Source organism: Streptomyces lunalinharesii (assembly GCF_039532155.1).
Taxonomy (GTDB): domain Bacteria; phylum Actinomycetota; class Actinomycetes; order Streptomycetales; family Streptomycetaceae; genus Streptomyces; species Streptomyces lunalinharesii.
The window spans coordinates 56,904-113,877 of record NZ_BAAARK010000017.1; the positions used below are offsets into that span (position 1 = coordinate 56,904).

The 56,974-nt window shown below is 74.1% G+C and carries 47 protein-coding genes (2 of these 47 only partly in view); 18 read left to right on the forward strand and 29 right to left on the reverse strand.

Translation table 11 applies throughout. From position 1 onward, the window contains the following. The 3 genes in view from ABD385_RS24115 to ABD385_RS24125 are tightly spaced (at most 24 nt apart) and all read right to left on the reverse strand, a layout consistent with a single transcriptional unit that may run on beyond the window. Window positions 1-726, reverse strand: partial view of a lipid-transfer protein gene (locus ABD385_RS24115; protein ID WP_344579628.1) — the 5' portion only. The gene continues 321 nt to the left of window position 1, outside the view; 726 of the gene's 1,047 nt are visible here — the first part of the coding sequence; the start codon lies at window positions 724-726; its stop codon lies beyond the left edge, outside the window. After that, window positions 726-1,673, reverse strand: coding sequence for a Zn-ribbon domain-containing OB-fold protein (locus ABD385_RS24120; RefSeq protein WP_344579631.1), 948 nt, complete (start codon window positions 1,671-1,673; stop codon window positions 726-728). The genes ABD385_RS24115 and ABD385_RS24120 overlap by 1 nt, the downstream gene beginning before the upstream one ends. Window positions 1,674-1,697: 24 nt before the next feature. Continuing rightward, window positions 1,698-2,543 (reverse strand): crotonase/enoyl-CoA hydratase family protein, encoded by an 846-nt coding sequence (locus tag ABD385_RS24125; protein WP_344579634.1) that lies wholly within the window; start codon window positions 2,541-2,543, stop codon window positions 1,698-1,700. Window positions 2,544-2,706: 163 nt separating this feature from the next. Here ABD385_RS24125 and ABD385_RS24130 point away from each other — a divergent pair, with 163 nt between their 5' ends. Continuing rightward, window positions 2,707-4,335, forward strand: coding sequence for an acyl-CoA synthetase (locus ABD385_RS24130; protein ID WP_344579636.1), 1,629 nt, complete (start codon window positions 2,707-2,709; stop codon window positions 4,333-4,335). A gap of 33 nt (window positions 4,336-4,368) precedes the next feature. Here the strand turns inward: ABD385_RS24130 and ABD385_RS24135 are convergent, their stop codons facing one another. Together ABD385_RS24135 and ABD385_RS24140 are read right to left on the reverse strand one after the other, a co-directional pair. Continuing rightward, the gene (locus tag ABD385_RS24135) at window positions 4,369-4,998 is read right to left on the reverse strand and encodes a chorismate mutase (RefSeq protein WP_344579637.1); all 630 of its coding nucleotides are present in this window, start codon (window positions 4,996-4,998) and stop codon (window positions 4,369-4,371) included. A 163-nt stretch (window positions 4,999-5,161) separates the two neighbouring features. Next, window positions 5,162-5,860, reverse strand: coding sequence for an alpha/beta fold hydrolase (locus ABD385_RS24140; protein ID WP_344579640.1), 699 nt, complete (start codon window positions 5,858-5,860; stop codon window positions 5,162-5,164). Window positions 5,861-5,980: 120 nt separating this feature from the next. Between ABD385_RS24140 and paaK the strand changes: the two genes are divergently transcribed. Further along, window positions 5,981-7,318 carry a phenylacetate--CoA ligase PaaK gene (gene paaK, locus ABD385_RS24145; RefSeq protein WP_344579643.1) on the forward strand — a complete coding sequence of 446 codons (1,338 nt, stop codon included), beginning with the start codon at window positions 5,981-5,983 and terminating at the stop codon, window positions 7,316-7,318. Window positions 7,319-7,332: 14 nt separating this feature from the next. Here paaK and ABD385_RS24150 read toward each other — a convergent pair whose 3' ends face one another. The 7 genes from ABD385_RS24150 to ABD385_RS24180 form a co-directional block, all read right to left on the reverse strand. After that, on the reverse strand, window positions 7,333-8,133 hold the full coding sequence (locus ABD385_RS24150) for a VOC family protein (RefSeq protein WP_344579646.1): 801 nt from the start codon (window positions 8,131-8,133) through the stop codon (window positions 7,333-7,335). An 80-nt stretch (window positions 8,134-8,213) separates the two neighbouring features. After that, entirely contained in the window at window positions 8,214-9,785 is a 1,572-nt protein-coding gene (locus ABD385_RS24155) for a fatty acyl-CoA synthetase (RefSeq protein ID WP_344579648.1), read from the reverse strand. A 59-nt stretch (window positions 9,786-9,844) separates the two neighbouring features. Further along, window positions 9,845-10,870: a tetratricopeptide repeat protein gene (locus ABD385_RS24160; RefSeq protein ID WP_344579651.1), complete on the reverse strand. Its 1,026-nt coding sequence runs from the start codon at window positions 10,868-10,870 to the stop codon at window positions 9,845-9,847. After that, window positions 10,860-11,489, reverse strand: a complete 630-nt coding sequence (locus ABD385_RS24165) for a hypothetical protein (RefSeq protein WP_344579654.1) — start codon at window positions 11,487-11,489, stop codon at window positions 10,860-10,862. The genes ABD385_RS24160 and ABD385_RS24165 overlap by 11 nt, the downstream gene beginning before the upstream one ends. A gap of 138 nt (window positions 11,490-11,627) precedes the next feature. After that, on the reverse strand, window positions 11,628-13,178 hold the full coding sequence (locus tag ABD385_RS24170) for an acyl-CoA synthetase (RefSeq protein WP_344579657.1): 1,551 nt from the start codon (window positions 13,176-13,178) through the stop codon (window positions 11,628-11,630). 44 nt (window positions 13,179-13,222) lie between these two features. Continuing rightward, entirely contained in the window at window positions 13,223-14,326 is a 1,104-nt protein-coding gene (locus tag ABD385_RS24175) for an NAD(P)H-dependent flavin oxidoreductase (protein ID WP_344579660.1), read from the reverse strand. A gap of 107 nt (window positions 14,327-14,433) precedes the next feature. After that, window positions 14,434-16,005, reverse strand: coding sequence for a phytoene desaturase family protein (locus ABD385_RS24180; protein ID WP_344579662.1), 1,572 nt, complete (start codon window positions 16,003-16,005; stop codon window positions 14,434-14,436). A gap of 195 nt (window positions 16,006-16,200) precedes the next feature. Between ABD385_RS24180 and ABD385_RS24185 the strand changes: the two genes are divergently transcribed. After that, the gene (locus ABD385_RS24185; protein ID WP_344579664.1) at window positions 16,201-17,505 is read left to right on the forward strand and encodes a glycoside hydrolase family 27 protein; all 1,305 of its coding nucleotides are present in this window, start codon (window positions 16,201-16,203) and stop codon (window positions 17,503-17,505) included. A gap of 33 nt (window positions 17,506-17,538) precedes the next feature. On the opposite strand, the gene ABD385_RS24190 is transcribed toward ABD385_RS24185, so the two are convergent. The 7 genes from ABD385_RS24190 to ABD385_RS24220 form a co-directional block, all read right to left on the reverse strand. Further along, the gene (locus ABD385_RS24190; protein ID WP_344579666.1) at window positions 17,539-19,527 is read right to left on the reverse strand and encodes a serine/threonine-protein kinase; all 1,989 of its coding nucleotides are present in this window, start codon (window positions 19,525-19,527) and stop codon (window positions 17,539-17,541) included. A 26-nt stretch (window positions 19,528-19,553) separates the two neighbouring features. Beyond that, window positions 19,554-20,468: an oxygenase MpaB family protein gene (locus ABD385_RS24195; protein ID WP_344579667.1), complete on the reverse strand. Its 915-nt coding sequence runs from the start codon at window positions 20,466-20,468 to the stop codon at window positions 19,554-19,556. A 24-nt stretch (window positions 20,469-20,492) separates the two neighbouring features. Beyond that, entirely contained in the window at window positions 20,493-21,692 is a 1,200-nt protein-coding gene (locus ABD385_RS24200; RefSeq protein ID WP_344579669.1) for an acyl-CoA dehydrogenase family protein, read from the reverse strand. A 221-nt stretch (window positions 21,693-21,913) separates the two neighbouring features. Next, window positions 21,914-22,366: an SH3 domain-containing protein gene (locus ABD385_RS24205; RefSeq protein WP_344579672.1), complete on the reverse strand. Its 453-nt coding sequence runs from the start codon at window positions 22,364-22,366 to the stop codon at window positions 21,914-21,916. A gap of 186 nt (window positions 22,367-22,552) precedes the next feature. Next, window positions 22,553-23,317: a VOC family protein gene (locus ABD385_RS24210; protein ID WP_344579675.1), complete on the reverse strand. Its 765-nt coding sequence runs from the start codon at window positions 23,315-23,317 to the stop codon at window positions 22,553-22,555. Window positions 23,318-23,442: 125 nt separating this feature from the next. Then, entirely contained in the window at window positions 23,443-24,618 is a 1,176-nt protein-coding gene (locus ABD385_RS24215) for an FAD-dependent oxidoreductase (RefSeq protein WP_344579677.1), read from the reverse strand. 125 nt (window positions 24,619-24,743) lie between these two features. Then, entirely contained in the window at window positions 24,744-25,523 is a 780-nt protein-coding gene (locus ABD385_RS24220) for a class I SAM-dependent methyltransferase (RefSeq protein ID WP_344579680.1), read from the reverse strand. A gap of 149 nt (window positions 25,524-25,672) precedes the next feature. Between ABD385_RS24220 and ABD385_RS24225 the strand changes: the two genes are divergently transcribed. The 4 genes from ABD385_RS24225 to ku all read left to right on the forward strand — a co-directional run bounded on the left by ABD385_RS24225 (window position 25,673) and on the right by ku (window position 30,004). Continuing rightward, window positions 25,673-25,819 (forward strand): hypothetical protein, encoded by a 147-nt coding sequence (locus ABD385_RS24225; RefSeq protein ID WP_344579683.1) that lies wholly within the window; start codon window positions 25,673-25,675, stop codon window positions 25,817-25,819. Window positions 25,820-25,952: 133 nt separating this feature from the next. Beyond that, window positions 25,953-26,189 (forward strand): DUF5133 domain-containing protein, encoded by a 237-nt coding sequence (locus ABD385_RS24230; RefSeq protein WP_344579686.1) that lies wholly within the window; start codon window positions 25,953-25,955, stop codon window positions 26,187-26,189. Window positions 26,190-26,229: 40 nt separating this feature from the next. Beyond that, window positions 26,230-28,653 (forward strand): phosphoketolase family protein, encoded by a 2,424-nt coding sequence (locus ABD385_RS24235; RefSeq protein ID WP_344579688.1) that lies wholly within the window; start codon window positions 26,230-26,232, stop codon window positions 28,651-28,653. Between the two features lie 184 nt (window positions 28,654-28,837). Further along, entirely contained in the window at window positions 28,838-30,004 is a 1,167-nt protein-coding gene (gene ku / locus ABD385_RS24240) for a non-homologous end joining protein Ku (protein WP_344579689.1), read from the forward strand. Between the two features lie 39 nt (window positions 30,005-30,043). On the opposite strand, the gene ABD385_RS24245 is transcribed toward ku, so the two are convergent. Next, complete coding sequence (locus tag ABD385_RS24245) at window positions 30,044-31,636, reverse strand: alpha/beta hydrolase (protein WP_344579692.1); 1,593 nt, start codon at window positions 31,634-31,636, stop codon at window positions 30,044-30,046. Window positions 31,637-31,928: 292 nt separating this feature from the next. On the opposite strand from ABD385_RS24245, the gene ABD385_RS24250 reads away from it, so the two are divergent. Further along, on the forward strand, window positions 31,929-32,429 hold the full coding sequence (locus tag ABD385_RS24250) for a DNA-binding protein (protein WP_344579695.1): 501 nt from the start codon (window positions 31,929-31,931) through the stop codon (window positions 32,427-32,429). A 41-nt stretch (window positions 32,430-32,470) separates the two neighbouring features. Continuing rightward, window positions 32,471-33,388: a GNAT family N-acetyltransferase gene (locus ABD385_RS24255; RefSeq protein ID WP_344579697.1), complete on the forward strand. Its 918-nt coding sequence runs from the start codon at window positions 32,471-32,473 to the stop codon at window positions 33,386-33,388. 21 nt (window positions 33,389-33,409) lie between these two features. On the opposite strand, the gene ABD385_RS24260 is transcribed toward ABD385_RS24255, so the two are convergent. Beyond that, window positions 33,410-34,357 (reverse strand): LysR family transcriptional regulator, encoded by a 948-nt coding sequence (locus tag ABD385_RS24260; RefSeq protein WP_344579699.1) that lies wholly within the window; start codon window positions 34,355-34,357, stop codon window positions 33,410-33,412. A gap of 375 nt (window positions 34,358-34,732) precedes the next feature. Here ABD385_RS24260 and dnaE point away from each other — a divergent pair, with 375 nt between their 5' ends. Both dnaE and ABD385_RS24270 read left to right on the forward strand, forming a co-directional pair. Beyond that, window positions 34,733-38,329: a DNA polymerase III subunit alpha gene (dnaE, locus tag ABD385_RS24265; protein WP_344579701.1), complete on the forward strand. Its 3,597-nt coding sequence runs from the start codon at window positions 34,733-34,735 to the stop codon at window positions 38,327-38,329. Continuing rightward, the gene (locus tag ABD385_RS24270; RefSeq protein ID WP_344579703.1) at window positions 38,326-38,664 is read left to right on the forward strand and encodes a DUF6300 family protein; all 339 of its coding nucleotides are present in this window, start codon (window positions 38,326-38,328) and stop codon (window positions 38,662-38,664) included. Before dnaE ends, ABD385_RS24270 begins: the two co-directional genes overlap by 4 nt. 21 nt (window positions 38,665-38,685) lie before the next feature. Here the strand turns inward: ABD385_RS24270 and ABD385_RS24275 are convergent, their stop codons facing one another. The 6 genes from ABD385_RS24275 to ABD385_RS24300 form a co-directional block, all read right to left on the reverse strand. Further along, a complete protein-coding gene (locus ABD385_RS24275) occupies window positions 38,686-40,479 on the reverse strand; it encodes a serine/threonine-protein kinase (RefSeq protein WP_344579706.1) in 1,794 nt (597 codons plus the stop codon). A gap of 154 nt (window positions 40,480-40,633) precedes the next feature. Continuing rightward, window positions 40,634-41,617, reverse strand: a complete 984-nt coding sequence (locus ABD385_RS24280; RefSeq protein WP_344579708.1) for an alpha/beta fold hydrolase — start codon at window positions 41,615-41,617, stop codon at window positions 40,634-40,636. An 88-nt stretch (window positions 41,618-41,705) separates the two neighbouring features. Continuing rightward, window positions 41,706-42,113, reverse strand: a complete 408-nt coding sequence (locus ABD385_RS24285; RefSeq protein ID WP_344579711.1) for a hypothetical protein — start codon at window positions 42,111-42,113, stop codon at window positions 41,706-41,708. Continuing rightward, window positions 42,110-43,816 carry a right-handed parallel beta-helix repeat-containing protein gene (locus tag ABD385_RS24290; protein ID WP_344579714.1) on the reverse strand — a complete coding sequence of 569 codons (1,707 nt, stop codon included), beginning with the start codon at window positions 43,814-43,816 and terminating at the stop codon, window positions 42,110-42,112. The genes ABD385_RS24285 and ABD385_RS24290 overlap by 4 nt, the downstream gene beginning before the upstream one ends. Before the next feature lie 146 nt (window positions 43,817-43,962). Next, window positions 43,963-45,141 (reverse strand): adenosine deaminase, encoded by a 1,179-nt coding sequence (locus tag ABD385_RS24295; RefSeq protein ID WP_344579717.1) that lies wholly within the window; start codon window positions 45,139-45,141, stop codon window positions 43,963-43,965. Window positions 45,142-45,244: 103 nt separating this feature from the next. After that, the gene (locus ABD385_RS24300; RefSeq protein ID WP_344579718.1) at window positions 45,245-45,991 is read right to left on the reverse strand and encodes a GntR family transcriptional regulator; all 747 of its coding nucleotides are present in this window, start codon (window positions 45,989-45,991) and stop codon (window positions 45,245-45,247) included. Window positions 45,992-46,330: 339 nt separating this feature from the next. On the opposite strand from ABD385_RS24300, the gene ABD385_RS24305 reads away from it, so the two are divergent. After that, window positions 46,331-47,830 (forward strand): MFS transporter, encoded by a 1,500-nt coding sequence (locus ABD385_RS24305; protein ID WP_344579719.1) that lies wholly within the window; start codon window positions 46,331-46,333, stop codon window positions 47,828-47,830. A 213-nt stretch (window positions 47,831-48,043) separates the two neighbouring features. Here the strand turns inward: ABD385_RS24305 and ABD385_RS24310 are convergent, their stop codons facing one another. After that, window positions 48,044-48,754, reverse strand: coding sequence for a TetR/AcrR family transcriptional regulator (locus ABD385_RS24310; RefSeq protein WP_344579722.1), 711 nt, complete (start codon window positions 48,752-48,754; stop codon window positions 48,044-48,046). A gap of 96 nt (window positions 48,755-48,850) precedes the next feature. On the opposite strand from ABD385_RS24310, the gene ABD385_RS24315 reads away from it, so the two are divergent. The 5 genes from ABD385_RS24315 to ABD385_RS24335 all read left to right on the forward strand — a co-directional run bounded on the left by ABD385_RS24315 (window position 48,851) and on the right by ABD385_RS24335 (window position 55,656). Further along, entirely contained in the window at window positions 48,851-50,521 is a 1,671-nt protein-coding gene (locus ABD385_RS24315) for a hypothetical protein (RefSeq protein WP_344579725.1), read from the forward strand. Between the two features lie 294 nt (window positions 50,522-50,815). Further along, window positions 50,816-53,110 (forward strand): protein kinase domain-containing protein, encoded by a 2,295-nt coding sequence (locus ABD385_RS24320; protein ID WP_344579727.1) that lies wholly within the window; start codon window positions 50,816-50,818, stop codon window positions 53,108-53,110. A 466-nt stretch (window positions 53,111-53,576) separates the two neighbouring features. Then, window positions 53,577-54,569 (forward strand): dihydroxyacetone kinase subunit DhaK, encoded by a 993-nt coding sequence (gene dhaK / locus ABD385_RS24325; RefSeq protein WP_344579730.1) that lies wholly within the window; start codon window positions 53,577-53,579, stop codon window positions 54,567-54,569. A gap of 68 nt (window positions 54,570-54,637) precedes the next feature. Beyond that, a complete protein-coding gene (dhaL, locus tag ABD385_RS24330; protein WP_344579732.1) occupies window positions 54,638-55,246 on the forward strand; it encodes a dihydroxyacetone kinase subunit DhaL in 609 nt (202 codons plus the stop codon). Continuing rightward, window positions 55,243-55,656 carry a PTS-dependent dihydroxyacetone kinase phosphotransferase subunit DhaM gene (locus tag ABD385_RS24335; RefSeq protein WP_344579735.1) on the forward strand — a complete coding sequence of 138 codons (414 nt, stop codon included), beginning with the start codon at window positions 55,243-55,245 and terminating at the stop codon, window positions 55,654-55,656. The genes dhaL and ABD385_RS24335 overlap by 4 nt, the downstream gene beginning before the upstream one ends. 24 nt (window positions 55,657-55,680) lie before the next feature. On the opposite strand, the gene ABD385_RS24340 is transcribed toward ABD385_RS24335, so the two are convergent. Further along, window positions 55,681-56,499, reverse strand: coding sequence for an SAM-dependent methyltransferase (locus ABD385_RS24340; protein WP_344579736.1), 819 nt, complete (start codon window positions 56,497-56,499; stop codon window positions 55,681-55,683). Window positions 56,500-56,855: 356 nt separating this feature from the next. Between ABD385_RS24340 and ABD385_RS24345 the strand changes: the two genes are divergently transcribed. Then, window positions 56,856-56,974 carry the 5' portion of an RNA polymerase sigma factor gene (locus tag ABD385_RS24345; RefSeq protein ID WP_344579738.1) on the forward strand. It continues 481 nt past the right edge of the window, so only the first 119 of its 600 coding nucleotides appear in the window; it begins with the start codon at window positions 56,856-56,858; its stop codon lies off the right edge, out of view.

The window sequence follows — 56,974 nt, forward strand, 5'->3', positions numbered from 1 at the left end:
GTCCGTCAGGTCGCGGACGCCCAGGGCGTGCGCCTCGATGCGGTGGTCCAGGCCGCGGATCCAGGCGGGGCGGTCGGCCAGTCGGCGGGCGGTGTCGCCGGCGGCGAGGACCACCGCGGCGGCCCCGTCCACCACCGGCGGGCAGTCACCGGTGCGCAACGGGCCGACGACTTGGCGCCCGGGGGCGGCGTCCGGCCGGCCGCGGCGGTGCGCCCCGATCGCGGCCAGTTCCCGCGCGTCGGTGTGGCCGGCGTCGATCAGGGCCTGGGCCTGGAGAGCGGCGAGCGCCACGGAGTCGGGCCAGAGCGGGGCGACGTAGTACGGGTCGAGCTGGCGGGTGAGGACCTCGCGGAGGTCGCCGGGCGAGGACTTGCCGTACGCGTAGACCAGCGCGGTGTCGGCCTCGCCGGTGAGGATCTTGACCCAGGCTTCGTACAGCGCCCAGGCGCCGTCCATCTCCACGTGCGATTCGGAGATCGGCGGCCAGGCGCCGACGCCGTCCAGGGCCATGGTGAAGGAGAAGGCGCGGCCGGCGAGGTAGTCGGAGGAGCCGGAGCAGGTGAAGTCGATGTCGCGGGCCTTCAGGCCGGTGCGTGCGAGCACGTCGTGCAGGACCGGCATCAGCATCTCGACCTCGGAGGTCTCCGCGCTGTCCGGGAGGTGCTCGCTCTGCCCGAAGGCGACGACGGCGACGTCGCGCACCGGGCCGCGCGCTGGCTCGGACATCAGATCAGCTCCTTGTAGCTGTCGTAGTCGGCGTCGGGCTCGCCGGTGGGGCGGTAGTGGTCGGGGTAGTGGGCGCCCTCGGTCCAGACGGGTTCGACGCGCAGGCCCATCCGCACCTGGTCGTAGGGGATGCCGCCGATCCGGGCGTGCAGGGCGAGGTCGGCGCCGTCCAGGGCGATGTGGGCGTAGACGTAGGGCACGTCGATGTCGAGGTTGCGGGCCTTGATGTTGACGATGCAGAAGGTGGTGACGGTGCCGCGGGGGCCGACCTCGACCTGTTCGCCGGTCGCCACGCCGCAGGTGGGGCAGGCGCCGCGGGGCGGGACGTACACCTTGCGGCAGGCCGGGCAGCGCTCGCCGACGGTCTTGTGTGCGGCGAGTCCCTGGAGGTAGCGGGCCTGGGTGCGGCCGGGCGCGTAGGTGTAGTCGAGCCGGGCCGGGGCGGTGATGCCGGTGACCGGGTCGGCGAACTCCCCGTCGTGCGGCCGGGCGTGCGGCTGCCCCGGCGCGTCGTCGGCGGGTTCGAAGCAGGCGAGGTCGGTGATCGCGCCGGTGCGCTCGGCGGCCCAGCGGATCCGCACCCGCATGCCGGTGTGCACGGCCTCGGGGCCGGGTGCGTCGAGGGCGTGCAGCAGGGCGGTGTCGGCGCCGTCGAGCCGGACCAGGACCCAGGCGAAGGGGGTGTCCAGCGGCTGGCCGCGGCGCGCGGACGGGTTCCAGGCCCAGGTGGTGACGGTGCCGGTCGGGGCGACCTCGACCAGTTCGCGCAGTTCGTCGGCGGTGACCGGGTCGTATTCGACGGGCGGCACGACCACGCGCCCGTCGCGGGCCCGGACCCCCAGGACGGTGCGTTCGCGCAGCCCGGTGAGGAAGGCGCTCTGCACCGGTCCGAGCGAGCGGGTGAAGGGGAATTCGACGACGAGCGGCGCGGTGAGGGCCTCTGGCATGGCGGTCTCCTCGATGGGGTGGGGTCAGGCGCGCCGGAAGACCGGTGGGCGCTTCTCGGCGAAGGCGCGGGAGCCCTCCTTGGCGTCGGCGGTGTCGAAGACCGGCCAGCCGCGGGCGAGTTCGGCGGCGAGCCCGTCGGCCTCGGTCAGCTCGGCGGCCTCGTAGACGGACGCCTTGACCGCCTCGACGGCGAGCGGTCCGCAGGCGTTGATCCGTTCGGCGATCTCCAGGGCCTTGTCCAGGGCGGTGCCGTCGGGGACGACGTGCCCGATCAGGCCGATCCGGGCGGCCTCGGGGGCCGGGTAGGGGCGGCCGGTGAGCAGCATCTCCAGGGCGTGGGTGCGGGGGATCTGCCGGGGCAGGCGCACGGTGGAGCCGCCGATGGGGAACAGGCCGCGCCGGACCTCGTAGAGCCCGAAGGTGGCGCCCTCGCCGGCGACCCGGATGTCGGTGCCCTGGAGGATCTCGGTGCCGCCGGCGACGCAGTGGCCCTCGACGGCGGCGATCACCGGTTTGCGCGGGCGGTGGTGGCGCAGCATCGCCTTCCAGTGCAGGTCGGGGTCGGCGCGCAGCCGTTCCCGGTGTTCCTCGCCGGCCATCCCGCCGCCGGCCAGCGCCTTGAGGTCCATGCCGGCGCAGAAGGAGCCGCCGGCGCCGGTCAGCACGATCGACCGGATGCCGTCGTCGGCGTCGGCGGCCAACCAGCCGTCGTACAGGCCGACCAGCATCGGCAGGGACAGCGCGTTCTTGGCCTCCGGCCGGTTGAGGGTGAGCACCAGTGTCGCGCCGGTGCGCGTCACGGTGAGGTGTTCGGTGCCCGCGTCCTCCGGCCGTGCCGGTGCGGTCGCGGCGTGTTCGGTCCCGCCCATTCCGTCCTCCCGTCTCACGACGTAGAACAGGTTGCAGTAGCCGCACGGCGAGTTCAAGGCTTTTCTGACGACCAGTCAGTTTTCTTGGTCGGGGCCCTTCCCTGCGCTCGGCCACGGCGCTCTAATGACGCCCGAGCCGACGTCCGCCCGGTCTGGAGGAGCCATGGAGTACAACCTCGCCGACCTCTTCGAGTCGATCGTCGACACCATCCCCGACCGTGAGGCGCTGGTGCACCTGGACCACCCGGGCAGCGGCGCCGAAACCCGGCTCAGCTACGCGGAGTTGGACCGCGCGGCCAACCGGCTCGCCCACCACCTCACCGACCACGGCGTCGGCCCCGGTGACCACGTCGGACTGCACCTCTACAACGGGGTCGAGTACCTCCAGGGCGTCTACGCCTGCCTGAAGGTCCGCGCCGTGCCGGTGAACGTCAACTACCGTTACGTCGAAGAGGAGTTGGCGTACCTCTACCGGGACGCCGACCTGGTGGCGCTGGTCTTCGACGCGGAGTTCACCGAGCGGGTGGCCGGCGCGCTGCCGCAGGCCCCGAAGCTGCGCCACCTGGTGCGGGTCGGCACCCCGCCCGCCGGCGCCACCGAGCCGCGGATCGCACCGGTGCCGCTGGCCCAGGCGGTGGCGGCCGGCTCGCCCGACCGCGGCTTCGGCCCGCGCTCCGCCGACGACCGGATCGTCATCTACACCGGCGGGACCACCGGCATGCCCAAGGGTGTGGTCTGGCGCCACGAGGACATCTTCTTCTCGGGGATGGGCGGCGGCGCACCGACCGGGGAGCCGGTCGGCCGCCCGCAGGAGCTGGCCGAACGGGTGGCGGCCGGCGGCGAGGGCCTGGTCTTCTTCCCGACGCCCCCGCTGATGCACGGCACCTCGACGCTCACCGCGTTCATCGCCTTCCACTTCGGCCAGAAGGTCGTCATCCACCGCAAGTTCGCGCCGGAGGAAGTGCTGCGCACCATCGAACGGGAGCGGGTCACCAGTGTCTCCCTGGTGGGTGACGCGATGCTGCGGCCGCTGGTGGACGCGCTCGCCGGACCACTCAAGGGCACCGACTGCTCGTCCCTGTTCAGCGTCAGCAGCTCCGGGGCAATCCTCTCCGACACGGTCCGCGCCCAGTTCAGCGCGCTGGTCCCGAACGCGCTGCTGCTGAACAACTTCGGCTCCTCGGAGTCGGGCTTCAACGGCACCGCCACCGACGACTCCGGCCCCGCCAAGGGCTTCCGACTGAACGTCAACTCCCGGATGGCGGTGGTGGATCCGGCCACCCACCGGCCGGCCGAGGTCGGCGCGGCGGGCCGCCTCGCACTGCGCGGCCACGTCCCGCTCGGCTACTACAACGACCCCGCGAAGACCGCCGAGACGTTCTTCGAGGCGAACGGCGACCGGTGGGTGCTGCTCGGCGACATGGCCACCGTCGGCACCGACGGGGTGGTCACCGTCCTCGGGCGGGGCTCGCAGTGCATCAACTCCGGCGGGGAGAAGATCTACCCCGAGGAGGTCGAGCAGGCGCTCAAGGCGCATCCGGACGTCTACGACGCGCTGGTGGCCGGCGTGCCGGACGACCGCTGGGGCAACCGGGTGGCCGCAGTCGTCCAACTCCGCACGGCCGCAGCCCCGTTGGACCTCGATGCCCTCCAGGCGCACTGTCGGACCCGCCTGGCCGGCTACAAGGTCCCGCGCCAGGTCGTCTTCACCGACCGCATCCAGCGCTCGCCCAGCGGCAAGGCGGACTACCGCTGGGCGAAGGCCGTGGCGGCGGGCGAACGGGAGGCGTGAGCGGGGACGGCGCGGAGATCCATCAGCAGCGCCCTAGCCCCCGCAGACCGAGCGCAGTGACCGGGCGAGTCCCGCCGCGTGCAGCAGGTCCAGGTGCCGTTCCCGCCCCACCCGGAGGGCGGACCCCGTCAGGCGCGGCACGCAGCCGGGCGCCGTGCGGGCCTGCGGGGAAGCGGCGACGGCCCGGACCAGCTCCCCGTTGATCCGGTTGATCTCCGCCCGGACCCGGGCGAGGTCCGGGCGACTCGTGGGCGCCTGCGCCGGATCCGCCGCCCAACGGCGGTACAGCCCGCGCTGGACGAGCTTGTTGGCCTCGATCTGGTCCCGGAAGATCCGCACCGTCGCCGCGGGGTCGGCGCCCACCTGGCGGGCCTGGGCGGCCACCGCGTCCAACACCTCGCGTTCCCGGGCCGGGTCGTCGATCGGACTGCCGGTCCCCCACTTCGCCGCCGCCACGAGGTCGGCGGTGGCCAGCCGGTCGGCGGAGAGCGCGGCGAGCGGCCGGAGCCGGTCGGCCGGTGCGGGCGCGGCGCCCACCGGCCCGGCGGTCGGCCGCGCGGGCGCGCCGGCGGGCGCCGCGACGGCGCTCCCGGCGCCGGCGCACAGCACCGCGGCCGCGGTCCCGGCGAGCAGCGCGCGACGGATCGAGGTGGTCAGCTGCACATCGAGCCCTTCTCGAAGGCCGCGGCCCGACGCACGGCGCGGGCCGCGGAGCGTTGCGGACGCCGGGAGCTTACGGCCGAACCGCCCCCGCCGGCACCCCGCCCCGCCCTCCACCAACTCATGACAGTGCGTCAAGTGCGTTCCGGGGCACCCCCGTCAGCACTCAGTCGCGCCCCGCCAGGAACGCCGTCACCGCCGCCAGGTACTCCCCCGGGCGCTCCTCGTGGACGAGGTGGCCGGCGTCCTCGACGGTGACCAGCCGGGCGGCGGGGAGGGCGCCGGCCAACTCGGCCAGGTGCTGCTGGGGAACGTGGCTGGTGGCACCGCCGGCGATGACGAGCGTGGGGGCGGTGATCGCGGACAGCGCCGCGCGCCAGTGCGGGGCGGGGGCGTTCCGCTCGGTCACCACGGCGACCTTGGCCCGCCAGTCGAAGGTCGCGGGGCCGGGCGGTGGCGCCGGGACCGACTGCGGCGGGTCCGCGGGCACCGGCGGGGCGGGCTCCTCCACGATCAGGCGGGAGACCAGGTCCGGGCGGTGGGCGGCCAGCAGCAGGGCGGCGGTGGCGCCCAGCGAGTGGCCGATGAGCGTGACCGGCCCGAGGTCGAGCGCCTGGACGAAGCCGATCGCGTCGTCCCGCCAGCGCTCGAAGCCGTACTCCCCCGGCCAGTCGCTGCGGCCGTGTCCGCGCTGGTCGAGGGCGAAGACGCGGTGCGTGGTGGCCAGTCGGCCGACCACCCCGCGCCAGTCCTCACCGTCCTCGCCGAGGCAGTGCAGCAGCACCGCCGCGGGGGCGTCCGTCTCACCCCAGACGCGGTACGCCAGTCGGACGCCGTCCACCTGCACCTTCCGTACGTCACCCATGCGCCGACGCTACCCGTGGGCCGTCCGCGGCACGCCCCTTGACGTGTTCGCCGCGCGCTGATTACTTGGAGCGGCACGCAGCTACCGAATGATCGGTAGGGAGACGAGGCGGTGAGATCCATGTCGGAAGCGGCTACGGACAGCGGGACGATCGACGGGGCCTGCGGGGCCGACTGGTGCGACGACGCGGAGCGGCTCTCGGCGGACGCCCTGCACGCCCTCCAAGTCACCCGACTGCGCGCCACGTTGCACCACGCCTACGAGCACGTCCCCTTCTACCGGGCGGCGTTCGACCGGGCGGGGGTGCGCCCCGACGACTGCCGCTCGATGGCCGACCTCGCCCGCTTCCCGTTCACGGTGAAGGACGACCTGCGGGCGCAGTACCCGTTCGGGATGTTCGCCGTCCCCAAGGACCGGGTGCGGCGGCTGCACGCCTCCAGCGGCACCACCGGGCTCCCGACCGTCGTCGGCTACACCCAGCGGGACCTCGACGACTGGGCGGACCTGGTGGCCCGCTCGATCCGCGCCGCGGGCGGCCGGCCCGGACACACCGTCCACATCGCCTACGGCTACGGGCTGTTCACCGGCGGGCTCGGCGCGCACTACGGCGCGGAGCGGCTGGGCTGCACGGTCGTCCCGGCGTCCGGCGGGATGACCAGCCGTCAGGTGCAGCTCATCCAGGACTTCCGCCCCGAGATCATCATGGTGACCCCGTCCTACCTGCTCACCCTCCTCGACGAGTTCGAACGGCAGGGCGTCGACCCCCGTTCGACCTCGCTGAAGGTCGGCATCTTCGGCGCCGAACCCTGGACGCAGGAGATGCGCCGGGAGATCGAGGAGCGGTTCGCCATCGACGCCGTGGACATCTACGGCCTGTCGGAGGTGATGGGCCCCGGCGTGGCGCAGGAGTGCGTGGAGACCAAGGACGGGCTGCACATCTGGGAGGACCACTTCTATCCGGAGGTGGTCGACCCGATCACCGGGGAGGTGCTCCCGGAGGGCGCGCACGGCGAGTTGGTGCTCACCTCGCTCACCAGGGAGGCCATGCCGGTGATCCGCTACCGCACCCGGGACCTGACCCGGCTGCTGCCCGGGACCGCCCGGCCGGCCTTCCGCCGGATGGAGAAGATCACCGGGCGCAGCGACGACCTGATCATCCTGCGCGGGGTCAACCTCTTCCCCGCGCAGATCGAGGAGATCGTGCTGCGCACCCCGGGGGTCGCCCCCCACTTCCAGCTGCGGCTGACCCGTGAGGGACGGCTGGACCACCTGACGGTCCGCGCCGAGGCCCGGCCCGACGCCACCGCCGACGACCGGGTGGCCGCCGTCGGCCTGATCGCCCGCGGGGTCAAGGACGGCATCGGGGTGAGTGTCTCCGTCGAGATCGTCGAGCCGGAGACCCTGGAGCGCTCGGTCGGGAAGTTCAAGCGCATCGTGGACGCGCGCCGGGACGGGTGACGACGCAGCGGCCGTCAGGGCTTCGGGCGGTCCCCGTTGAGCAGGGCGAAGGGCGCGCCGGCCGGGTCCATCAGCATCGCCATCCGTCCGATGCCGGGCACGTCCATGGGGGCGATGAGGGGAGTGCCGCCGTGCTGGGTGGCGGTGTGGTAGCTGGCGTCGCAGTCGGTGACGCCGAAGTACGGGTGCCACTCCGACGTCGAGCCGGCGTCCAGGTGCATCTGCTGGAGCTGGAGGATGCCGCCGTGCGCGGTGTCCTCGCCCGCTCCGGCGCCGGGGGCGGAGGCGATGCTGTAGAGCAGGTCGCCGCCCATCGACATGTCCTGGAAGCTCCAGGAGAAGACCGTGCCGTAGAACTCCTTGGCCGCGGCGGCGTCGGTGGCGTAGAGCTCCGTCCAGCACAGGGTGCTCGGCTCCATGACCACGTCCAGGCCCGTCACCTCGCCCGGCTGCCAGACGGCGAAGTCGGCGCCCGTCGGGTCGGTGAGCATGGCCAGCCGGCCGGCGGTGAAGACGTCCATCGGGGCGACGCGGACCCGGCCGCCGGCCTGCTCCACCGCCTTGCAGGTGGCGTCCGCGTCCGCGGTGTGGAAGTACGCGGTCCAGGCGGGGCCGGCGCCCTCCTCCGCCAACGGGCCGACCGCGGCCACCGTCTCGCCGTCGAGCTGGAAGAAGCCGTAACCGCCGCCCTCGGGGCCGGCCGACTGGAAGGTCCAGCCGAACACCGCGGCGTAGTAGGCCGCGGCGGCGTCGACGTCGGGGGCGCCGAGGTCGAGCCAGTTCGGCGCGCCCGGAACGTAGTGGGTCGTCAGCATGGAGGGGCTCCATTCACACGGGGGTCAGTGCCGTTCCCCAGCATCGCAGCGGGCACTGACAGTCGCCGTGCACGCGCCGCTCAGCGGGTCCCGAACCGCTCGCGCAGCGCACGCTTGAGGACCTTCCCGCTGGCGTTGCGCGGCAGCGCGTCCACGAACACCACCCGCTTGGGAACCTTGAACGGCGCCAGGCGCTCCCGCGCCGCGGCGATCAGTTCCGACTCCCCCACCGCGCCGTCGCCGCCCGCACCGCCCCCGCCGTCGGCGTGCCGGACCACCACCGCCGTCACCGCCTCGATCCAGCGCTCGTCCGGCAGCCCGATCACCGCGACCTCGGCGACCTGCGGATGCGCGTAGAGCACGTCCTCCACCTGGCGCGAGGCGACCAGCACGCCGCCGGAGTTGATGACGTCCTTGACCCGGTCGACCACCGTGAAGTAGCCCTCGGCGTCCCGCACGGCCAGGTCGCCGGAGTGGAACCAGCCGTTCCGGAACGCCTCCGCGGTCTCGGCCGGCTTCTCCCAGTAGCCGGTGCACAGCTGCGGCGACCGGTAGACGACCTCGCCCCGGGTGCCGTCCGGCACCTCCCGGCCGTCCCCGTCCACCACCCGCGCCTCGACGAACAGCACCGGCCGCCCGCAGGAGTCCAGCCGGCCGGCGTGCTCGTCCGGGCCCAGGACGGTGGCCAGCGGGCCGATCTCGCTCTGTCCGAAGCAGTTGTAGAACGCCAGGTGCGGGAGCCGGGCGCGGAGCCGTTCCAGTACGGGCACCGGCATGATCGAGGCGCCGTAGTACGCCTTGCGCAGGCCGCTCAGGTCCCGGACGCCGAAGTCGGGGTGGTTGGCGAGGGCGATCCAGACCGTGGGCGGGGCGAACAGGCTGTCCGCCCGGCCCGCCTCCACCAGCGCGAAGAGCGCCTCGGGGGCGGGCCCGTCCAGGATGGTGTTCTCCGCGCCGACGGCCAGATAGGGCAGCAGGAAGACGTGCAGTTGCGCCGAGTGGTAGAGCGGCAGGGAGTGGACCGGACGGTCGCGCTCCGTCAGGTCGAGGGCGACGATCGCGCTGGTGTACTCGTGCACCAACGCCCGGTGGGTCATCATCGCGCCCTTGGGGAGGGCGGTGGTCCCGGAGGTGTAGAGCAGTTGGACCAGACGGTCGTCGGACGGCTCGGGCAGCGCGTCGGCGCCGGCCCGCTCCGCGGGATCCGCCGGCTGCTCCGCCAGCCGCTCCAACAGCCCGTCCGGGGCGCCGTGCAGCGGCACCGACCGCGTCCCGTCGGGCAGCCGGGGTGCCAGGGCGACGTCCGTGAGCACCAGGGAGGAGCCGGACTGGGCCAGGATGTAGTGCAGTTCCTCGCCGGTCAGGCCGTGGTTGACCGGTACGTGGACCAGGCCGGCGCGGGCGCAGGCGAGGAACCCGATCAGGTAGGCGTCGGAGTTGTGCCCGTAGGACGCCACCCGGTCGCCGGGGCGCAGCCCTTCGGCCAGCAGCACCCGCGCGGCGGCGGTCACCGCGTCGTCCAGTGCCCGGTAGCTCCAGCTCCGCCCGGCGTACCGGACCGCCGTGCGCTCCGGGACCCGGCGCGCACTGCGCCGCAGGACCCCGTCGACCGTGTTGTTCCGCGCGCCCGTGGCGTCGGTGGCTTCCGTCATGCGGCGATCCTGGAGCGCACCGGGGAACCGGTCAAGGCACCGGACCGGAGCGGCTCACGTCACGGCGCGCCGCCGGCGGGTGCCGCGTCGTCCGGCAGCGCGGCGAGCCGGTCCGCGAGGCCGCGGGTGGTGGCGTCGTCCGCCCCCAGGATCCGCCCGCAGTCCGCGAGGACGCGCGCGTACTCGGCCCGGGTCGGCGGCGGGGCAGCACGCTCGGCCGACTCCGCCCATCCGGTCAGGAACGAGGCGACGTTCTTCTTCACCCGGGCCTCGTCGGCGGCGTCGCCGAGCGCCCGGAACTCCTCCAGGGCGGCCCGGGACGCCGTCAACGCCCCGTCGATCCGGCCGGCCTGGGCCAGCGCCGCGGCGAGGTTGGTGAGCGTACGGGCCCGGCCGTGGCGGTCGCCGGCCGCGGCGAACCGTTCGACCGCCTGCTCGTAGGCGCGGACGGCGTCCGCCCACAGCCCCGCCGCGACCAGCGAACTGCCGAGGTTGGAGAGCACCGGGCCCTGCCGCGGGTGGTCGGCGGGCAGGTCGGCGCTGGCCTGCCGGCCCAGGTCGATGGCCTCCGTCAGGTCGCCGTCGTAGCCGCCGCGTTCGTAGCGGATGCGCAGCGCGCTGCTGAGGCTGGCGAGCGCCGCGGCGCGCTGCGGAAGGCCGGGCGGGATGCGCACCGCCGCCTCCCGGCCCAGGAGGATCGCCTCGTCGAGGTCGTCCCAGTCGCCGGTGAGTTCGGCCCGGGCGTGCAGGGCGCCGATCAGGTTGGGGACGACGGCGCTCAGCCCGGGGTGGCTGCCCTCCGCCAGGTCGGAGCCGTGCGCCTCCTGGGCGTCCCGGAAGCAGGCGATGGCGGCGTCGAGGTCCGCCGGGGCCGCGGTGAGTTGGAAGCGGACCATGCGGATCAGGCCCAGGTTGGACAGGATGGTGATGCGCAGCGCTCCCGGCGGCGTCGCGGTGAGCACCGTGTCCAGTGCGGCGATCGCCTCGTCGGTCTCCGCGAGCCCGTGGCGCGGCTCGCGGGTGGCCTCCAGGATCCGCCCGGCGCGCCGGGCGGTCGCCGGATCGATCCCGTGCTCACTGCCCATCGTCCCGCCTCCGCTCCTCGCCGTGCCGCTGGCCGAGCACCGAGGTGATCCAGATGCGTGCCAGTCCCTCATCGTAGAACTCGATCGTCTCCGTGCCCCGTTGGACCCGGATGACCACCGGTGGGTCGCGCGGTGGCGGTACCGGGGCGGGCGGCGCGGGCGGTGCGGTGGCCGGTTCGGGCGGCGGGTGGAGGTGCACCCCGCCGTTGATGGCGCCGGCCTGCACGGTGGGGCCGAGGAGTTGGGCGTGGCCCTCGACGACGTTGCCGCCGCCCGCGGCAGCCGGCGCGGGGCCGTCTGGGCCGTCCGGGGCCGCTGGTTGCGGCCGGGTGGTGCGGTACCACAGCAGTTCCCACCACTGGGCGGAGCGCGGCAGGTGGGCGCCGTCGCTGGCCTGCCGGGCGAAGCCGTCGAGGAGTTCGACGAAGACCAGCAGGACCGCGCACGAGGCGGGCGCGGCGCCCTCGTGGAACCAGCCGCGGACGGTCGACGGCGTCGGCCAGTGGCTGACCGGCAGCCGGCCCTGGGACAGCTCGACGAGCGTGTCCACGGCCGGACTTCCGGCCGCCCGGTACAGCTGCCGGAGCTCCGGCCCGAGGTCCGCTGCCCCTTGCTCCACCTGTTCGACTTCCCCCTGAGGACCGTGCGTGCTCCGACGAGGCTCCCCGGCGCGAGCCGCATGAGGGGTCCAGGCTAGCTGCTGCGGCGGGGCGGGCTCCCGGCACCTCGGGGGTGGGGTGCGGGGCGCCGCCGACGCTCACACGGCGCGCTCCCGTCCTTCCCAATACGGGGCGCGCAGCCGGCGCTTGTAGAGCTTGCCGTTGGGGTCGCGGGGCATGGAGGTGGTGAAGTCGACGGAGCGGGGGCGCTTGTAGCCGGCCAGTTGGCGGGTGCAGTGGTCGAGGATCTCGGCGGCCAGTTCGGGACCGGGCCGGTGGCCGTCGGCGGGTTCGACGACGGCCTTGACCTCCTCGCCCCAGTCGTCGTGCGGGATACCGAAGGCGGCGGCGTCGGCGACGGCCGGGTGGGCGAGGAGCACCGACTCGATCTCGGCGGGGTAGATGTTGACCCCACCCGAGATGATCATGTCGATCTTGCGGTCGCGGAGGAAGAGGTAGCCGTCCTCGTCGAGGTAGCCGAGGTCGCCGACGGTGAAGAAGTCGCCGATGCGGTTCTTGCGGGTCTTGTTCTCGTCCTTGTGGTACGTGAAGCCGCCGGTGGCCATCTTCATGTAGACGGTGCCGAGTTGGCCGGGCGGCAGGCGGTTGCCGTCGTCGTCGAAGACCGCGAGTTCGCTGATCGGCCACGGCCGGCCGACCGTGCCGGGCTTCTTCAGCCAGTCCTCGGCGGTGGCGAAGGCGCCGCCGCCCTCGCTGGCCGCGTAGTACTCCTCGACGCAGCCGCCCCACCAGTCGATCATGGCGCGTTTGACGTGGTCGGGGCAGGGGGCGGCGCCGTGGATGGCGTGCCGCATCGCCGAGACGTCGTAACCGCCGCGGACGTCGTCGGGGAGGGCGAGGAGCCGGTGGAACTGGGTGGGGACCATGTGGGTGTGGGTGCAGCGGTGCCGCTCCATCAGGCGGAGCATCTCCTGGGGGGTCCACTTGTCCATCAGGACGACGCGGTGGCCGATGTGCAGGGAGGCGCCGGCGAATTGCAGCACGGCGGTGTGGTAGAGCGGCGAGCAGACCAGGTGGACGTTGTCGTCGAACGGTCGGATGCCGAAGATGCCGAGGAATCCGCCGAGGTGGGTCTCCTCGGGGGGCTTGCCGGGCAACGGGCGGCGGATGCCGCGGGGGCGGCCGGTGGTGCCGGAGGTGTAGTTCATCACCCAGCCCAGCGTCCGGTCGTCGGGCACGGACTCCGGCCGGTCGTCGAGGAGTTCGCCGTAGGGGCGGAAGCCGGCGACGGTGCCGACGGCGTAGCGCCGTTCGGGCGCCAGGCCCGCCTCGTCGGCGGCCTGCCGGGCCGCGTCGCCGAACCGCTCGTGGGCGATCAGCACCTTGGCTCCGGAGTCGGCGACGATCCAGGCGGTCTCCGGTCCGACCAGGTGGTGGTTGACGGGGACGAGGTACAGGCCGGCCTGCGAGGCGGCGAGGTAGGCGGTGAAGAACTCCACGCCGTTGGGGAGGACGACGGCGAAGGCGTCGCCCCGTTCCAGGCCGGCCGCGCGCAGTCCGTGGACCAGCCGATTGGTGGCGGCGTGCAGGCGGCCGGCGGTCCACTCCTCGCCGTCCGGGGCGATCAGGACCGTGCGGCCGGGGTCGGCGGTGGCCTGGGCCCAGAAGCCGTTGGGGGTGTCGGTCACGGTCGGTTCCTCCTCAGGCGGTGGCGGATCGGCGGATCGGTGGGTCAGGCGCGGCCGGCGATGCGGTTGATCCGGTCGATGGCCCGCTCGAAGCCGCGGGTGAGGTCGTCGAAGACGGCCTGGACGCTGCGTTCGCTGGTCATCCGGCCGACGATCTGGCCGACCGGGGTGCCGAGCAGCGGCTCGACCTCGTGCCGTTGGATGCGGGAGTTGGCCTCGGCGACCAGCAGGCCCTGTAGCGGCATCGGGAGGGTGCCGGGGCCGCTGGGGTCGTCCCAGGCGTCGGTCCAGGCGGTGCGCAGTTGGCGGGCGGGCTTGCCGGTCAGGGCCCGGGAGCGGACGGTGTCGCCGGGGCCGGCGGCCAGGAGTTTGGCGGTCAGGCGCCGGGAGTGCAGGTCGGCCTCCTCGGTGGTGAGCCAGATCGAGCCGAGCCAGACGCCCTGGGCGCCCAGGGCGAGTCCGGCGGCGATCTGCTCACCGGTGCCGATCCCGCCGGCGGCGAGCACCGGCAACGGATCGACGGCGGCCACCACCTCCGGGGTGAGCACCATGGTGGCGATCTCCCCGGTGTGGCCGCCGGCCTCGTACCCCTGGGCGACGACGACGTCGATGCCGGCCGCCTTGTGGTGCAGCGCGTGGCGCGGGCTGCCGGCGAGGGCGGCGACCCGGACGCCGTGGTCGTGGGCGCGGGCGATGACGTCGGGCGGCGGGGAGCCGAGGGCGTTGGCGAGCAGGGTGATCGGGTAGTCGAAGGCCACGTCGAGTTGGCCGCGGGCGACCTGTTCCATCCAGCCGGTGATCCGCCAGCCGGACGCCTCGCCGGCGGCGAGCGGCGGCACGTCGTACGTGTCCAGGAGCCCCTCGACGTAGCGGCGGTGCTCCTCGGGGATCATCGCCTCGACGTCGGCCTCGCTGACCCCTTCCACCTTCGTGGCGGGCATCACGACGTCGAGGCCGTACGGCAGTCCGTCGGTGTGCGCCTGCATCCAGTCGAGGTCCCGGGCGAGTTCGCCGGGTGCGGTGTAGCGGACCGCGCCGAGCACCCCGAAGCCGCCGGCCCTGGTGATCGCTGCGGCGACCGCGGGGAAGGGCGTGAACCCGAAGACGGCGTGCTCGACTCCCAGCGCGTTGCTCAACTCCGTCTGCATGGGCGCAGGATGCCGCAGCGGGTCGTACGAGGGAAGAGATTTTCTGATGCTACGTCAGAAACTGGCCGCCGGGCCGCCCGCCCGGCGGCGCTCCTCCCCGGCCGCCCTCACCCCTCTTCCAGGACGGCCCGCGCCGCGTTGTGGCCGGGGATGCCGCTCACCCCGCCGCCGCGCGGTGCGCCCGCGCCGCACAGCAGGACGTTGGCGTGCTCGGTGGCGACGCCCCAGCGGGCGGCTGCCGTCGCGAGGTCGGCGGTGTCCTCGGCGTACGGGAAGGCCAGCTCGCGGTGGAAGATGTTGCCGCCCGGCAGGCCCAGTTCGCGGTCGAGGTCGAGGGGGCTGCGGGCCTCGATGCAGGGGCGGCCGTCGGCGTCCCGGGCCAGGCAGTCGGCGAGCGGTTCGGCGAGGTGGGCGTCCAGCTGGGCGAGGGTGGCGGCCAGCAGCCGGTCCCGGGCGGCCGGCTCCTCGGCGGTGTCGGCGGCGAACAGCCGGGCGGGGGCGTGCAGCCCGAAGAGGGTGAGGGTGTGGTAGCCCCGGCGGACCAGGTCGGCGCCCAGGATCGAGGGGTCGGTCAGCGAGTGGCAGTAGAGCTCCGACGGGGGCGCGCTCGGCAGCCGGCCCGCCGCTGCCTCCCGGTGGGCGGCCTCCAACTGCGCGTACCCCTCGGCGACATGGAAGGTCCCGGAGAACGCCTCGCGCGCATCGGCCTGCGGATCGCGGAGCCGGGGCAGCCGGGTGAGCAGCATGTTCACCTTGAGCTGGGCGCCCTCGACGGGCGGCGGGGCGGGGTCGCCGAGCAGCCGGGCGAGTTCGCGGGGCGCGGCGTTGACCAGGACGTGCCGGGCGCCGACGGTGCCGTGCCCGGCGGTGGTGACCTCCGCGGTGCGGCCGTCGGTGGCGAGGGCGGTGACCGGGCAACCGGTGACGAGTTCGGCGCCGGCCCGGCGGGCGGCGTCGGCGAGCGCGTCGGTGAGGGCGCCCATCCCCCCGAGCGGGACGTCCCAGTCGCCGGTGCCGCCGCCGATCACGTGGTAGAGGAAGCAGCGGTTCTGCCGGAGCGTCGGGTCGTGGGCGGTGGCGAAGGTGCCGATCAGCCCGTCGGTGAGGACCACGCCGCGCACCAGGTCGTCGTGGAAGGTCGCCTCGATCGCCTCGCCCAGGGGGCGCTCGAAGAGGGCGTGCCAGGTGGCGTCGTCGTCGATCCGGGCGCGGAGCGCGGCGCGGGTGGGGAGCGGCTCGGTGAGGGTGGGGAAGACCCGTTCGGCGAGCCGGCGGGTGGTGCCGTAGAAGTCCTCCCAGGCCGCGTACTCCGCCTCGGATCCGGTGAGTTGCGCGAAGGAGGCCCGGGTCCGGTCCGCTCCGGCGCCGACCAGCAGGCCGGTCGGGCGCCCGGCGCGCACCGCGGGGGTGTACGAGGAGACGGTGCGCTTGCGGACCGCGAAGCGCAGCCCGAGGTCCCGCACGATCTTCGGGGGCAGCAGGCTCACGAGGTAGGAGTAGCGGGACAGCCGGGCGTCGACCCCGGTGAACGCGCGGGTGGAGACGGCGGCGCCGCCGGTGTGGTCCAACCGCTCCAGCACCAGCACGGTGCGCCCGGCGCGGGCGAGGTAGGCCGCGGCCACCAGCCCGTTGTGGCCGCCACCGACGATGACGACGTCGTACGAAGTCCGTTCCGGCATGCCCCTTGAGTAGCACGGGGGGCCGGTGGCCGCCAGGGAGGAAACGCGCGGCGGCAGCGGAATGAATCGTTTGTTCCGAGCGGTGCGGCTTCTTGACCAGCCGTCAGCTGACTTCTAGCGTCCCGCGGTGCGCGCCCTGGAACCGCCCCGTCGGCCGTTCTTCCCGGCCGACCCACCTACCACGTGAGGTGACCCGTGTCCCATCCGTCGGTATCCCGCATCGGCCGCACCCTCGCCGGAATCACCGCCGTCACCGCCTGCTCGGCGGGGCTGCTCTCGGCCACCGCCCCCGCCGCCGCCGACCCCTCCCGCACACCCGCAGCCCGGGCCGCGTCCGGGTACCCCAACCTGGCGCCGACGCCCCCGATGGGCTGGAACAACTGGTCGTACTACCAGTGCGGCGGCCTCAACGAGCAGGTCGTCCTGGACAACGCCCGGGCGCTGGTCCGCAGCGGACTGGCGCACAAGGGGTACCGCACCGTCACCGTCGACGACTGCTGGATGACCAAACAGCGCGGCCCCAAGGGCGAACTGGTGACGGACACCGCGAAGTTCCCGCACGGCATGGCCCACCTCGGCCAGGAACTCCACAAGATGGGCCTGAAGTTCGGCATCTACGAGGACGTCGGCACGCTGACCTGCGGGAAGTTCCCGGGCAGCTTCGGCCACTTCGCGCAGGACGCCAAGCTCTTCGCCAGCTGGGGGGTGGACTACCTCAAGGCGGACGGCTGCAACGTGCCGGTGCCGAAGGGACAGACCAAGGAGCAGGTGTACCACGACCTGTACGCGCAGCAGAGCCGGGCGCTGCGGGCGACCGGGCGGCCGATCACCTTCTCGATCTCCGCGCCCGCCTACTTCCAGTTCGCCGGGGACGCGGTCTGGCACCGGGTCATCGAGTGGTCCGCGCAACTGGGCAACCTGTGGCGGGGCGGGGCGGACATCGCGGTGCAGCAGAGCACCCCGGCCGCGAAGTGGAAGTCCATCGAGGGCAACTTCCGCTACAACGCCAACCTCGCCGACCTCCAGCGCCCCGGCCGCTGGAACGACCCCGACTTCCTGCTGGTCGGCGACGCGGGCCTGGGCCGCAACGAGATGCAGAGCCAGATGTCGCTGTGGGCGATGATGGCCGCGCCGCTGATCTCCAGCACCGACCTCGGCAAGCTCTCCCCGGAGGCGCTGGCGATCCTGGGGAACCGCGAGCTGATCGCGGTCGACCAGGACCCGCTGGGCGTCCAGGGCCACATCGTGCAGCAGGACGGGGACGCGGCGGTGCTGGCCAAGCCGCTGCACAACGGCGACCGGGCGGTCGCGCTGTTCAACGGGGGCAGCACCACCCGCACCCTGTCGATCTCCGCGGGCGCGGCCGGACTGCCGGCGGCCCCCGCGTACCGGCTGCGTGACCTGGTCACCGGGCGGACCGTGCGGACCGCCCGGACGATCATCGCCCGTGACGTCCCGCCGCACGCCACGGTGGTCTACCGGGTCCGTCCGGAGCGCTGATCCCCGGCCGTCCGCGGCCCGTGCGGCGCCCCGCTACCGCCGGTGCACGGCGCGCTCCCGGCGCAGTGCCGCGACCCGGCGGTGGAGGGCGTCCGCCTCGGCGGTCCGGCCCAACCGCGCCAGGCACTGGGCCTGTTCGCCGCGGCTGGCCAGCGCGTCGAGGTGGGCGGCGCCGAGCGTGCGGGCCCGGGCGTCGGCGACCTCGCGGTAGGCGTCCAGCGCCTCGGCCCAGCGGCCGAGCCGGCCCAGCGCCACCGCGACCTCCCGGCGGCTGGCCAGGGTGTCCGGATGGTCGGCGCCGAGCACCCGGGCCCGGGCCGCGGCGACCTCGCGCGCCTCGGCGAGCGCCTCCGGCCAGCGTTCCAGCCGGCCGTAGTTGACCCCCAGGCCGTGCCGGGCCCGCAGGGTCTCGGGATCGTCCGGGCCCTGGGCGCGGGCCCGGGCCGCCACCAGGTCGTGGTACTGGGCCAGCGCCTGGGCGCTGCGGCCCAACCGGCCCAGGGCGACGCCGGTCTCGTAGCGGGCGGCGAGGGTGTCCGGGTGGTCCGGGCCCAGCGCCGCGGCCCGCCCGGCGGCCACGTCCTGATAGGCCGTCAGTGCCTCCGGCCAGCGCCCCAACTGACCGGAGACGAAGGCGTGCTGCCAACGGGTGGCGAGGGTGTCGGGGTGGTGCGGGCCGAGCACCCGGGCGCGGGCGTCGGCGACCTCGCGGGCGGTGGTCCGGCACTCCTCCAGGCGGCCCAGCCGACCGAGCCCGACCGCGAGGTGGTGGCGGCAGCCGAGGGTGTCGGGGTGGTCGGGGCCGAGCAGCCGCTCCCGGCCGGCCAGCACCTCGCCGAGGAGTTCCTGGGCCTCGAAGTGCCGGCCGGCCGAGGTCAGCGCGTCGGCGTGCGTCAACCGGACGGCGAGCGTGCCGAGCAGGGCGTGGTGCTCGCCCGGCGGAGCCGGCCGGTCGGGGCCCAGGGCCGGGGACGCCTCGCCGCGCAGCGGGTCGCCGAGGCCGGTCCAGACGTCGGTGAGGACCGCGACGGCCCGGTCCACCGGGGCGCGTCGGGGCGGTCGGCTGCCGACGGCCGGGGGGCCGGCGGTCAGGCCGCGGGTCCAGGCGGGCAGTCGCGGGGCGGGCACCGTCAGGTCCGCCGGCTCCGGGCCGGTGCCCCGGTGGGCGCGGGGGTGGCGGGCGTCGGCGAGCCGTTTGGCGAGTTCGTCGGCGTCCCGCGGGCGGTCGTCCGGGTCCTTGGCGAGCAGGTCGAGGACGACCTGTTGGTACTCCTCGGGGAGGTCGGGCCGGACCGCGCGCGGCGGTTCGGGCGGGGTGTCTCGGTGGCCGACCAGCACCGCCCAGGCGTCGCCCTGGGCGAACGGCGGGGCGCCGGTGGCGATCTCGTAGAGCACGCAGCCCAGGGAGTACAGGTCGCTGCGGTGGTCGACGGTGCCGCCGCCGATCTGTTCCGGCGACATGTAGTGCGGGCTGCCCATGGCGATGCCGGTGCCGGTGAGCCGGGCGGTGAAGCCGATGTCGTGGCCGAGCCGGGCGATGCCGAAGTCGCAGATCTTGACCGTGCCGTCGGTGGTCCGGACGACGTTGGCCGGTTTCAGGTCCCGGTGCACCACGGCCTGTTCGTGGGTGTAGGCGAGGGCCGCGGCGATCTGCTCGGCGATCTCGATCACGTCCGGGACGGGCAGCGGCTGACGCCGGTTGTCGTCCAACAGCTGACTGAGGTTGCGGCCGGTCAGCAGCTCCATGACGAGGAAGAGGATGCCGCGGTCCTCCCCGAAGTCGTGCACCACCGTGATCCCGCGGTGCTGGAGCGCCGCGGCCACCCGGGCCTCGCGGCGGAACCGCTCGCGCAGCACCCGGTGGAACCCCGGCTCCTGCCGTTGCCCCATCGGCTTGAGGCACTTGACGGCGACCAACCGGCCCAGCGCCTCGTCCCGGGCCCGCCACACCTCCCCCATGCCGCCCCGCCCGATGGTGTCGAGCAGCCGGTACCGCCCCTGGATCAGCCTGTGCTCCGCCATCCCTGTCGCCGCCCCCGCTCCCGCGTTCAGCCGCGTGGATCCCCCTGTGTGTCGTGCCCGTCCAGTATGGCGGCGGAGTCACGGAGCTTGAAGGTGCCCGGGCGCGCGGCGGGCCCGAGCCGCGCCACCGCCCGCAGGACGTGCCGCGGCGGCAGCCGCCAGCGGAGCGCGGGCGGTACGGCGCGCAGCAGCCGGCCGGCAGTGCGCAGTCGGCGGCTGGTGGTGGCGGGCGGCGGCGCCGGGCGGCCGTAGAGCCGGTGCGCGTATGCGGGCAGGGCCGCGTACGCCAGGTCGGCCACCGGTCGCCAGAGCAGGGCGCGGGCCGGCACCAACGGGTCCGGGACCGGCGGGCGGCGCAGGAAGGCGTCGACCTGGTGGGCCTCGTCGGTGCCCGCGAGGTCCGGTCGGATCCGCGCGAAGTAGGCGGCGAGCGCGGCCCGGTCGCCGGGGACGGTGTCCGGGTCGAGGCCGACGAGCCGGGCGCTGGTGCGCTGTTCGTCGAGGTAGCGGTCGGCCTGCCGGTCGGTCAGCGGGTAGCCGGAGCGGCGCAGCACCTGGAGGTAGGAGTCCACCTCGGCGCAGTGCACCCACCGCAGCAGTTCGGGTTCGTCGATCGGGTAGCGCTCGCCGGTGGCCGGGTCGGTGGCGGTCAGCCGGCGGTGGCGGCCGCGGACCGCGGCGCCGGCGCGCTCGGCGGCGTCGGTGGTGCCGTAGCTGAGGGTGCCGACGAAGTCGGCGGTGCGCATCAGCCGGCCCCAGGCGTCCCGCCGGCCCTGCGCGTCCAGCCGGAAGGCGGCCGAGTTCTGCAGGACGCCGCGCACCGCGCGCGGGTGCAGCGCCTGAAGGTAGAGCGCCCGGACGCCGGCGATCCACATCATCGGGTCGGCGTGCAGGTGCCAGGTCACCGAACGGGGCCCGAAGAGCCCCGGATCGCCCGCCATCGCCGTCGCACCTCCTGAGGAAGCTCAGCGCCGCACCCGGGGCATGCCGAGGCCGATCCACGAGATGATCTCGCGCTGGATCTCGTTGTTGCCGCCGCCGAAGGTGAAGATGACCGAGGAGCGGTAGCCGCGTTCCAGTTCGCCGTGGAGCACCGCGCCCGCCGAGCCCTCGGTCAGCGGTCCGAGTGCGCCGGCCACCTCCAGCAGCCAGGCGTAGGCGTCCCGCCGGGCCTCGGAGCCGTAGACCTTGACCGCCGAGGCGTCCTGCGGGGTGAGCGTGCCGCGGTGGAGCGCGTCGACCATCCGCCAGTTCAGCAGCTTCATGGCGTCCAGCCTGGCGTGGGTGCGGGCCAGCCGCCCGCGCACCCAGCCCAGGTCTATGACCCGGCGGCCGTCGGCGAGCTTGGTGCCGGCGGCCCAGCGCTGGACGTCGTGCAGGGCGCGGATGGCCATGGTGCCGTGGGCGGCGAGGGTGACCCGTTCGTGGTTGAGCTGGTTGGTGATGATCCGCCAGCCCTTGTTCTCCTGGCCGACCCGGCGGGTGGCGGGGACGGTGATGTTCTCGTAGTGGCTGGCGGTGGTGTCGTGCGACGCCAGGGTGTTGATCAGGGTGCAGGAGTAGCCGGGGTCGCTGGTGGGGACCAGGAGCATGGTGATGCCCTTGTGGGGCGGGACGCCCTCTTCGACGGGGGCGGTGCGGACCGCCAGCCAGACCCAGTCGGCGGTGTCGCCATTGGTGGTCCAGATCTTCTGGCCGTTGACGACGTAGTGGCCGCTCTCCTCGTCGCCCGCGCGCACCGCGCGGGTCTTCAAGGCGGCCAGGTCGGTGCCGGCGTCCGGTTCGCTGTAGCCGATCGCGAAGTCGACTTCGCCGGCGAGGATCCGGGGCAGGAAGTACGCCTTCTGCTCGTCGGTGCCGTACTGCATGAGGGTCGGGCCGACGGTGTTCAGCGCCATCAGCGGCAGCGGCACCCCGGCCTGGGCCGCCTCGTCGAAGAAGATGAACTGCTCCATGGGCGTCATGCCGCGCCCGCCGTACTCCGTGGGCCAGCCGACGCCCAGCCAGCCGTCGGCCCCGAGCCGGCGCACCGTGTCGCGGTAGAAGCGCTTCTGGGCGGCCGGGTCGGCGTACCGGGCGTAGGCGTTGTCCGGTACCAACGCGGCGAAGTACGTCCGCAGTTCGGCACGCAGCCGCTGCTGTTCCGGGGTGTAGTCCAGGTGCACGGCCCCTCCACCAGTCGTCCGGTCGACGCGTCCCGGCACCGGCGGCCGCCCGGCGTGCTGACGGCCCGTCGGATTCCGGGATCGGGGGCACAGTAGAACGCGTTCCAGTAATACGGAAGGGCGGCGACCACTCCCCGCGGACATCCGAAGGGCCCGGCGCGCCCTCACAGGGGTGTCGCGCCGGGCCCCGGCCCGGAAACCGCCGCGCCGGGCGGCCGGGTTCAGCCGGCGTGCTTGGCGGCCTCGCCCTGCCGGGCGCGGTCGCGGTCGCGCTGCCCGTCCTTGCAGTACTTGACGAAGCCGGTGTTGCTCACGTGCTTGGCCGAGATCCAGCTCCGCCGACTCCCGCGGATCAGGTACCAGACCTCGTTGCCGCGGATGTTCTGGGCGCGGACCTTGCAGACCAGGTAGACCCGGGCGCGGTTGCGGAGGTACCCCTGCGAGGCGGAGTCCGTGCTCGGGTACTCGCGCTCGTTCATCCCGCGGCCGGCGGTGATGGTGCCGTACGAGTCGCCCGGGCTGGCCTGCATCTCGGGCTGGGGCTGCGGCCGCGGGTCCGCCTGGGCCGGAGCCGCTACGAGCAGCGTCGCCCCCAGGGCGACGGCCGTGGTCAGTGCGCCCGCACCGGCTGCGAGCTTCTTGCCTCGGGCCACGAGGACGTCGGTCGTGGACATAGGGGTCTCCATTTCTTGACGCGCGATGCGTGCCGCGCAGTGCCACCCAACGGTGCGATGCGGACATTACGCCCAAAGACCCCAAACAGTGTGGTGAAACGACGACTGCACGGCCGATCGTGTGACGTCGTGTGGGGCCGGTGGGCGAAGGAAATCACCCGTTCCCCGGCGCGCCGGTGCGTGCGGTCAGCCTTCCGTACCCGCCTGGTGGATGCCGAAGACGGCGCCCTGCGGATCGCGCACCATGGCGATCCGCGGTCCGTCCGGGACGTCGGTCGGCGCCATCAGCAGCATGCCCCCGGAGTCGGCGGCCCGCGTCGCGGTCCCGTCGACGGACTCCACCGCGAAGTACGGCAGCCAGTGCGGCCGGACGTCCTCCCGGTCGCGCTCCTGCACGGTGCTCATCCCGCCGAAGTCGGCGCCCTCGATCCCCCACTGGGTGTACGTGCCGTGGGACCTGACGGTCCATCCGAAGATCCGGGAGTAGAAGGCCACCGCGGTCTCGGGGTCGCCGGTGGCCAGTTCCACCCAGCCGAGCGCACCGGGCTCGTTGAGCAGTTCCGCGCCGGCGAAGGTGCCGGCCTGCCAGACCGCGAAGGCCGCGCCCTGCGGATCGGCGAACACCGCGAACCGGCCCATGTCGAAGACGTCCCGCGGGTCCACCAGCACGCTGCCGCCGGCCTCGGACACGGTCGTGGCCAGCGCCTCGGCGTCCCGGGTGGCGAAGGTGACGGTCCAGGCCGTCGGCTGGCCCGCCGCGTAGAGCGGGGTCGCCGCGGCGACCCGGGCGGCACCCACCGAGAAGAGCGTGTAGCCGCCGGCCTCGGACCGCGGTTCGGTCGCCGGGTGCCACCCGAAGACGTCCCGGTAGTAGACCGCGGCGGCGGCCACGTCCGAGGTGCCCAACTCGACCCAACACGGCGCACCGGGCGTCGGCTCGGTGATCTTCACGTGCTGCTCCGTCCCTCGGCGCCACGGCCGGCCGGGCGGCGCACCGGAGGGCGCCGCCCCCGGCTCCCGTGCTGCCGATCGTGCGACGGGCGGTGCGGGCCCGCAACCCGGCGCGGCGGCCCGCTTCAGGGCAGGTGCGGGTGCGGTTCCCGCCGGCGGAACGGACGGTGGGAGCGGCGCGGGGCGTCCGGCGGGAGGGCCGCGTCCAGGTCGTGCGCGGCGGCCCGGGCGGCCGTGCCCGCGCGGGGGAAGAGCGCCACCTCGTACGCGCGCACCGCCTGGTCGGGGTCGGTCTGCCAGGTGTGCGCCTCGACGAGGTTCCGGGCGAGCGCGCAGCCGTCCGCGAGCGCCAGGTCGACGCCCGGGCCGGAGAGCGGCGCCATCAGGTGCGCGGCGTCGCCGAGCAGCGTCAGGCCCGGGGTGTGCGGCCAGGCGTGCGGCACCGGCAACGCGAACAGCGGATGGCTCGCGAACCCGCCGTCGCCCTCCCCGAGCAGCGCCAGCAGGCTCGCGTGCCAGCCCGCGAACCCGGCCAGCAGGGCGGCCCGGACCGCCTCCGTGTCGGTGGTGCGCACCCCGGCCCCGCGCGCCCAGTCCTGGGAGCCCCGGAAGGCCGCGTAGAGCCGGATCCGGCCGCGGCCGTCGCGGCGGGCGATCAGGCCCCGGCCCCCGGACAGCGCCATCATGGTGCCGCGGCCGACCAGCCGGGCCGCCTGCGGGTGCCGGACGTCGACGTCGTCGAGGCCGGCCTCGACAAAGGTCACGCCGCAGTAGTGGGGCTCCGCGTCGGACAGCAGCGGGCGGACCCGGGACCAGGTGCCGTCGGCGCCGACGACCAGGTCGAAGGCGGCCGTCCCGCCGTCGTCGAAGACCGCCCGGTGCCGGCCGCCGCCCAACGGGTGCAGCGTCCGCAGGTGGCTGGCCCAGCGGACGGTGCCCGGTGCGAGCGCCGCCACCAGCAGGCGGCGCAGTGTGCTCCGGTCGATCTCGGGGCGGTCCGCTTCCGGGCCCGGCGCCGGCCGGTCCCGGTGGAGGACGGCGCCGGTGCGGTCGAGCAGTCGGACCTCCTGGCCGGCGGGTCGGGCCGCGGCCCGGAACGCCCGTTCCAGCCCCGCCGCCCGCAACGCCGCCAGCCCGGTCCCCGCGCGCAGGCACAGGGGGCCGCCCGGCCCGCCCCGCGTCGGGCCCAAGTCCCGTTCGAAGACGGTCACCGGCACCCCGTACCGCTGGAGGATCGCGGCGCAGACCAGCCCGCCGGGGCCGGCCCCGATGATCGCGATGCGGAAGGCGGTGGCGGGCATGGCGCGGCGCTCCTCGGCTGGTGCTCGGTCCGCGGCCCGTCCGTGCGGCCGGGACCGTCCTGCCTACCAGCGGAGCACAGCGGGCCCGCAGGCGCGATCGGTGCCGGGCGCCGGCCCGACCGGGATCACGCCGGCAGGGCCCGGAGCAGCACCAACGATCCCTCCAACGTGGGGCGTTCGCGCAGCGCGCCGTGGCGGGCGTCCCAGGTGCCGTCGGCCAGGTCGCGGCGCAGGGCGGCGGCGAAGCGGTCCCGCACCGGCGCGTCGACGAAGCTCCAGGCGGAGCGCGCCTGGCGGGCGGCGGGGTCGAGGAGGCGTTCGGGGCGCCCGTAGTACGCCTCGTTGAAGCCGTCGGAACAGTCCAGGGGGATCGGGACCGGCGTCACGCGCACCGTGCCGCCGAGGGCGGCGGTCAGCGCGTCCACCCCGGGGTAGCGACGGGCCTCGGTGTCCAGCACCTCGGGGCAGTAGTCGTGCAGCCAGAAGTCCCGCACCCGCCGCGGGTCGCAGGTCAGCACGACGACCGGGCCGGTCGCCACCCGGCGCAGCTCGCGCAGCCCGGCCACCGCATCGCTCCACTGGTGGACGCTGAAGGTGGTCATCGCGGCGTCGAAGGAGTCGTCGGCGAAGGGGAGTTGCTCGGCGACCGCGTCGATCGCCGGGGCGAGGTGCGGCGGCCGCTGGGCCCGCATCGCCGCGGAGGGCTCGACGGCGGTGACGTCGAGCGAGACCGCTTCGTAGGAGCCGGCGCCCGCCCCGACGTTCACGACCGTGCGGGCGGTGCCGAGGGCCTCGTGGATCAGGGCGGCGATGCGGGGGTCGGGCCGGCGGTGGTCGGCGTATCCCGCGCCGACCGCGCCGTAGTCCACGTCCCCGGCACTGCCGTCGCCCGCGCGTGCGTTCATGACGCGAACGTATCAACGGCGGGGTGTCGGGGGCGGAGGTTTGCCCGAAGGGGCGGCGGGCAGCGGACCGGCGCAGGATGGAACCACCAGGAGGGAGGTCCGCCAGCATGTGCGTGGCCGGAGGAACGACGGGCGACGGGCCCGGGCCCGTGCCCAGCACGCCCCACCCGGTACCGCGCGACCCGGGGACGCCGGAGCCCGAGCGGGAGCCGGCGCGGGAGCCCGAAACGGAGCCCGAGGAGCCACCCGACACCCGCCCCGACGAGCACCCCGAACCGTCCGAACCGCCCGACTGAGCGCCGACCGGTCGTCCGGTTGCAGCCGCCGCACGACCGGCGCAAGGTGGGAACGACCCGTGCCCGGCCGCGTCCGGCCACGGCCGTCGGCCGCCTCGGGGACGCCGGACCGACGTCGGGAGAAGAAGACGACATGCTGCTGCCGGACAAGTCCGAACTCGTCGCCCTGCTACGGCGCTACCGCGTCCGGGAACGCGTGGTGCTCGCCGATCCGCACGATCCGGCGGCCCGCCGCCAGCTGGAGGACCTGGCCTACACGCTGTGCGTGCTGATGGGCCGGCGCACCGTCCACGAGGCGATCCTCGAGGCGGAGCGCTACCTCGCGGCCGGCCGGACCGTGCCGCGGACCGCCGACCGGCGCAGCGGCTAGCCCGCTGGGCGGCGGCACCACACGACGTGAGGAGCTGACTGTGGGACACCCCCGGACCCGGACGACCACGGCCCCCTCGGCGGCCGGGGCGGCGGACGCGGCCGCCCCGCTCGACGCGGCCGAGCTGAGCACCCTCGACGCGCACTGGCGGGCCGCCAACTACCTCGCCGTCGGGCAGATCTACCTGATGTCCAATCCGCTGCTCACCGAGCCGCTGCGCCCGGAACACATCAAGCCCCGGCTGCTCGGCCACTGGGGCACCTCCCCCGGCCTGAACCTCGTCCACACCCACCTCAACCGGGTGGTCAGGGCCCGCGACCTGGACGCAGTGTGCATCTGGGGGCCGGGGCACGGCGGCCCGGCGGTGCTGGCCAACTCCTGGCTGGACGGGACGTACACCGAGACGTACCCGGACGTGACCCGGGACCTGGCCGGCATGGCGGAGCTGTTCCGGCAGTTCTCGTTCCCGGGCGGGGTGCCCAGCCACGTCGCGCCGGAGACCCCGGGCTCCCTCCACGAGGGCGGCGAACTGGGCTACTCCCTCACCCACGCCTACGGGGCGGCCTTCGACAACCCGGAGCTGCTGGTCGCCTGCGTGATCGGCGACGGCGAGGCGGAGACCGGGCCGCTCGCCGCGTCCTGGCACGCCACCAAGTTCCTGGACCCGGTGCACGACGGGGCGGTGCTGCCGATCCTCCACCTCAACGGCTACAAGATCGCCAATCCGACGGTGCTGGCCCGCATCCCCGAGGACGAACTCGACGCGCTGCTGCGCGGCTACGGACACGAGCCGCTGCACGTCACCGGCGACGACCCGGCGGCGGTGCACCAGGCGCTGGCCGCGGCCATGGACCGGGCGCTGGACCGGATCTCGGTGATCCAGCGCCGGGCCCGCGCCGACGGCGACGCCCGACGTCCGCACTGGCCGGCGATCGTGCTGCGCACCCCCAAGGGCTGGACCGGTCCGCGCGAGGTGGACGGGCACCCCGTCGAGGGCACCTGGCGGGCCCACCAGGTGCCGCTGCCCGGGGTCCGCGAGCACGCCGACCACCGGCACGAGCTGGAGCGTTGGCTGCGCTCGTACCGTCCCCAGGAGCTGTTCGACGAGGCGGGGCGGCCGCGCCCGCAGGTGCTGGCGTGCGTGCCCGCGGACCGGCGGCGGCTGGGGGCCTCGCCGCACGCCAACGGCGGTCTGCTGCTGCGCGACCTGCCGCTGCCGCCGCTCCAGCGGCACGCCGTCGAGGTCGACAAGCCCGGCACCGTGCTGCACGAACCGACCCGGGTGCTCGGCGGGCTGCTGGCCGACGTCATGGCGGCGACGGCCGAGCGCCGCGACTTCCGGCTCGTCGGCCCGGACGAGACCGCCTCGAACCGGCTGGACGCCGTCTACGAGGCCACCGGCAAGGCGTGGCAGGCGGCCACGCTCCCCACCGACGAGCACCTGGCCCGGGACGGCCGAGTGATGGAGGTGCTCTCCGAACACCTCTGCCAGGGGTGGCTGGAGGGCTACCTGCTCACCGGGCGGCACGGGCTGTTCGCCAGTTACGAGGCGTTCGCGCACATCGTCGACTCGATGGTCAACCAGCACGTCAAGTGGTTGAAGACGGCGCGCCGGCTGCCCTGGCGGCGGCCGGTGGCCTCCCTCAACTACCTGCTCACCTCGCACGTCTGGCGGCAGGACCACAACGGCTTCTCGCACCAGGACCCGGGCTTCGTCGACCACGTCCTCAACAAGAGCCCCGAGGTCGTCCGGGTCTACCTCCCGCCGGACACCAACACCCTGCTGACCGTGGCCGACCACGCGTTGCGCAGCCGCGACCACGTCAACGTGATCGTCGCCGGCAAGCAGCCCTGCTTCGACTGGCTCACCCTCGACCAGGCGCGGGTGCACTGCGCCCGCGGTGCCGGTGCCTGGGAGTGGGCGGGCACCGAGACCGGCGACCGCGCACCGGACGTGGTGCTGGCCTGTGCGGGGGACGTGCCCACCCTGGAGACGCTGGCCGCCGCCGACCTGCTCCGCCGTCACCTGCCGGAGCTCGCGGTGCGGGTGGTCAACGTCGTCGACCTCGCCCGGCTGCTGCCCGCGGAGGTCCATCCGCACGGGATGCCGGACTCCGAGTTCGACGCCCTGTTCACCCGGGACAAGCCGATCATCTTCGCGTACCACGGCTATCCCTGGCTGATCCACCGGCTCTGCTACCGCCGCGCCGGCCACCAGCACCTGCACGTCCACGGCTACAAGGAGGAGGGCACCACCACGACGCCCTTCGACATGGTCGTCCGCAACGACCTCGACCGGTTCCGGCTGGTGCTGGACGCGGTGGACCGGGTGCCGGGGCTGGGCGTGCGCGCGGTGGCGCTGCGGCAGGCGATGACGGACGCCCGGATCCGCCACCACGCCTGGATCCGGGAACACGGCACGGACCTGCCGGAGGTCGCGGAATGGACCTGGACCGGCGGGTGAGCACCACCGGCGGCCCGGTCCCGGGCCCGCCGGGCAGGTGACGTGACGTCAGGTCGGCTGCGCGGTCGCCGGGGCGCCCGCAGGCGGGCGGCAGCGGCCCGGGCGGACCGGCTCGGGAGGTGGCCGGGGCGCCGCCCTCCTAGCATGGAACGGCACCGAACCGCACCACGAAGGCGGCTCCCCCATGCGCCCCACCGCGAAGTTCTCCCTCAGCTTCGGCCTGGTCACGATCCCGGTGGCCGCCTACAACGCCACCGACCCCACGGCCGCGGTCAGCTTCGTGCGGATCCACACGGCCGACGGCGGACGGGTCCGCAACCAGCCGGTCTGCTCCCTCGAAGGCACCGAGGTCTCCCCCGACGAGATCGGCCGCGGCTACCGCACCGACGACGGCGCCGTCGTCCCACTGACCGACGACGACCTGGACGCGCTGCCGCTGCCGACCGCCAAGACCCTGACCATCCTGGCCTTCGTGGCGGGCGGCGACATCGATCCGCTCCAGATGGGCAAGGGCTACTACCTGGGCGTCGACGGGCCGGCGGCGGCGAAGCCGTACGCCCTGCTGCGGGACGCGATGGAACGGCACCGACGGGTGGGGCTGGGCAAGATCGCCCTGCACGGCCGGGAGACCCTGGCGATGATCCGGCCGGTCGGGGACGTGCTGGTGATGCAGGTGCTGCTGTGGCCGCACCAGATCCGTCCGATGACCGGTGTCCTCCCGGAAGGGGAGGTGAAGGTCGCCGCCAACGAGGTGCGGGCCGCCGAGACGCTGATGGACTCCTTCGGCGAGCTGTCCGAGGACGACGTGCACGACCACTACCGGGAGGCCCTGGAGGAGATCGTGGCGGCCAAGCTCGCGCACCGCGAGCCGGCGTTCGAGACGGGCGAGGAGCGGCCGGCGGGCCAGGTGGTGGACTTGATGGCGGCCCTCCAGGACAGCGTGCGGGCCGCGCAACGGACCCGCGGCGAGGCCGACGCGGCGGACGGCACCGGCGACACCGGCGACACCGACGGCACGGCCGGATCGGGCCGCGGGTCGCGGTCGGCCGGCGGCCCGACGACCAGGACCGCGTCCCGGAAGACCGCCACCACCCGGAAGTCCGCCGAGCGGCCGCCCGCGAAACGGACCGCGGCCGGCACCGCGAAGGGCGGGGCGGCGACGAAGAAGACCGCGGCGGCGAAGCGCACCGGCACGCAGGGCACCGGTACGAAGGACGCCGGCACGAAGGGCCGCGCCACCAAGGGCACCGGCGCCACCGGCACCGGGAAGGGTGCGGAGCAGAGCGCGGGGGCGGCACGCCGGACGGCCGCGGCCAAGCAGACCGCCGGCCGCGGGCGGAAGGCGGGCTGAGCGCCGCGGCGGCCGTGGGGCCCAGCGTCCCGGTGCCGGTCAGCGGCAGCCGCTGCCCCCCACCGGCAGCACGCCGTCCAGCAGGTACCCGTCCACCTTCTGCCGCACGCACGGGTTGCCGGAGGTGTACGCGGCGTGGCCCTCGCCGTGGTAGGTCAGCACCACGCTGGAGTTGCCCAGGGCCCGGGCCATGTGCGCGGCGCCCTCGTACGGCGTGGCGGGGTCGCGGGTGGTGGCGACGAGCAGGGCGGGCGGCGCGTCGTGCGCGGCCACCTCGCGGGAGGAGTCGTCGCCCGGGACCGGCCAGCCGTAGCAGTCCAGCAGCGTCGGGGCGATGTCCGGGCCGAAGAGCGGGGAGGCCTGGGTGAGTTCGCGCACGGCGCGCGGGTAGTCGGCGGGACCGTAGCGCTCGGAGGTGTCCCGGCAGCTGATCGCCCGCAGGGCCAGTTGGTCCTGGGCGGGCATCGCCTCGGTCGGGACGCGTGCGGGGCGGCCGCCGACCCGGCCGGTGCCGCTGCCGCCGCTGCCGCCACCGCTCAGCTGGAGGATGCCGGTGGCGTCCCCGCGGCGCAGCTGCGCCAGCGCGTCCCGCAACGAGGGCCAGCTGTCGCGGCTGTAGAGGGCCTCCCGCAGCGCGTAGACGTAGGTCGTGCCGTCCACGTCGGTGCCCTGTGCGGAGATCGGATGGTCCGTCAGTTTCTGGTACCAGTCGGTGAGTTGGCGGTTGGCGCCGGCGGCGTCCGTACCGAGCGGGCAGCCGCTGGTGCGCACGCAGTCCGCGGCGAAGTCGCCGAGCACCCGCTGGAAGCTGCCCGCCTGGGCGACCGCGGTCTGCCAGGTGTTCTTGGTCGGGTCCTCGACGCTGTCCAGGACCAGCCGGCCGGCGTTGCGCGGAAAGAGGTGGGCGTAGTTGGCGCCGAGCCGGGTCCCGTAGGAGAACCCGAGGTAGCTGAGCTTGCGGTCGCCGACCGCGGACCGCAGCACGTCCATGTCCCGGGCGACGTCCGGCGTGCCGAGCCAGGGCAGCAGCGCGCCGGAGTACCGGCCGCAGGCCGCGTTGATGCGCTGCTCGTCGGTGGCGAGGCCGGCCGCGCCCTGGCCGCCGGCCGGGGTGTAGCCGGTGCCGCAGGAGACCGGTTCGGTGCGGCCGGTGCCGCGCGGGTCGAAGCTCACCAGGTCGTAGCGCTGGCCGAGGTGGGCGAAGCCGTCACTGTTGCCCATGAGGTAGTTGACGCCTGAATCACCGGGGCCGCCGGGGTTGATGACGAGCGAGCCGAGCCGCTTGCCCGGTCCGGTCGCGGGCAGCCGGACCATCTGGACGCGCAACGTGCCGCGCTCCGGATGGGCGTAGTCGCGCGGCACGTCGAGGCGGGCGCACTGGAAGCGGCCGGCGGCGGTGGTCGGCGGCGCGGCGGTGGACGGCGGCGCCGAGCCGTGGCCGGACGACGCGGTGCCGGGGAAGTCCGCCGGGCAGGGCTGCCAGGCCGGCTGCTGGGCGTAGAACCGGGCGAGGACCCCTCCGTCGGCCGCCACCTGCGGTCCGGCGACGGAGACCGGTGCCGAAATCCCCACCAGGGCGCCGGCCAGTGCACCCGACGCCACCACCGCTAGGGCTCCGCGAAGACCCGGCATACCCCGAGGGTAGGGCCGCGATCCCGGACGGGCATCCGGACGCCGGAGCCCGGACTTCCCCGCCCGGCAGGGGCGGGGAAGTCCGGCGCACCATACCCGGAGGGGGTAAAGAGACCTCGAAGGACGGAGGCGACCCGGCCCTCCCCCGCCTTCGATCACCCCTCCGCCGCGGACGCCCTCACCCCGGACGCCGCCACCTCTTGCACCCACCCCTTGCACCCGCAACGCGATTGAACAACTCGTTCACTTAAATCCATTGACAACGTATCGCTCAAGTCGGCATCCTGACGCCATGTCAGCGACCTCGGAGCAGCCTCAGCAGTCCCAGCAACCGCAACAGCCCCAGCAGTCCGACCAACCGGCCGCCCCCACCGACCCGTTCACTCCCCCGGACCCCGGCCTGGCACGCGCCCACCGCGCCCACGCCGCCCTCTTCCGGATCGCCGAGCGGCACGCGGCCACCGAGGAACAGCGCCGGCGCCAGGTCAACCCCGCCTTCGTCAGCCCGCACGAAGCCGTCCGGCTCGTGTCGTTCCTGCTCAGCGGGGCCGCCCTGCTCCAGGACGGCGAAGCGGAGGTGGACCGCGCCGACGTCACCGCCGCACTGAGTCTGGTCCCGATGGTGCGCGGGGAGATGGACGAACTGGAGGCCGGCCTCCTCCAGATGGCCCGCGGCCGCGGCATGACCTGGCAGGAGATCTCCTTCGGCCTCGGCCTCGGCACCCCCCAGGCGGCCCGACAGCGCTACGAGCGCCTGGTGGACCGCACCACGACGGACCCCGAAGCGGGCTGAGGGCCGTGGCGGACGCCCCGCCCCGGGGGTAGTCTCCGCCGATGTCCGTACTCCTGCCGCCCCTGCCCGCGGGCTACCGGGCCAGACCGACCGCGGTCGACGACGTGCCCGCGGTCCACCGCCTGGTAGCCGCCTGCGAACGCGCCCTCCACGGGCGGGCGGAGACCGATCCCGGCGGCATCGCCGCGGACCTCCACCGCCCGGGGCTGGACCCGGCGCACGACACCCTGCTGGTCCACGACCGGGCGGGCCGACTGGCCGCCCGGGCCTGGGTGGACCGGCGCTGCGAAGTGGACGTCCATCCCGCCCACCGGGGCCGCGGGCTGGGGGCCGCCCTCCTGGACTGGGCCGAGGCCCGGGCGCGTCAGGCCGGGAGTGCGGGGATCGCGCAGACCGTGCCGGACGACGACGCCGGCGCCGTCGCCCTGCTGCGCTCCCGCGGGTACCAACCCCTGGTGCGGTCCTGGCAGTTGGCGTACGACATGCCCGAGGAGCCGGTGGTGCCCGCGCCACCCGCGGGCCTCACGGTCCGGCCGTTCCGCCCCGGCGACGAACGCGCCGCCCACCGCCTCGTCGAGGACGCGTTCGCCGCGTGGCAGCCGCGCCGCAAGTCCTACCCGGAGTGGGCCCGGCACACGGTCGACCGGCCCGCCTTCGCGCCCGCCCTGTCGGCGCTGGCCTTCACCGACGGTCAACTGGTGGGCGCCGTACTGTCGTTGGACCTGCCGGAGACCGGCGAGGGCTACGTCGAGCAGGTCGCGGTCCACGCCGACCACCGCAACCGGGGCATCGCCCGCCTGCTGCTGCACCACGCCTTCCGCGCCTTCCACCGGCACGGCAGGCGGCGTTGCACCCTGTGGACCCATTCGGACACCGGTGCGCTCGCGCTGTACCTGCGGGTCGGCATGACGGTCGCCCGGAGCTCCACGGTCTTCCGCAAGGGGCTGGCGGGCGACTGACGTCGGTGCCGGGCCGCCGGCCTACCCGGGCGGCGTGCGCCGCTGCGCCCAACTCGGCCGCCACGTCTCGGCGTCGGGGTGCTCGACGGGCAGCGCGGCGAGGTGGTCGCGGAGCGCGGTGAGTCCGGGGTGCGGGTTGTCGCCGCGCCAGAGCAACGAGTGCGGGTACACCGGCGTCGGACCGTGGAGGGTGATCCGCCGCAGGTCGTGGCCGTCGGGCCAGACGAGGGGGGTCCGCCGGCCGAAGAAGGTCGCCAGCGTCGCGGAGTCCGCGAGGGCGTCGAGGAGCGCCTCGATGCCGAAGTCCGGTCCGATCGTGTCGAGGGTCAGCCCGAAGGCGGCGGCCAGGTCGTCGTAGTAGGCGCGCCACTCCGTGCCGGGCGCGGCGCCGGGCATCCAGATCCGGTGGCCGGCGAGTTGGGCCGGGGTGACCGCGGGGGCGGCGGCGAACCGGTGGGCCGGGCCGACGCACAGCTGGAGCGGCTCGTCGAAGACCGGGGTGGCCCGGACGTCGTCGGGCAGCTGGCCGCCGGGCCGGGTGACCGCGCGGAAGGCGGCGTCGATCGCGCCGGCCCGGACGGCGGCGACGGCCTCGTCGGCGTCGGAGAGCGTGACCACGTCGAGGGTGATGGCGGGATGCGCGCGGTGGAAGTCGCGCAGCAGGCCGGCCGTCGCCAGCCGCCGGCCGACCACGTCGACGCGGAGCGCGCGGCTGCCGGGTCGCACGGAGGCCGCCGCCCGCTCCGCGGCCTGGAGGAGGGCCCGGGCGTGCGGCAGGAACGCCTGCCCGTCGATGGTGAGGGCGGCGCCCCGGGCCGTCCGGGTGAACAGGCGCACGCCGAGCTCGCCCTCCAGGGCGCCGATGCGCTTGGAGACGGCCTGCTGGGTGAGCGCGAGGTCGATGGCGGCCTTCTGGAACTGCCCCGTCTCCGCGACCGCGACGAAGGTCCGCACAGCTTTGAGGTCCACGGCCGACACCCTACATACACAACAGTTCGTTGTGGCACGCCGATGTGGCGGTTGTTTGATCCGCCGCGCGGGGGGCGGCTTGGATGGCGGTCGTCAACGGGGATCCGGACTGCACTCCAGGGAGTGCGCAGCACACACCGGTAGGTCGGCGGCGCGCAGGCGTGCGCACGGCCGCCGGTGCCGCCTGCGCAGTCCGCACGGGCACGACGCCCAGCTGGACCATGGACAACTGCTGGTTGTACTCGGCATGCAAGGGTCCGGAGTGGCGGACGGTCCGGTCGGTCCGTCCCACGGCTCCGTTGCTGACTGCCCGCACGGCCACCGCCGCGGCTCCGGCCGGGTGGGGCCGCCCATCCTCCCGGAGGTGACGCACCCGTGTCGGACACTTTCGTCCATCTGCACAACCACACCGAGTACTCGATGCTGGACGGCGCGCAGAAGCTCAAGCCGATGTTCGCCGAGGTGGCCCGGCAGCAGATGCCGGCGATCGCCATGAGCGACCACGGGAACATGTTCGGGGCCTACGAGTTCGCGCAGGTCGCGAAGGGCTTCGACGGGGTCAAGCCGATCATCGGGATCGAGGCGTACGTGGCGCCGTCGTCCCGGTTCACCCGGAAGCAGGAGTTCTGGGGCCCCGGGGGCCGGCGCGCCGTCAGCGACGACGGCGAAGGGTCCAAGGACGTCTCCGGGGGCGGCCGCTTCACCCACCTCACCATGTGGGCGCAGAACGTCCAGGGCCTGCGGAACCTGTTCTGGCTCTCCACGCAGGCCAGTTACGAGGGCCAGTTCCCGGCCGGCAAGCCGCGGATGGACCGCGAGCTGATCGCACAGCGGCCGGACGGCATCATCGCCACCACCGGCTGCCCCTCCGGTGAGGTCCAGACCCGGCTGCGGCTCGGCCAGTACGCGCAGGCACGGGCCGCGGCCGGCGCCTACCAGGACCTCTTCGGGCGGGAGAACTACTTCCTGGAGCTGATGGACCACGGCTTGGACATCGAACGGACCGTCCGCGACGACCTGCTGCGCCTGGCGAAGGACCTCGACCTCCCGCTGCTGGCCACCAACGACGCGCACTACGTCACCGAGGACCAGGCCGACGCCCACGACAACCTGCTGTGCATCGGCGTCGGCAAGAACAAGGACGACCCCCGGCGGTTCCGCTTCAACGGCTCCGGCTACTACCTGAAGTCCGCCGCCGAGATGCGCCGCCTCTTCGCCGAACTCCCGGCGGCCTGCGACCACACGCTGCTGATCGCCGAGCGCGTCGAACCCTACGACGCGGTCTTCGACCACGTCGACGAGATGCCGCAGTTCCCGGACCTGCCCGACGGCGAGTCGCAGGAGTCCTGGCTGCGCAAGGAGGTCCTCAAGGGGCTGAGCCTGCGCTACGGGGACCCGGTCCCCCCGCACGTCCTGGAGCGGTTCGAGACCGAGATGGCGGTCATCGGCCCGATGGGCTTCAGCTCCTACTTCCTGGTCGTCGCGGACATCTGCCGGCACGCCCGGGAGAACAGGATCCCGATCGGCCCGGGCCGCGGCTCGGCCACCGGCTCCCTCGTCGCCTACGCCACCCGCATCACCGAACTCTGCCCGCTGGAGCACGGCCTGCTCTTCGAACGGTTCCTCAACCCCGAGCGGATCAACCCGCCGGACGTCGACCTCGACTTCGACGACCGCCAGCGCGACCGGATGGTCCGCTACGTCACCGAGAAGTACGGCGACGCGTACACCGCCATGGTCAACACGTTCGGCAAGATCAAGGCGAAGAACGCGATCAAGGACTCCTCGCGGATCCTGGGCTACCCCTACGCACACGGCGAACGGATCACCAAGGCGCTCCCGCCGGACCACAACGGCACGTCCGCCCCGCTCGCCGCCCTCTTCGACCCCGCGCACGAGCGGTACGCCGAGGCCGGCGAGATCCGCCGGCTGTACGCCGCCGAACCGGACGTGCAGCAGGTGATCGACACCGCCCGCGGCGTGGAGGGCCTGACCCGCGGCACCGGCGTGCACGCCGCGGCGGTGATCCTGTCCAAGACCCGGCTGACCGACCGGATCCCGCTGCACATGCGGGCCGCGGACGGCGCCCGGATCACCGGGTTCGACTACCCGTCGTGCGAGGCGATGGGCCTGATCAAGATGGACTTCCTGGGCCTGCGGAACCTCGGCGTGATCGACCAGGCGCTGGCGAACATCCGCGGGAACCGGGGCGTGCAACTGGCCACCGTGGACCCCCTGGACGGCGACCCGGCCACCGTCGTGATCCCCCTGGACGACGCCCCGACGTACCGGCTGCTGGCCGACGGCAACACCTTCGGCGTCTTCCAGCTCGACGGCGGCGGCATGCGGGCCCTGCTCAAACTGATGGAACCCACCCGCTTCGAGGACATCGCCGCGGCCAACGCCCTCTACCGGCCCGGCCCGATGGCCGCCAACGCGCACACCAACTACGCCCTGCGGCAGAACGGCAAACAGGACCCGACGCCCATCCACCCGGAGCTCAAGGAGGCCCTGGAGCCGATCCTGGGCTCCACCCACCACCTGCTCATCTTCCAGGAGCAGATCATGGCCATCGCCCGGCAGTTGGCCGGCTACACGCTGGGCGGCGCCGACATGCTGCGCCGCGCGATGGGCAAGAAGAAACCGGAGGTGCTGGCCGCGGAGTGGGAGAAGTTCCACGGCGGCATGCGCGCCAACGGCTACTCAGACGAGGCGGTGCGGGCCCTGTGGGACGTGATGCTGCCGTTCTCCGGCTACGCCTTCAACAAGTCGCACACCGCCGGCTACGGCCTCGTCTCCTACTGGACCGCGTACCTCAAGGCCAACTACCCGGCGGAGTACATGGCCGCGCTGCTCACCTCGGTCGGCGACGACAAGGACAAGGCCGCCGTCTACCTCGCCGACGCCCGCAAGAACGGCGTCCGGGTCCTCCAGCCCGACGTCAACGAGTCCGTCGCGGAGTTCACCGCGGTCGGCGACGACGTGCGGTTCGGGCTGCGCTCGGTGCGCAACGTCGGTGACGCCGTCATCGAGGCCGTCGTCGACGCCCGCCGGCACAAGGGGAGGTTCGCCTCGTTCGCCGACTTCGTGGACAAGGTCGACCTGCCCGCGCTGAACAAGCGGGCCGTGGAGTCCCTGATCAAGGCCGGCGCCTTCGACTCCCTCGGCCACACCCGCCGGGGACTGACCGCGGTCCACGAGGGCGCCATCGACGCGATCATCCCGGTGAAGAAGGCGGCCGGCTTCGGCCAGGACGACCTGTTCGCCGGGCTCGGCGGCGGGGCCGACGACCGACCGGCCTTCGGGCTGGACCTGCCGGACGACGCGCAGGAGTGGCCGCGCCGCCAACTGCTCGCCACCGAACGCGAGATGCTCGGCCTGTACGTCTCCGCCCACCCCTTGGACGGCGCCGAACACGTCCTCGCCGGCGCGCGGGACTGCTCGCTCGCCGAACTGCTCGGCTCCGGCCGCACCACCGGAGAGGTGCAGCTGTCCGGGCTGATCGCCGGCATCCAGCGCAAGGTGACCAAACAGGGCAACGCCTGGGCCATCGTCACCCTCGCGGACCGCGACGCCAGCATCGAGGTGCTGTTCTTCCCGGCCGCCTACCACCTCGTGCAGCCCGCGCTGACCGAGGACGCCGTCATCGCCGTCCGCGGCCGGCTCGAGGACCGCGACGGCACCCTGAACGTCTTCGGCCGGGAACTCGCCGTGCTGGACGTGTCCGCGGCCGAGCACGGCGGACGGCCTCCGGTGCGGCTGGTCTTCCTCGCGCACCGCCTCACCGAGGACGGGGTGCACGAACTCAAGCGGCTCCTCGCCGACCACCCCGGCGACCACCCCGTCCACCTCAGCCTCCGCGGCACCGCGAAGACCACCGTCTACGCCCTGCCCGCCACGGTGAACGCCGGCACCCTCGCCTCCGACGTCAAGGGCGCGTTCGGCGCCGAAGCCTGGGCGGGCCTGGCATGAACACCACCGCCGACCCCGCCGACCCCGCCGCACCCTCCTGCCCCCGGTGCCGGACCCCGGTGCTCCTGGTGGTGCGCCACCCCCACACCTGGCGCAACCGCTCCGGAGCGCCGGTGCACGGTCTGCGGGAATCCGTGCTCTGCCCCTCCTGCGCCCCGGACGAACCGACCGCGGCGGCCCTCCTCGCCGTGCTCACCGATGACGGCAGCGCGCCCCCGGACGCCCCCGCGCCCCTCGGCCCGCTCCTGCACGCCTGGCTGGCCGCGGTGCGCCGCACCCCGTGTCCGGCGGCCCTGGCCGACGAGGAGTCCCGGTGGCGGGCCGGCGAGTTGTGACCGGCCGCGCCCGGCGGCGCCCTACATGTCGGGCAGTCCGTGCCGCTTCCAGATCGCCTTGCCGCAGTAGACGGTGGCGCCGTCGGTCTTCCAGAGCCGGTCGCCGCCGCAGGCGTCGTTCGGCGCACCGTTGGGGAACACCCGCGTGACCTGGACGGTGTACTGGTACTTGTCCGGGATGCCGGCGCCGCACGGGGTGAGGGCGTTGGTGTAGACGGAGAGCGTCGAGGAGCCCTGCGCGACGGCGAACATGCACTGGCCGACGGCGTAGTTGCGCCGCAGGCAGAGGTTGGCCTCGGTGCTGTCGCCGTTGGTGTGGAACCACGTCATGTCGTCGGAGGTGCAGGTCACCGACCGCGAAACGGACTGCACCCGGTAGTAGGCGTCGGAGCCCGCACAGCCGGTCACCGTCGGGGTGTCGGGCGTCCAGTTCGCGTCGTAGCGGTTGCCCAGGCAGTCGTCGGCGGCGATCCGGCCGAAGGCGAGGTCGTCGGCGCTGGACGGGGTCGGGCGCGGACTGTAGGTCGTGGGGCCGGGGCTGTACGTCGTGGGCTCGGGGCCGTACGTGGTCGGCTCGGGGCCGTAGGTCGTCGGGGCGGCGCTGTAGGTGGTGGCGTCGGAGGTGCTGCTCGTCGGCCCACCGGTCGCCGTGTCCGGCGACGCGTCGTTGCGGTGCTGGACCAGCAAGACGAGGGCCAGGACGACGAGTACGGCCCCGAGCATCGCGCCCCACTCGACCGTGCGTGCCGGTTTCCCGTCCGGACGCGACGCCGCCGGGGGCGGGTCGTTCCTCGGCTCCGGGCGCGACCGCCGCGGTGCGTCCGCCCGCTCCGCCGGCTCCTGGGTGAGGAGTTTGGTCCGGCCCGGGAGGTCCGAGGTCCAGCTGCGGGTGACGGTCTCGGCCTCCGCCTGGTCGGCGGCGCGGCGGAGCCGGCGGCCCTGGTCGGCGTACCGCCCGATCAGTGACGTCCAGCCGGGCGGCAGAACCCGGGTGGTGCCCTTCGCGAAGCGTCGGACCAACTCTTCGGCGGTGGGCCGGTCGTCGGGGTCGACCGCGAGGCAGTCGCGGACCACTCCGGTCAGCTCCGGGGGCAGTCCGGCCAGGTCGATGGCGGCCCGCCGGACGTAGTTGAGCTGCTGCAACGGCTCGTGGGTCGGCGGGTAGGGCAGCTTCCCGCAGGCCACGTAGTACAGGGTGATGCCGAGGGCGTAGACGTCCGAGGCCGGGGTGCTGGGCTGCCCGTCGGCCTGTTCCGGCGCGGCGAAGGCGATGGTGCCCAGGGTGAGTTGGGTGCTGGTGAGGTCGCTGGCGTGGGAGATGCCGAAGTCGATGACCTTCGGTCCGTCGGCGGACAGCAGGATGTTCAGCGGCTTGACGTCCCGGTGCACGATGCCCTTGCCGTGCAGTTCGGCCAGCGCCCGCACGACCCCGGAGGCGATCCAGCGCACGGCCCGCTCGTCCCCCAGGGCCCCCTGCTGCACCACCAGCGCCTCCAACGAGGGCGCCGGCACGTACTCCATGGCCATCCAGGGTCGGCCGGCCTCGACGTCGGAGTCCCACACCCGGGCGGTGTGGGTGCTCGTGACGCGACGGGCGAGCCGGACCTCCCGGTCGAAGCGCTTGCGGGCCTCCGCGGTGACGCCGCCGGGGGCGAGCAGGGTCTTCACGGCGGCGATCCGGCCGGTGCCCGGATCCCGCCCGAGGTAGATCACGCCCATCCCGCCGGTGGCCAGTTGGCCGAGCAACCGGTACGGCCCGAGCCGGCGCAGCTCCCCGCTCAGGGCGAACACGCCCATCTCGAAAGGCTCTGTCATTGCGGCACCCCCGTGCTCCTCGCCATGGTGGTACCGACGCCCGGCCCCGAACTCCGGTTCCGGCCACCGCACTTGGCCGATTCCGGTCCGGGCGGGCGGGGCGCGCTCCTACCGACCCCGCCCGCCACCGCCCGCCGGACGCCAGCCCCGGACGTCAGTCCCGAACGTCAGTCCCGAACGCTGCCGAAGAAGTCCAGCAGGCCGCGTTGACCTCGTCGGGTCGCTCCTGCTGCGTCCAGTGGCCGCAGTCCGGGAGCAGTGCGCTGTGGTGCAGTCGCGGCAGCACCTGCGGCAACGCGGCGATGAAGTCCCGCGCCGCGGGCAGGGCGGTGACGATGTCCTGTTCGCCGGCGAGGAACAGCGCCGGCACGGTGACCGGCAACCCGTCCAGTGCGGCGGTCAGTTCCCAGTTGAGGTCGGTGGCGCGGTACCAGTTGAGGCCGCCGGTGAACGCCTCGGCGCCATGCGGGGCGTACTCCGCGACGAACGCGTCGAGGTCGGCCTCGGTCAGCCAGGCCGGCAGCTCCCCGGGGTCGGCCAGCGCGTCGAGGAGCCGCCCGTCGGCCGGGGCGTACCAGAGCAGGCCGTCGCCGTCCGCGGGCCGCCCGGCCAGGATCCGCCGGAAGGTGGCGCGGACGTCCCGCGCCAGCTCGGCATCGGCCCGGCCCGGCTCCTGGAAGTAGACGAAGTAGTAGCGCTCGCCCAGCTGTTGGCGGTACGCGGCGGCCATCGACTGCCGGCCGCGCGGGAACGGCGGCACGCTGAGGCCGGCGACGCCGCGCACCAGGTCCGGACGGAGCTGTGCGGTCGTCCAGGCCACCGGGGCGCCCCAGTCGTGGCCGACCAGGAAGGCGCGGGACTCCCCCAGTGCGTGGATCAGCGCGACGACGTCGCCGGTGAGGTGGTGGACGGTGTACGAGGACGGGTCCTTGGGGCGGTCGCTGCGGCCGTAGCCGCGCTGGTCGGGGGCGACGACCCGGTACCCGGCCGCGGCGAGCGGGGCGAACTGGTGCCGCCAGGAGTACCAGCATTCGGGGAAGCCGTGCAGCAGCAGGACCAGCGGCCCCTCCCCCTGCTCGGCGACGTGCAGCCGCACTCCGTTGACCTCGACGTCGTGGTGCTTGATGGCGGTCGTCATCTCCAGCTCCTTCAGTGAGACGTCAGACCGGCGGCGGGCTCGACCCCGGTCCGTCCCTGTGCCCTACCCCGGCGGCCGCGCCGGGACGTCACAGGCTGTGGGTCAAACCCTCGATCGCGGTGCGGGCCCAGTCCTGCGCCCCGGCCGCCGTACCGGCCGCCAACCCGGTCGCGACCGGGGCCAGGACGCCCTTGAGCACGGCCAGCGCCTGGCGGAGCCGGCCCGCCTGTGGCGGGGTCGGCTCGGCGAGCGTCGCGAGCACCGCGCGGGCCGCCTCCTCGGTGTCCGCACGGTCCTGAGCGGCCAGGCCGACCCGGGGCAGTTCCCGCAGCAGGTCGGTGACGAGCGCGGTGAGCGCCTCGAAGCCCGGCGTCGCGCCGCCCACGTTCTGCTGGTTCTGGTGGGCCGTCTCGTTGTTCCAGGCGAACTGGGATCCGGAGACGGCGCCGTTGAACACCGGCCCGGAGGAGTGCTGATCGTGCTGCGGCTCACTCATGTGCGGGATCCGTCCTCGTTGGTCTGCTGCTGGATGACGTCGTGGTTGTTCCACGCCAACTGGATGCCGGTGGCGGCGGCGTTGAAGACCGGGCCGTGGAAGTTGTTGACGATCGTCGGGGCGGGCTCGGCCGGCTTCGGCTCCCGCTTGACGACCCGCAGCGTCGTGCGGAGGGAGACCAGCTCGACGCGGCCGTTGTCCAGTACGGCCGCGCCCCGGTCGCCGTCGATCGCGCAGTCCGCCAGCCGGCCGGTGGCCCGCTCGTCGAAGCTCGCGCCGACGGCCGCGCAGTCGACGAACCGGCCGTTCACCACGTCCAGATAGGCGGAACCCAGCCCGCAGACGCCGAACGCCGCCGAGCCGGTCACCGTGAGGTCGCGCGCGACGAGCCGCGCCGCGCCGAAGCCGATCGCGCCACCGGCGCTCACCGCCGTCACCGCGCAGTCGTGCAGGAACAGTTGGCCGTCCTCGCCGACGCCGAAGCCCAGCCGCCCGCGCTCGGCGACCGCGCCCTTGAGCGTGGCCCGGGAGTGCCCGAGCACCTCCACGGCGGACATGCCGCAGTCGCGGAACGCGGCGTCCACGACCTCGGCGGTGGTGCCCACGCCCCCCTTGGTCTCCAGGCCGGACGGGCAGCGCGCCACCCGGACCCGCTCGAAGGTGGCCGTGGACTCGTCGCGGACCCGCAGTGCCACGCTCGTCAGGTCCTCGACCTCGATCCGGGCGAAGCGGCCCCTGGCGGCCGCGGTCACGGCGATGCCGACGTTGCCTCCCGCGATGCGGCAGCCGTGGACGTCGGGGGCCCCGCCGTCGGTCGAGAACACCGCGATGTTGCCGGCGGCGACGACCGTGCAGTCCTCGAACCTGCCGCGGCCTCCCGTCTGGACGTTGATGCCGGTGTCCCGGCACCCGGTGAGCGTGCAGCCGCGCACCACCGGGTCGGCGCCGCTCGCGACCGCGATCCCGTGTTGCGCGTCGGTGACCCGGATGCCGTCCACGGAACCGCGGGACTGCTCGATGAACAGGACGGCCTCGGCGTCCACGGCGTCGATCGCGCAGTCGGCCACGGCGAGTTCCGCCTGCGTGTCCGCCACCAGGGACGCCTTCCGGGTGCCGGTCAGCCGGCACCCGGTGACCTCGGCCCGCGCGTCGCTGACCCGCACGCCGTGGAGGCGGCTGCCGCCGATCCAGCTGTCGCGGACGGTGATGCGGGCGCCTTCGATGGCGGCGACCGCGTTGTCGGCGGCGTCGACGAACCGGCACCGTTCGATGCGGCCGTCGGCCCCGGCGAAGAGGGTCCGGCCGTGCCGCACCTCGCTGTCCCGCAGCGTCACGGTGGTGTTCGGCCGCGCGTGCACGCCGACGCCGCCCGGGGCCCGCACCTCGACGTGGTCCAACACCAGCGTGCCGGCACAGCAGTTGACGACGTCGGCGTCCCGGCCGCTCAGCACGAGGCCGTGCACCCGGACCGTCCCGGCGGCGTCCAGGACCGTGCCGCGCGGGCGGTGCACCACCACGGAGCCCGGGCCGTCGACCGCGACCAACTCGACGTCGCCCTCGACCGAGAGCAGTTCCTCGTAGCGGCCGGGCGCGATCTCCACCCGGGCCGCTCGGCCCCGCCGGGCGGCGGCGGCCAGGGCGGAGCCGATGTCCGGGTGCGCGCGACGGGCACCCTGCGGCGAGACGACGTACCGCGCGACCATCCGGACTTCCCCCGTACCGGTGACTTGGAGCCGCCGATGCTACCCGAGGGGCGGTGCCGGCGCGGCGACTTCGGCGGGGCCGGGACCGGGGCCAGCAAGCCCGGTCCCGGCCCCTGGTGCGGATGCCGTCCGTCGTGCGGGTGGGCTCACGCCGCAGCGGCGGCGTCGCCCTCCCGCACCGGCACCCGGCCCAGTTCCCGGGCCCGCAGGTGCGCGTAGCCGGGAAGAACCACCTCGTTGATCAGGGCGGTGCGTTCGTCGAAGGGGAGGAAGGCGGCCTTGGCCGCGTGGACGGTGAACTCCTCCAGTTCGGCGGCGCCGTAGCCGAAGGCGTCCCGCAGGTGCTGGAACTCCTCGGTCATGGTCGTGCCGCTGACCAGGCGGTTGTCGGTGTTCAGGCAGACCCGGAAGCCCAGCCGCCGGAGCAGGTCGACGGGGTGCTCCGGGTAGCCGACCGCGGCACCGGTCTGGAGGTTGGAGGTCGGACAGACCTCCAACGCGATGCGCTGGTCACGGACGTAGGAGGCCAACCGGCCGAGCGTGACGCGCCCGTCGGCGTCGATCGTGATGTCGTCGGTGATCCGCACCCCGTGCCCGATGCGGTGGGCGCCGCACCGCAGCACCGCCTCGCGGATGGACTCCGCACCGACCGCCTCGCCGGCGTGCACGGTCACCCGGGCGCCCTGACTGCGCAGGTAGTCGAATGCCTCGGCGTGCCGCCCGGCCGGGTTGCCGATCTCCCCGCCGGCGATGTCGAAACCCGCCACCCCGCGGTCGCGGTGGGCCACGGCCAACTCGGCGATCTCCACCGCCCGGTCGGCGTGCCGCATCGCGCACAGCAACGTGCCGACGCGGATCCGTCGGCCGGCCGCCGCCACCCGGCGCTCGCCCTCGCGGAAGCCGGCGTTGACCGCCTCGACCACCTGGTCCAGGGTCAGCCCGCCGGCCTGGTGCTGCTCGGGCGCGTACCGCACCTCGGCGTAGACCACCCCGTCCGCGGCCAGGTCCTCGGCGCACTCCGCGGCGATCCGGAACAGCGCCTCGGCGCTCTGCATCACGGCGCAGGTGTGCGCGAAGGTCTCCAAGTACCGCTCCAACGAGCCCGAGTCGGCCGCGTCGCGGAACCAGTCGGCCAACGCCACCGGCTCGGTGGTCGGCAGGTCCCGGTAGCCGATCGCCGCCGCCAACTCGATGATCGTCGCCGCCCGCAGCCCCCCGTCGAGGTGGTCGTGGAGCAGCACCTTCGGCGCACGACGGATCTGGTCCTCGGTGAGGGAACGGGCAGAGGTCGGAGATTCCAGCCGCAGCTTGTCAGACAAGGTCATGGGGCGGGAGTATGGCACGACTTCCCGTGTCGGGCGAAGCGCCGGCGGCCGAAGCCGCCCGTCACCGGACCATTGGGGCGCGAGGTCCGCCCCGCGCCGACCCTCAGCGGGCGTGCCAGACCTGGAGTGCCGGTACGCCGGGCGGCAGCATGTGCTTGGCGGCCAGCAACGGCGTGCGGTCCAGCCGGACGACCTGGGTGACCAGCAGCGCGGGGGTGTCTCCCGGGCGGCCCAGTTGGGCGCCGCGCTGCCGGCCGAGCGTGGTGGCCGTGATGCTGCTGCTGCCGGTCAGCGGGAGGTGCCGCCCGGCGTCCAGGAGCAGGCCGAGCAGCGACGCGGTCCGCGCGCCCGGCCCGTCGAACGCCTCGGCGGCCTGCGGCAGGACCCGGCCCAGCACGTCGTCCGGGGCGGCCCACTCCTGGGTGAGACAGCCGTGCACCCCGCCCACCTCCAGCAGGCTCTCCCAGAAGCGGACCCGACCGCTGCCCGGCAACAGCAGGTGCTGGGTGGAGAAGTCGGTCGGCTCCTCGTATCCGCGGGCCAGGGCCCGGACCACGACCGGACCGCCCTGGCCGAGCAGCGCCTCCAGCGACTTGAGGCACTCGAAGCCGCGCGGCGGCAGGTGGTGGTTGACGGTGCGCCCCACCCCGCGCCGCACGGTGATCACGCCGTCCTCCTGGAGCAGGATCAACGCCTCGCGCAGCGCCGGCCGACTCACCCCCAACTCGGCGGCCAGCAGCGGTTCGGTCGGCAGGGTCGACCCCGGCGGATAGCTGCCGGTGCGGATGGCCTCCACCATCCGCTCGTACAGCAGGACGACCGGCCTCCGTTGAGGTTGTCTGGCAACCATGGTCCTCTCTCCGTGATCGTGGTCCGACACCTGACCATTCTCCTCGATCGCGCCATCGACCTGCGGTTTTCCCTCCGTTCCGGCTTTCTCCACCGGCAGTTCACGGATGTGCGACGCGTTTCGCTCCCTCAAAGGATCGACAAAGAAGCATTGACACTCTGTTGAAGGCGAGATAGACCGGTGCGACCGACGTGAGCTTGTCCGACAAGCAAGCGACATGAGGCAGCCGTGCACCGCCCGTCGCGCCGGCCGGCCCGCCGTCGGCCCGCTGTCGGCCCGCCACCGACCCCCGCTCCGCACCCCGTCCCGCCCAGCCCAGCCCAGCCCCGAGGAGCCGTCATGCCCATGACGTGCCGTGAGCGCCCCCGTACGGCGCGGCCCGCGAACCCGCGCTTCATGCTGCCGGCCCTGATGCTGGCCGTGCTCGGGTACCAGATCAACGCCACGATGCTCAGCCCGGCGCTGCCCGACGTGGTCCGGCGCCTGCACACCACCAGCGGCCTGGTCGGGCTGTCACAGACGCTGTTCTTCCTGTTCGCGGCGGTCGGGCAAGTCACGTTGGCGCGGCTGAGCGACTACCGGGGCCGCAAGCCGATGATGCTGGCCTGCCTGGCGATGCTGATCGCCGGAAGCCTGGCCTGCGCACTGGCGCCGAACATCGCCGTCTTCCTCGCCGGACGCGTGCTCCAGGGCGTCTCGGCCGCGACCTTCTCGCTGGCCTTCCTGACCCTCAACGACGTCCTCGACCCGGCCGCCTTCGGCCGCGCGGCCGGCATCATCAGCGCGGTCAACGGCGGCTTCGCGGGCGTCGACGCCATCGCCGGCGGCTGGCTGGCCGACACCGTCGGCTTCCGCGCCATCTTCCTCGGCAGCCTGCTGCTCGCCGTGCTCGGCACCGCCGCCGTGTTCCGCGGCGTGCCGGCCGTCCCGCCCACGTCCCGGGGCCGGATGGACTGGCTGGGGGCCGGCCTGCTCGCGCTGGGCCTGACCGGGCTGCTGGTCGGGCTGGCCCAGGGCGCCTCCTGGGGCTGGACCTCCCTGCCCACCGCGCTCAGCCTCGCCGGCGGCCTGCTCGCCCTGATCGCCTTCGTCCTGGTCCAACGCGCCCGCGGCGACCACCGCCGGTCCGCCACCGCCGCGGCGGGGACCGCCGCCACCGCGGTGATCGACGTCCGGCTGCTCGCCTCGCGCCGCGCCTGGCCGCTGCTGCTGACCGTCACCCTCACCCTCGCCGGCGCGTTCGGCGCCCTCGCCCTGACCATCCCGCTCTTCACCCAGGACCCGCACGCCGGCTACGGACTCTCCGCCACCCACGCCGCCCTCCTGTACGCCACCCCGGCCTCCGCCATCGGCGTGGTCGGCGCCCCGCTGGCCGGCCGCCTCGGCCCGCGGTTCGGCTGGCGGCGCATCGCACTGATGGGCGCGGCGGGCTCGCTGCTCGCCTTCGCCGTCGCGGTGGCCTTCCTGCACAGCGGCTGGGCGCTCTTCGCGGCCCTGGCCGTCCTCGGCCTCACCTACAACGGCATCAGCATCACCGCGCTCAACGGCCTCGCCGTGGTCTTGGCACCCCAGGGTCAGGAGGGGGCGCTCACCGGTCTGACCGGCGCCTGTTTCGGCATCGGCGCATCGCTCGGCACCGCCCTCGCCTCGGGCCTCGTCACCGCCGCCGGCACCGGCGGCGCCCAGGGCGCGGACGCCTACACCGGCGCCCTGTACACCTCGCTGGCCCTCCTCGTCCTCGCCATGGGGGCCGCCCTCCTCATCCAGCGGCTGCCCGCCGCCGCAGCCGACCACGAGGACGGCGAACGCCCCCGCCAGGCGGTGCCGGCCCACCTGTGACGAGGTCCGCCGGTGACGTCCGGCGACGGCGCCAGGCCCGGGCGCACCGGCCCGGCTGGCCGACTGGCTGGCCGGCCGACTGACTGGCTGCCTGGCCGGTGACGTTCGACGCCGCGCAGACGGGTCGTGGACCGCGTGCCACCTGCTGCGTCGTGGTCCACCCACCCCTGACGCACCGTCACTTCACCTTCCCCCCGGGGGAATCACCCTGAATCACCCTCCCCCCTCCGCCCCGATGAGCAACGGCCAGGTCCAGCCGCTGGCCGGGGTTGCGCTCCCGCCCGCCAAGAGGTCCAGGGCCGCCGGTGAGACGGCGGCGGTGAGGCTGCCGACGAGGCTGTCGACGAGGTTGACGGTGAGGAGGGCGGTGCGCCGGTCGTTGTCCGGGTCGCCCGGCGGCAGGCCGCGTTCGCAGGCGGCCAACGCATGGACGGTGAGGGTCATCCCGAGTGCGAGCCGGGTACGCAGGACGGGGGCCGGCACGTGGTCCAGGCGTTCGGCGAGGGCGGTGAAGACGGCCTTGATGCTGCTGGTCACCTCGGGGTCCGCGGCCGCCAGCGCCTCGATCCACGGGTGCAGGGACACCTGGGCCAGGAAGCGGGCGTAGTGACTGTGCTCGTCGACGGTCTCGGCGAGCGGGCGGATGAGCGCATCGACCAGGGCGGAAACGCCCGGACCCCGCTCGGCCGCGGTCAGCGCGTCGAGGAGCCGTTGCCGTCGGGCGTTCACCTCGCGGGCGTTGCGCTCGAAGATCTCCCGGACCAGTTGTTCCTTGGTGCCGAAGTGGTACTGGGCCGCGGACTTGTTGCGCTGGCCGGCGGCGGCGGTGATCTCCCGCAGCGAAACGGCGTCGATGCCCCGCTCGGCGAACATCCGCAGGGCCGCCGCGGCGATGGCGGCCCGTGCGCTACTCCCTCTGGTCATCGCAACAGTTTAAGGCGTATACCTTATTAAGTCACTCGCCTTAATTCAGCGCGGCGGGAGCCGCCCGACCCTGCCCCGAAACCGGAGGCCACCCGCATGCCCGAAAACAGGAAGCAACGGATCCGACACCCCCTACGCCCGTCGGCCAGGAGCCGGCGCGGGACCGCGCGCACCGCGACCGCCGCCCTCGCCGCCGCCTCGGCCCTCCTCCTCACCGGCATCACGCCGAGCCAGGCCGCCCCTCGGCCCGACGCCCCCGACGCCTCCGCTGCCGGCCGGACGCCCGGATCCACCGGTGCCCCGGTCGTCCCCCGCCCCGTACCGGGCCGCGCAACCCAGAACCCGTTCATGGCACCGAACGGGACCAGCGCCATGCACGGTGACAGCCAGGCCACCAACACCCAGCCGCAGTCCGGCCCGCTCGGCCGGCACCCGCAGGTGACCGACGTCGGCAAGGCCACCAGCCCCGGCGACCCGCCGCAGTGCGCCACCGCCACCTTCCTGCGCAACGGCCTCATGGTCCTCAACTGCGGCGGCGCCTCCCACCACCCGACGCTGCGCCTGGAGGACCCCACCACCCTCAAGGACCTCGCGGTCTACCCGCTGCCGGTCCGCCCGTCCACGTACCAGGCCGCGGCCACCGGCGATCCGGCGGTGATGTTCTCCGACACCTCCGGCTCCTACTACTACCTGGACAACCACGACCGCATCGTGATCGCCAGCGCCGACCAGCACGTCCAGCGCCTGGCCGTGCGGCGCGACGCCCGGGGACGGTGGAGCTTCCACCGCACCGACGACTGGGACCTGCGCCCGCACCTGCCGCACGACTGCGCCACCGCGGCGGACCCCGACCCGGCCGGCGAGTGCGACCCGGTCACCGCCGTGCAGGCCGACTACCAGGGGCTGTTGTGGTGGGTCAGCGACCACGGCCGGATCGGCACCGTCAACCCCGCCACCGGTACGGTCAGGTCGATCCACCGCCCCGGTGAGCAGATCGAGAACTCCTTCTCCACCGGCCCGGACGGCGCCTACGTCGCCACCGACCACGCGCTGTACGAACTGCACGCCGCCCCCGACGGCACCCCGCGCATCGCCTGGCAGGAGAGCTACGACCGCGGCACCCGGCACAAGCCCGGCCAGATCAACCAGGGCACCGGCGCCACCCCCGCACTGACCGACCGCTACGTCGCGATCACCGACAACGCCGACCCCCGCATGCACGTCAACGTCTACCGCCGCGGCGACCACCCCACCGGCGACCGCCTGGTCTGCTCGGTGCCGGTCTTCGCCCCCGGCGCCGGCGCCACCGAGAACTCCCTCACCTCCTGGGGCAACGGCTTCTCGGTGGAGAACGACTACGGCTACACCTCGCTGAAGGACACCCAACAGGGCCGCAGCACCCCCGGCGGCATCACCAAGGTCGAGGTCGACCCGGACGGCCGCGGCTGCCACGTCGCCTGGACCAGCCCGGAGCAGTCCCCCACCGTCGTCACCAAACTCTCCCGCGCCAACGGCATCCTGTACGCCTACACCAAGCCGTCCAACGCCCAGGGCATCGACGCCTGGTACCTGACGGGCATCGACTGGCGCACCGGCCGCACCCGTTTCCGCATCCCCACCGGCACCGGCGACGCCGTCAACAACAACTGGTCCCCCATCACCCTCGGCCCCGACGGCTCCGCCTACGTCTCGACCTACGGCGGCATCGTGCGCGTCCACGACACCATCGACCGGCCAGGGACTCCACTCCCCGGCGGCACGCCCTGACCCCTGCCCCCTGACCCGCAGGTCCCCCCCTCCACCGCCACCTCCAACCCCCATGCCCAGCACGTCGCTGGGCATGGGGCGTGGACGGTGGGGGAGGAATGCGCGCAGGGCCGGTGCGAGAGGGCCGGGCCTCCTCCCGGCGGGGCTTCGTCGGGTGCGGCACGGGGGCGGACCTGGGGTCCCTGTTCGTCACCCGCCGTGCTCTGCTGTACTGCCCTGCGGCTAGTTTGTGTGCAGGACAGGTACGCAGGCCCGTGGTGGCAGAGGTGCACAGGGAACGGGAGGTCGGGAAGAGTGTCGCTGCGCGGAGGTGATCCAGCCGAGATCGGCGGTTATCCGCTGGAGGCGCGGCTCGGCTCGGGTGGCATGGGCACGGTCTTCCTGGCCCGTACGAGTTCGGGGCGACCTGTCGCGATCAAACTGATCCACCCCCAGTTCGCGGCGGACGACGAGTTCCGCATCCGCTTCCGGCAGGAGGTGGCGGCGGCGCGGCGGGTGAGCGGCGCGTTCACCGCCGCCGTGGTCGACGCCGCCCCTGAGGCCGAGCAGCCGTGGATGGCGACGACCTACATCCAGGGGCACACCCTCGCCCGGCACATCGCCACGAAGGGCCCGCTGAGCGGAGCGGAGCTGAGGAGGCTCGCCATCGGGCTGGCGGAGGCGCTGCGGGACATCCACCGGGTGGGGGTCGTCCACCGTGACCTGAAGCCCGCCAACGTCGTGCTCTCGCCCGAGGGCCCCCGCGTCATCGACTTCGGCATCTCGCGCGCCGCGGACCAGCAGACGCTGACGATCACGGGGCGGGTCATCGGTACGCCGCCCTTCATGTCGCCGGAGCAGTTGCAGGCGCCGCGTGACGTGGGGCCGCGGTCCGACGTCTTCTCGCTGGGGACGCTGCTGGCGTACGCAGCGACGGGCCACGGGCCGTTCGACGCGGACAGCCCCTACATCGCCGCGTACCAGGTCGTGCACGAGGAGCCGTCGTTGGACGACGTGCCGGGGGCCTTGCGCACGGTCGTCGAGTCGTGCCTGGCCAAGGAGCCCGACGGGCGCCCCTCGGCGGACGAACTCCTCGTGCTGCTGCGGGACCTGCCGGCCGACCTCGGCCAGACCGACGCGAACGGAGTCGGCGCCGGCCGCACCCGCGACATCCTCACCCAACATCACCTCGCGACGCCGGCGACCCCGGCCCCGGCAGCCCCGGCAGCCCCGGCAGCCCCGGCAGCCCCGGCAGCCCCGACGCCGGCACCGTCGACCACCGCTCCGGCCGATCCCGATACGGGGAGCACCGACACCTCCGTCGGCCGCCGGCTGCGTCGCCGTTGGCGTCCCGTGCTCGCCGTCGCGGTCGCGGTGGCGGCGATCGGCGGCGGAGTCGCCGCCTTGACGGCGGGCGGCTTCGGGGGCAACGGCGGCGGCGCCAAGGGCAACAGCCCGGCGGCGGCGAGCGCCGCGCTGCCGGGCGGCTTCGCGCCGTGGCACGAGACCGTGCCCGGCGGACGCCCGGACATCCCCGACGAGCTGCGGTGCGTCGCGCACGGCGACGCGCTGTTCTGCGGGGGCGGCAGCGTCGTCGCGACCCGCATCCGGGCCGGGGACGGCTCGCGGGTGTGGACGGTGAAGAGCCCCGGCGTCCCCGTCGACGGCATGCATCTGGTGGGCGCCACCGACGACACGGTGCTCGGTTACCGCATCGCCGCCCAGGACGCCCCGCAGGATCCGCGCAACGCAGTGGTGGCCCTCGACGCGAACACCGGCCGCGAGTTGTGGTCCGTGGCGTCCGGCGCCCAGTCGCAGGCCGTAACGGGCCGGAGTCAGGACGCCGTCGTGATCGGCTCCGACGTCGTGACGGTCAACGCCGCCAACTCCCGCCTCGAAGCCCGCAACGCCCGCAGCGGTCACGTCACGTGGACGTCGCCCTTCCCCGCGGGGACGCAGTGCGCTCCCGTCCCAGTGGGCGCACAGCTCGTCGCGATGTGCGCGTCGACGGCGGAAGTGGACGCCTTGGAGGTGCGCCACCCCAGCCTGTACCCGGTCGACCGCGCCTCGGGGGCACTGGGCAGGCCCATCGCGGTCAACGGCCCCGCCGTGCCGATGGGCGTCGCCAACGGCCGGCTCGTACTCCTGCACCTCCACATGCAGGGACCGCAACTGGCCGGCTACGACGGGGTGGCGCGGGTCGACCTGGCCGCGCGGAAGGTCACCTCCTCCCGCCTGGCCAAGACCTACGCGGGCACGCCCGGCATGGCGGACGGCACCGTCTACGTGAGCGGGCAGATCGGTCTCATCACCGCGCTCGACCCCGCGACCGGCCGGCAGAAGTGGTCGCGGCAGACCGGCGTGGAGGGCGCGTCGGGTCCCGTTGCGGACGCCGACGCCCTGTATTTCAGCTCGGCCACCGGCCGGGTGGTCGCCCTGTCGCCGCACGACGGCAAGACCCTGTGGACGACGAATCCGCAGGCCGACGGTTTGACGGGCGGGTCGGGCGCCAGCCCGCGGGTGACGCTTGCGGGGCGTGCGGTGATCGTGGCCGCGGCCAAGAACACCCTCTTCGCCTTCGACGCGCAGCAGCCGCCGAAGGCGGGCTGACCCGGAACGAGCCCGCGCACGGCGGCGCGTGGGGAGGGGCGGGCGGCGCGACACCGGGGGCTGGTGGCGCGCCCCGCGTACGCCGTTCGAGTGGCCGGTGCGCCCGTTCCCGTGGGGCCGCGCACGGCCGGCGGGGTGTTGGTGGATCGCTTGGGGCTACGGAGCGCGCGTTCGGCGGGAGGGGCGGGCGTCGGTCCGCGGGCGCCCGTTGCGGTGGAGAAACCTCGTGGACAGCAGTGCAGGCGGCTCCTCGCGGCCCGATACTTGATCCGCCGGAGCAGTCACATGGGAAGGTCACCCGATTGGCTGAGTAGCCGTCAGGATAGTCGGCGTGTAGTCGGCGACAGTCTCGCCGGAAGCCGTCGTGCGGCGCCGCCGAACGCCCCGATCGAGAACAGCGAAACCAGATCTGACCTGCTAAGACACTGGCCATGGCCGTGCTTGTTAGGAACCCTGGAAGGTACCCATGAGGATGTTGATCAACGTCCCCGAGACCGTGGTGGCCGACGCCCTGCGGGGGATGGCCGCGGCGCACCCGGAACTGGTGGTGGACGTGGCGAACCGGGTGGTGGTGCGGCGGGACGCGCCGGTGGCCGGGAAGGTGGCGTTGCTCTCCGGTGGGGGCAGCGGTCACGAGCCGTTGCACGGGGGGTTCGTGGGGCCCGGGATGCTGGACGCGGCGTGTCCGGGCGAGGTGTTCACCTCGCCGGTGCCGGACCAGATGGTGCGGGCGGCGGCCGCGGTGGACTCCGGGAGCGGGGTGCTGTTCGTGGTGAAGAACTACACGGGCGACGTGCTGAATTTCCGGATGGCGGCGGAGCTGGCGGAGGACGAGGGGGTGCAGGTCGCCAGCGTGCTGGTCGACGACGACGTGGCGGTGCGCGACTCGACCTTCACCGCCGGGCGGCGCGGCACCGGCGCGACGCTGTTCGTGGAGAAGATCGCGGGGGCCGCGGCGGAGGAGGGCATGCCGCTGGAGCGGGTCGAGGCGGTGGCCCGACGGGTCGTGGCGTCGTCGCGGAGTTTCGGGGTGGCGCTGAGCGCCTGCTCGACGCCGGCCAAGGGCGGCCCGACCTTCGACCTGCCGCCCGGGGAGCTGGAGTTGGGGGTGGGCATCCACGGCGAGCCGGGGCGGGAGCGGCGGGCCATGATGACCGCGCACGAGATCGCGGACGTCGCGGTGGACGCCGTGCTGAGCGACCTCCAGCCGCAGTTGCCGGTGCTGGTCCTGGTGAACGGGATGGGGGCGACGCCGCTGCTGGAGCTGTACGGCTTCGGCGCGGAGGTGCGCCGGGTGCTCGACGAGCGCGGGGTGACGGTGGCCCGTACGTTGGTGGGGAACTACGTCACGTCACTGGACATGGCCGGGGCCTCGGTGACGTTGTGCCAGGTGGACGGGGAGCTGCTGCGGCTGTGGGACGCGCCGGTGGCGACGCCCGGGCTGCGGTGGGGACGGTAGCCGGTGGGGCGGCTGAGGACAGGACGGTAAAGGGTAGTTGGGTGTCGCTCGTGCAGAGGGGTGATGGTGTGGTGGACACGGCGCTTGACAGTGGGTTCTTCGTGCGGTGGATGGCCGCCGCGGCCGGTCTGGTCGACCGGGAGGCCGAGCGGCTCACCGAGCTGGACTCGGCGATCGGCGACGCCGATCACGGGGCCAACATGCAGCGGGGGTTCGCGGCCGTGGTGAAGGCGCTGGAGGCGGAGCCGCCCGGTACGCCGGGGGCCGTGCTGGTCGCCGCGGGGCGGCAGCTGATCTCGACCGTGGGGGGTGCGTCGGGGCCGCTGTACGGGACGCTGCTGCGACGGGCCGGGAAGGGCCTCGGCGAGGCGCCCCAGGTGACCGTGGCGGAGTTGCAGGCGGGTCTGCGGGCCGGGCTGGCGGCGGTGCGGGAGCTGGGGGGTGCCGCACCCGGCGACAAGACCATGATCGATGCGCTGGAGCCGGCGGTGGCCGCCCTGGACACGTCGCTGGCCGCCGCAGCCGAGGCGGCCGACGAGGGGGCACGAAGCACCGTGCCGATGCTCGCCCGCAAGGGGCGCGCGAGCTATCTGGGGGAACGCAGCGTCGGTCACCAGGACCCGGGCGCGACGAGTTCGGCGCTGCTGTTCGCGGCCCTCGCGGAGGTGGCGCGGTGAACGGCCCGGACGCCCTGGTGGGCGTGGTGCTGGTGTCGCACAGCAAGGCCGTCGCGGAGGCGGTCGTGGAGCTGACGACGGGGCTGGCCGGCGGGGGCACCAAGGCGCCGGTGGCGGCGGCCGGCGGGACGCCGGACGGCGGGCTGGGCACCAGCTCCGCGCTGATCGCGGCGGCGGCGCGGAAGGTGGACCGCGGCGCGGGGGTGGCGCTGCTGGTGGACCTCGGCAGCGCGGTGCTGACGGTGAAGGCGATGATCGCGGACGGCGACGAACTCCCGACGGGTGCCCTGCTGGTGGACGCGCCGTTCGTCGAGGGTGCGGTGGCCGCCGTGGTCAGCGCCTCGGCCGGGGCGGACCTGGCGGCGGTGGCGACGGCCGCCGAGGAGGCGTACGGCTACCGCAAGGAGTGAGCGCCCGGCCCCGGGGACGCGCGGTCAGGGTTTGCGGGCGACCGCGGCGTAGCAGGCGGCCTCGGCGTCGGTGACGTGCGTGGCGTCCTCGGGGCGGTCGGGGCGCCACTGGTGCGAGAGGGTGACGCCGGGGTCGAGCAGTTCCCAGCCGTCGAAGAAGCGCAGGAACTCGGCACGGGTGCGGAACTGCAGCTCGGTGCCGGCGTCGCGGTAGATCCCGATGATCCGCGCCATGGTCTCCGGGCTGTAGTCCGGGGTGGCGTGGGTCATGGCGAGCGTGCTGCCGCTGGGGAGGGCGGCCTTGAGGGTCTCCACGACGCCGTGCGCCCGGTCCTGGCCGTCGTCGGTGACGAAGTGCATCAGGGCGTTGAGGCTCAGCGCCACCGGCCGGGTCAGGTCGAGGGTGGTGCGGAGCGAGGGGGCGGTCAGGATGCCGGCGGGGTCGGTGACGTCGGCCGGTACGTAGGCGGTGCGGCCCTCGGGGGTGCCGCGCAGCAGGGCCGCGGCGTGCGCGAGGACGATGGGGTCGTTGTCGGTGTAGACGATGCGGGCGTCGGGGGTGGCGTGCTGGGCGATCTCGTGGAGGTTCGGCGGGGTGGGGATGCCGGTGCCGATGTCGAGGAACTGGCGCAGGCCGGCGGCGGCCAGGTGCCGGGTGGCCCGCTGCATGAACTCGCGGTTGATGCGCGCCGCGACCAGGGCGGCGGGGAAGACGCCGAGCACCCGGCCGGCGGCCATCCGGTCGGCCAGGAAGTTGGTCTTGCCGCCCAGGAGGTAGTCGTAGATGCGGGCCGAGTGCGCCCGGTCCAACTGCAGGTCCACCACGGGCTCGTGGTCGTTCATCGCGCGCCGCCTCCCCTGATGCGTCACCGACCGGTCGCCCGCCGGTGGGAGCGCCGTCGTGCAGAGCACTGCCCGGTGCGCGGGCGTTCATGCGCCGGGCCGGTTCCGTGCGCCGGGTGTCCGAACCGTGCGCCGGGGCGCCGATGGTCGCTCGGTGCACGTCGGTGCGCGGGTTCTGATCGTTCCCGGTCGTGAGTAGTCATACGAATACGGAGCGCAGGATTATTTGTCGTCCGGTGCCACAAATCAGCGAGGTTTCCTGTTGATTGGAGGGTGAGGGCAAACCGCCCTCCCGGCGCGGGCCCCGTACCCGGTGGTGTCGCGGCGGTGCACGGCGAACGGAACGAGGACGGCGCGTGAGCACACACCGGGACCGACTTCTGCCGGCCAGCAGGCCGGACCGTGTTGCCCTGGCGGAAATAGCCGTTCCACAGGAATCGGGCGATCAGTTGGCGCTCACCTTCCAGGCGTTCCT

What these genes read in the sequence shown, in the direction of transcription:
- ABD385_RS24120 (WP_344579631.1), bottom strand. Translation starts at nt 1,673, where the DNA reads ATGCCAGAGGCCCTCACCGCGCCGCTCGTCGTCGAATTCCCCTTCACC.
- ABD385_RS24125 (WP_344579634.1), bottom strand. Translation starts at nt 2,543, where the DNA reads ATGGGCGGGACCGAACACGCCGCGACCGCACCGGCACGGCCGGAGGAC.
- ABD385_RS24130 (WP_344579636.1), top strand. Translation starts at nt 2,707, where the DNA reads ATGGAGTACAACCTCGCCGACCTCTTCGAGTCGATCGTCGACACCATC.
- ABD385_RS24140 (WP_344579640.1), bottom strand. Translation starts at nt 5,860, where the DNA reads ATGGGTGACGTACGGAAGGTGCAGGTGGACGGCGTCCGACTGGCGTAC.
- paaK (WP_344579643.1), top strand. Translation starts at nt 5,981, where the DNA reads ATGTCGGAAGCGGCTACGGACAGCGGGACGATCGACGGGGCCTGCGGG.
- ABD385_RS24150 (WP_344579646.1), bottom strand. Translation starts at nt 8,133, where the DNA reads ATGCTGACGACCCACTACGTTCCGGGCGCGCCGAACTGGCTCGACCTC.
- ABD385_RS24155 (WP_344579648.1), bottom strand. Translation starts at nt 9,785, where the DNA reads ATGACGGAAGCCACCGACGCCACGGGCGCGCGGAACAACACGGTCGAC.
- ABD385_RS24160 (WP_344579651.1), bottom strand. Translation starts at nt 10,870, where the DNA reads ATGGGCAGTGAGCACGGGATCGATCCGGCGACCGCCCGGCGCGCCGGG.
- ABD385_RS24175 (WP_344579660.1), bottom strand. Translation starts at nt 14,326, where the DNA reads ATGCAGACGGAGTTGAGCAACGCGCTGGGAGTCGAGCACGCCGTCTTC.
- ABD385_RS24180 (WP_344579662.1), bottom strand. Translation starts at nt 16,005, where the DNA reads ATGCCGGAACGGACTTCGTACGACGTCGTCATCGTCGGTGGCGGCCAC.
- ABD385_RS24190 (WP_344579666.1), bottom strand. Translation starts at nt 19,527, where the DNA reads ATGGCGGAGCACAGGCTGATCCAGGGGCGGTACCGGCTGCTCGACACC.
- ABD385_RS24195 (WP_344579667.1), bottom strand. Translation starts at nt 20,468, where the DNA reads ATGGCGGGCGATCCGGGGCTCTTCGGGCCCCGTTCGGTGACCTGGCAC.
- ABD385_RS24205 (WP_344579672.1), bottom strand. Translation starts at nt 22,366, where the DNA reads ATGTCCACGACCGACGTCCTCGTGGCCCGAGGCAAGAAGCTCGCAGCC.
- ABD385_RS24215 (WP_344579677.1), bottom strand. Translation starts at nt 24,618, where the DNA reads ATGCCCGCCACCGCCTTCCGCATCGCGATCATCGGGGCCGGCCCCGGC.
- ABD385_RS24220 (WP_344579680.1), bottom strand. Translation starts at nt 25,523, where the DNA reads ATGAACGCACGCGCGGGCGACGGCAGTGCCGGGGACGTGGACTACGGC.
- ABD385_RS24230 (WP_344579686.1), top strand. Translation starts at nt 25,953, where the DNA reads ATGCTGCTGCCGGACAAGTCCGAACTCGTCGCCCTGCTACGGCGCTAC.
- ku (WP_344579689.1), top strand. Translation starts at nt 28,838, where the DNA reads ATGCGCCCCACCGCGAAGTTCTCCCTCAGCTTCGGCCTGGTCACGATC.
- ABD385_RS24245 (WP_344579692.1), bottom strand. Translation starts at nt 31,636, where the DNA reads ATGCCGGGTCTTCGCGGAGCCCTAGCGGTGGTGGCGTCGGGTGCACTG.
- ABD385_RS24250 (WP_344579695.1), top strand. Translation starts at nt 31,929, where the DNA reads ATGTCAGCGACCTCGGAGCAGCCTCAGCAGTCCCAGCAACCGCAACAG.
- ABD385_RS24255 (WP_344579697.1), top strand. Translation starts at nt 32,471, where the DNA reads ATGTCCGTACTCCTGCCGCCCCTGCCCGCGGGCTACCGGGCCAGACCG.
- ABD385_RS24270 (WP_344579703.1), top strand. Translation starts at nt 38,326, where the DNA reads ATGAACACCACCGCCGACCCCGCCGACCCCGCCGCACCCTCCTGCCCC.
- ABD385_RS24275 (WP_344579706.1), bottom strand. Translation starts at nt 40,479, where the DNA reads ATGACAGAGCCTTTCGAGATGGGCGTGTTCGCCCTGAGCGGGGAGCTG.
- ABD385_RS24280 (WP_344579708.1), bottom strand. Translation starts at nt 41,617, where the DNA reads ATGACGACCGCCATCAAGCACCACGACGTCGAGGTCAACGGAGTGCGG.
- ABD385_RS24285 (WP_344579711.1), bottom strand. Translation starts at nt 42,113, where the DNA reads ATGAGTGAGCCGCAGCACGATCAGCACTCCTCCGGGCCGGTGTTCAAC.
- ABD385_RS24290 (WP_344579714.1), bottom strand. Translation starts at nt 43,816, where the DNA reads ATGGTCGCGCGGTACGTCGTCTCGCCGCAGGGTGCCCGTCGCGCGCAC.
- ABD385_RS24295 (WP_344579717.1), bottom strand. Translation starts at nt 45,141, where the DNA reads ATGACCTTGTCTGACAAGCTGCGGCTGGAATCTCCGACCTCTGCCCGT.
- ABD385_RS24300 (WP_344579718.1), bottom strand. Translation starts at nt 45,991, where the DNA reads ATGGTTGCCAGACAACCTCAACGGAGGCCGGTCGTCCTGCTGTACGAG.
- ABD385_RS24305 (WP_344579719.1), top strand. Translation starts at nt 46,331, where the DNA reads ATGCCCATGACGTGCCGTGAGCGCCCCCGTACGGCGCGGCCCGCGAAC.
- ABD385_RS24310 (WP_344579722.1), bottom strand. Translation starts at nt 48,754, where the DNA reads ATGACCAGAGGGAGTAGCGCACGGGCCGCCATCGCCGCGGCGGCCCTG.
- ABD385_RS24315 (WP_344579725.1), top strand. Translation starts at nt 48,851, where the DNA reads ATGCCCGAAAACAGGAAGCAACGGATCCGACACCCCCTACGCCCGTCG.
- dhaK (WP_344579730.1), top strand. Translation starts at nt 53,577, where the DNA reads ATGAGGATGTTGATCAACGTCCCCGAGACCGTGGTGGCCGACGCCCTG.
- ABD385_RS24340 (WP_344579736.1), bottom strand. Translation starts at nt 56,499, where the DNA reads ATGAACGACCACGAGCCCGTGGTGGACCTGCAGTTGGACCGGGCGCAC.